This is a genomic window from Micromonospora sp. DT228 (genome assembly GCF_049841595.1).
Lineage (GTDB): Bacteria > Actinomycetota > Actinomycetes > Mycobacteriales > Micromonosporaceae > Micromonospora.
On sequence record NZ_JBNCKO010000004.1, the window covers coordinates 293142 to 350812 of the forward strand.

46 protein-coding genes and 1 pseudogene are annotated in these 57671 nt (G+C 70.7%); 18 read left to right on the top strand and 29 right to left on the bottom strand.

What is annotated here, in order from left to right:
- Positions 1-13: 13 nt before the first annotated feature.
- Positions 14-949, bottom strand: a complete 936-nt coding sequence (locus ACLQ29_RS10820) for a hypothetical protein (RefSeq protein ID WP_425771476.1) — start codon at positions 947-949, stop codon at positions 14-16.
- 143 nt (positions 950-1092) lie between these two features.
- Positions 1093-1422: a hypothetical protein gene (locus ACLQ29_RS10825; protein ID WP_425771477.1), complete on the bottom strand. Its 330-nt coding sequence runs from the start codon at positions 1420-1422 to the stop codon at positions 1093-1095.
- Between the two features lie 117 nt (positions 1423-1539).
- On the opposite strand from ACLQ29_RS10825, the gene ACLQ29_RS10830 reads away from it, so the two are divergent.
- The 7 genes from ACLQ29_RS10830 to ACLQ29_RS10860 all read left to right on the top strand — a co-directional run bounded on the left by ACLQ29_RS10830 (position 1540) and on the right by ACLQ29_RS10860 (position 11312).
- The gene (locus ACLQ29_RS10830; RefSeq protein ID WP_425771478.1) at positions 1540-3981 is read left to right on the top strand and encodes a PEP/pyruvate-binding domain-containing protein; all 2442 of its coding nucleotides are present in this window, start codon (positions 1540-1542) and stop codon (positions 3979-3981) included.
- Positions 3978-4643: a PH domain-containing protein gene (locus tag ACLQ29_RS10835; RefSeq protein WP_425771479.1), complete on the top strand. Its 666-nt coding sequence runs from the start codon at positions 3978-3980 to the stop codon at positions 4641-4643. Before ACLQ29_RS10830 ends, ACLQ29_RS10835 begins: the two co-directional genes overlap by 4 nt.
- Before the next feature lie 37 nt (positions 4644-4680).
- On the top strand, positions 4681-5247 hold the full coding sequence (locus tag ACLQ29_RS10840) for a TetR/AcrR family transcriptional regulator (RefSeq protein ID WP_425771480.1): 567 nt from the start codon (positions 4681-4683) through the stop codon (positions 5245-5247).
- A gap of 58 nt (positions 5248-5305) precedes the next feature.
- Entirely contained in the window at positions 5306-6493 is a 1188-nt protein-coding gene (locus ACLQ29_RS10845; RefSeq protein WP_425771481.1) for a low temperature requirement protein A, read from the top strand.
- Positions 6494-6588: 95 nt separating this feature from the next.
- Positions 6589-7236, top strand: coding sequence for an ABC transporter ATP-binding protein (locus ACLQ29_RS10850; protein ID WP_425771482.1), 648 nt, complete (start codon positions 6589-6591; stop codon positions 7234-7236).
- Positions 7237-7314: 78 nt separating this feature from the next.
- Positions 7315-10350, top strand: a complete 3036-nt coding sequence (locus ACLQ29_RS10855; protein WP_425771483.1) for an FtsX-like permease family protein — start codon at positions 7315-7317, stop codon at positions 10348-10350.
- A complete protein-coding gene (locus tag ACLQ29_RS10860) occupies positions 10347-11312 on the top strand; it encodes an ABC transporter ATP-binding protein (protein WP_425771484.1) in 966 nt (321 codons plus the stop codon). The genes ACLQ29_RS10855 and ACLQ29_RS10860 overlap by 4 nt, the downstream gene beginning before the upstream one ends.
- A 95-nt stretch (positions 11313-11407) precedes the next feature.
- Here ACLQ29_RS10860 and ACLQ29_RS10865 read toward each other — a convergent pair whose 3' ends face one another.
- The 4 genes from ACLQ29_RS10865 to ACLQ29_RS10880 form a co-directional block, all read right to left on the bottom strand.
- Complete coding sequence (locus ACLQ29_RS10865; RefSeq protein ID WP_425771485.1) at positions 11408-12721, bottom strand: hypothetical protein; 1314 nt, start codon at positions 12719-12721, stop codon at positions 11408-11410.
- 13 nt (positions 12722-12734) lie between these two features.
- Positions 12735-14261, bottom strand: coding sequence for an alkaline phosphatase D family protein (locus ACLQ29_RS10870; protein ID WP_425771486.1), 1527 nt, complete (start codon positions 14259-14261; stop codon positions 12735-12737).
- Positions 14262-14378: 117 nt separating this feature from the next.
- A complete protein-coding gene (locus tag ACLQ29_RS10875) occupies positions 14379-15362 on the bottom strand; it encodes a hypothetical protein (RefSeq protein ID WP_425771487.1) in 984 nt (327 codons plus the stop codon).
- Complete coding sequence (locus tag ACLQ29_RS10880) at positions 15359-16645, bottom strand: MFS transporter (protein WP_425771488.1); 1287 nt, start codon at positions 16643-16645, stop codon at positions 15359-15361. Before ACLQ29_RS10880 ends, ACLQ29_RS10875 begins: the two co-directional genes overlap by 4 nt.
- Before the next feature lie 215 nt (positions 16646-16860).
- On the opposite strand from ACLQ29_RS10880, the gene ACLQ29_RS10885 reads away from it, so the two are divergent.
- Positions 16861-18240, top strand: coding sequence for a DUF7594 domain-containing protein (locus tag ACLQ29_RS10885; protein ID WP_425771489.1), 1380 nt, complete (start codon positions 16861-16863; stop codon positions 18238-18240).
- 266 nt (positions 18241-18506) lie between these two features.
- Here the strand turns inward: ACLQ29_RS10885 and mmsB are convergent, their stop codons facing one another.
- From mmsB to ACLQ29_RS10975, 18 genes are all read right to left on the bottom strand, one after another.
- On the bottom strand, positions 18507-19757 hold the full coding sequence (mmsB, locus tag ACLQ29_RS10890) for a multiple monosaccharide ABC transporter permease (protein WP_393367311.1): 1251 nt from the start codon (positions 19755-19757) through the stop codon (positions 18507-18509).
- On the bottom strand, positions 19754-21292 hold the full coding sequence (mmsA, locus tag ACLQ29_RS10895) for a multiple monosaccharide ABC transporter ATP-binding protein (protein WP_425771490.1): 1539 nt from the start codon (positions 21290-21292) through the stop codon (positions 19754-19756). Before mmsA ends, mmsB begins: the two co-directional genes overlap by 4 nt.
- Positions 21293-21372: 80 nt before the next feature.
- Positions 21373-22515: a multiple monosaccharide ABC transporter substrate-binding protein gene (chvE, locus tag ACLQ29_RS10900; RefSeq protein WP_393367309.1), complete on the bottom strand. Its 1143-nt coding sequence runs from the start codon at positions 22513-22515 to the stop codon at positions 21373-21375.
- A 417-nt stretch (positions 22516-22932) separates the two neighbouring features.
- Positions 22933-24609 carry a glycoside hydrolase family 27 protein gene (locus tag ACLQ29_RS10905; RefSeq protein WP_425771491.1) on the bottom strand — a complete coding sequence of 559 codons (1677 nt, stop codon included), beginning with the start codon at positions 24607-24609 and terminating at the stop codon, positions 22933-22935.
- 311 nt (positions 24610-24920) lie between these two features.
- Positions 24921-25907, bottom strand: coding sequence for a LacI family DNA-binding transcriptional regulator (locus ACLQ29_RS10910; RefSeq protein WP_425771492.1), 987 nt, complete (start codon positions 25905-25907; stop codon positions 24921-24923).
- Positions 25908-26321: 414 nt separating this feature from the next.
- Positions 26322-28442 (bottom strand): family 43 glycosylhydrolase, encoded by a 2121-nt coding sequence (locus ACLQ29_RS10915; protein WP_425771493.1) that lies wholly within the window; start codon positions 28440-28442, stop codon positions 26322-26324.
- Between the two features lie 338 nt (positions 28443-28780).
- Positions 28781-30283, bottom strand: coding sequence for an L-arabinose isomerase (gene araA / locus ACLQ29_RS10920; protein WP_425771494.1), 1503 nt, complete (start codon positions 30281-30283; stop codon positions 28781-28783).
- A 26-nt stretch (positions 30284-30309) separates the two neighbouring features.
- Positions 30310-31299, bottom strand: coding sequence for a galactofuranose ABC transporter, permease protein YjfF (gene yjfF, locus ACLQ29_RS10925; protein ID WP_393367304.1), 990 nt, complete (start codon positions 31297-31299; stop codon positions 30310-30312).
- Positions 31296-32366, bottom strand: a complete 1071-nt coding sequence (locus tag ACLQ29_RS10930; RefSeq protein WP_393367303.1) for an ABC transporter permease — start codon at positions 32364-32366, stop codon at positions 31296-31298. Before ACLQ29_RS10930 ends, yjfF begins: the two co-directional genes overlap by 4 nt.
- Entirely contained in the window at positions 32363-33904 is a 1542-nt protein-coding gene (locus tag ACLQ29_RS10935; protein WP_393367302.1) for a sugar ABC transporter ATP-binding protein, read from the bottom strand. The genes ACLQ29_RS10930 and ACLQ29_RS10935 overlap by 4 nt, the downstream gene beginning before the upstream one ends.
- A gap of 190 nt (positions 33905-34094) precedes the next feature.
- Positions 34095-35093, bottom strand: a complete 999-nt coding sequence (locus tag ACLQ29_RS10940) for an ABC transporter substrate-binding protein (RefSeq protein ID WP_425771652.1) — start codon at positions 35091-35093, stop codon at positions 34095-34097.
- A gap of 139 nt (positions 35094-35232) precedes the next feature.
- Entirely contained in the window at positions 35233-35910 is a 678-nt protein-coding gene (locus tag ACLQ29_RS10945; protein WP_393367301.1) for an L-ribulose-5-phosphate 4-epimerase, read from the bottom strand.
- Complete coding sequence (gene araB, locus ACLQ29_RS10950) at positions 35907-37589, bottom strand: ribulokinase (RefSeq protein WP_425771495.1); 1683 nt, start codon at positions 37587-37589, stop codon at positions 35907-35909. The genes ACLQ29_RS10945 and araB overlap by 4 nt, the downstream gene beginning before the upstream one ends.
- Positions 37590-38328: 739 nt before the next feature.
- Positions 38329-39117 (bottom strand): ABC transporter permease, encoded by a 789-nt coding sequence (locus tag ACLQ29_RS10955; protein ID WP_425771496.1) that lies wholly within the window; start codon positions 39115-39117, stop codon positions 38329-38331.
- Positions 39114-40091, bottom strand: a complete 978-nt coding sequence (locus ACLQ29_RS10960; RefSeq protein ID WP_425771497.1) for an ATP-binding cassette domain-containing protein — start codon at positions 40089-40091, stop codon at positions 39114-39116. Before ACLQ29_RS10960 ends, ACLQ29_RS10955 begins: the two co-directional genes overlap by 4 nt.
- A gap of 35 nt (positions 40092-40126) precedes the next feature.
- On the bottom strand, positions 40127-40969 hold the full coding sequence (locus ACLQ29_RS10965; protein ID WP_425771498.1) for a DUF4097 family beta strand repeat-containing protein: 843 nt from the start codon (positions 40967-40969) through the stop codon (positions 40127-40129).
- A gap of 72 nt (positions 40970-41041) precedes the next feature.
- Positions 41042-41566: a hypothetical protein gene (locus ACLQ29_RS10970; RefSeq protein WP_425771499.1), complete on the bottom strand. Its 525-nt coding sequence runs from the start codon at positions 41564-41566 to the stop codon at positions 41042-41044.
- A 64-nt stretch (positions 41567-41630) separates the two neighbouring features.
- Positions 41631-42806: an FUSC family protein gene (locus tag ACLQ29_RS10975; RefSeq protein ID WP_425771500.1), complete on the bottom strand. Its 1176-nt coding sequence runs from the start codon at positions 42804-42806 to the stop codon at positions 41631-41633.
- Between the two features lie 263 nt (positions 42807-43069).
- Between ACLQ29_RS10975 and ACLQ29_RS10980 the strand changes: the two genes are divergently transcribed.
- Positions 43070-45298 (top strand): hypothetical protein, encoded by a 2229-nt coding sequence (locus tag ACLQ29_RS10980; protein WP_425771501.1) that lies wholly within the window; start codon positions 43070-43072, stop codon positions 45296-45298.
- A gap of 9 nt (positions 45299-45307) precedes the next feature.
- On the opposite strand, the gene ACLQ29_RS10985 is transcribed toward ACLQ29_RS10980, so the two are convergent.
- Positions 45308-46063 (bottom strand): SDR family oxidoreductase, encoded by a 756-nt coding sequence (locus ACLQ29_RS10985; protein WP_425771502.1) that lies wholly within the window; start codon positions 46061-46063, stop codon positions 45308-45310.
- Here ACLQ29_RS10985 and ACLQ29_RS10990 point away from each other — a divergent pair.
- From ACLQ29_RS10990 to ACLQ29_RS11005, 4 genes and pseudogenes are all read left to right on the top strand, one after another.
- Entirely contained in the window at positions 46047-46847 is an 801-nt protein-coding gene (locus tag ACLQ29_RS10990; RefSeq protein ID WP_425771503.1) for a class I SAM-dependent methyltransferase, read from the top strand. The two genes, ACLQ29_RS10985 and ACLQ29_RS10990, sit on opposite strands and share 17 nt — an antisense overlap.
- Positions 46848-47138: 291 nt before the next feature.
- Positions 47139-47798, top strand: a pseudogene (locus ACLQ29_RS10995) (ice-binding family protein); the annotation flags it as partial.
- Positions 47799-47979: 181 nt separating this feature from the next.
- Positions 47980-48282 carry a hypothetical protein gene (locus ACLQ29_RS11000; protein WP_425771655.1) on the top strand — a complete coding sequence of 101 codons (303 nt, stop codon included), beginning with the start codon at positions 47980-47982 and terminating at the stop codon, positions 48280-48282.
- The gene (locus tag ACLQ29_RS11005; RefSeq protein WP_425771656.1) at positions 48279-48386 is read left to right on the top strand and encodes an LPXTG cell wall anchor domain-containing protein; all 108 of its coding nucleotides are present in this window, start codon (positions 48279-48281) and stop codon (positions 48384-48386) included. Before ACLQ29_RS11000 ends, ACLQ29_RS11005 begins: the two co-directional genes overlap by 4 nt.
- A 133-nt stretch (positions 48387-48519) precedes the next feature.
- Here the strand turns inward: ACLQ29_RS11005 and ACLQ29_RS11010 are convergent, their stop codons facing one another.
- Positions 48520-48966, bottom strand: coding sequence for a hypothetical protein (locus ACLQ29_RS11010; protein ID WP_425771504.1), 447 nt, complete (start codon positions 48964-48966; stop codon positions 48520-48522).
- A gap of 82 nt (positions 48967-49048) precedes the next feature.
- Positions 49049-49579 carry an AAA family ATPase gene (locus ACLQ29_RS11015; protein WP_425771505.1) on the bottom strand — a complete coding sequence of 177 codons (531 nt, stop codon included), beginning with the start codon at positions 49577-49579 and terminating at the stop codon, positions 49049-49051.
- A gap of 99 nt (positions 49580-49678) precedes the next feature.
- Between ACLQ29_RS11015 and ACLQ29_RS11020 the strand changes: the two genes are divergently transcribed.
- From ACLQ29_RS11020 to ACLQ29_RS11030, 3 genes are read left to right on the top strand one after another with little or no spacing between them, the layout of a single operon-like run.
- A complete protein-coding gene (locus tag ACLQ29_RS11020) occupies positions 49679-50773 on the top strand; it encodes a hypothetical protein (RefSeq protein WP_425771506.1) in 1095 nt (364 codons plus the stop codon).
- Positions 50770-51378: a hypothetical protein gene (locus ACLQ29_RS11025; protein ID WP_425771507.1), complete on the top strand. Its 609-nt coding sequence runs from the start codon at positions 50770-50772 to the stop codon at positions 51376-51378. The genes ACLQ29_RS11020 and ACLQ29_RS11025 overlap by 4 nt, the downstream gene beginning before the upstream one ends.
- Positions 51379-51382: 4 nt before the next feature.
- On the top strand, positions 51383-51988 hold the full coding sequence (locus ACLQ29_RS11030) for a hypothetical protein (protein WP_393367287.1): 606 nt from the start codon (positions 51383-51385) through the stop codon (positions 51986-51988).
- Positions 51989-52041: 53 nt separating this feature from the next.
- On the opposite strand, the gene ACLQ29_RS11035 is transcribed toward ACLQ29_RS11030, so the two are convergent.
- Positions 52042-54642 (bottom strand): LuxR C-terminal-related transcriptional regulator, encoded by a 2601-nt coding sequence (locus ACLQ29_RS11035; RefSeq protein ID WP_425771508.1) that lies wholly within the window; start codon positions 54640-54642, stop codon positions 52042-52044.
- A 253-nt stretch (positions 54643-54895) separates the two neighbouring features.
- On the opposite strand from ACLQ29_RS11035, the gene ACLQ29_RS11040 reads away from it, so the two are divergent.
- Positions 54896-56083, top strand: coding sequence for an RNA ligase RtcB family protein (locus tag ACLQ29_RS11040; protein WP_425771509.1), 1188 nt, complete (start codon positions 54896-54898; stop codon positions 56081-56083).
- Positions 56080-56715 carry a peptide chain release factor H gene (gene prfH, locus ACLQ29_RS11045; protein WP_425771510.1) on the top strand — a complete coding sequence of 212 codons (636 nt, stop codon included), beginning with the start codon at positions 56080-56082 and terminating at the stop codon, positions 56713-56715. The genes ACLQ29_RS11040 and prfH overlap by 4 nt, the downstream gene beginning before the upstream one ends.
- A 9-nt stretch (positions 56716-56724) precedes the next feature.
- Here the strand turns inward: prfH and ACLQ29_RS11050 are convergent, their stop codons facing one another.
- Positions 56725-57621 (bottom strand): alpha/beta fold hydrolase, encoded by an 897-nt coding sequence (locus ACLQ29_RS11050; RefSeq protein WP_425771511.1) that lies wholly within the window; start codon positions 57619-57621, stop codon positions 56725-56727.
- Between the last annotated feature and the right edge of the window lie 50 nt (positions 57622-57671).

Below are 57671 nucleotides of genomic sequence, written 5' to 3' on the forward strand. Positions count from 1 at the left end.
CGGCAGCGCCATCTTACTCCCCCCTGCTATTTGTGTATACGAGACGGGTGGACGGCCCCGGCGTCGCCGGGGCGGTACCGCCCCGGCGACGCCGGAGCATCCAGCCGAGCAGGAGCAGGATGACGAGGCCCCCCACCGTCGGACCGATGAGGTGCAGCGGAAGGATGACGACCGTCGCCTGCGCGCTCCCCGCCCGGCCGTCCGGGTTCGGCACCGCGACTGTCACCCGACAGACGCAGATGAGGGGTGGATCGTCCCACCGGGCGCTGACCTGTCGGCTGCCGTCGCGCAGCAGGGTGAAGTCGGGGAACGTCACGTCCTCCCCTGCCACCCGAGCCCGTAACCGGTCGGCCGCGACGAAATTGCGGCGAAGGGTGCCGACGTTGCGTACCGTCGCGGTGAGCGCCAGCGGACCACGCAGCGCGAAACCGGGCGCATCGACGTCGCTTACCTGCACCGACTCGATCGCGTCGCCCGGCACCGTGACATAGATCGGCGCGCCGACACTGCGGCGGATGCTCGTCCCGGCCGCATTGGCCGGCGGTGGCGCCGAGAAGATCACCGCTACCTGGTGCTCGCCGGGTTCGGCGTTCGCCGGCACCGCGATCCGGAGGTCCACCGGTTCGGTCGCACCGGGGGCGAGCCGAAGGCGCTTCGGGTTCACCGTGACCCAGTCGATCGCCGTGTGTGCCACGTCCGAGCGGAACGTCAACACCCCCGCAGCATCCACCGCGAAGCTCGCCGAACGCATCGAGACGTCGATCGCCGACTGACCACGGTTGGTCACGGTGAACTGTCGCGGCTGCCCGATCTCGTCGGCTGGTACGACCATCCGGCTGGGGCTGACGGTCAACGAGAAGTCCGACTGGTCCGGCGAAACGGTGCTGGCCGGCACGATCGGCGTCAATGCCAGCAGTACCGGCAGCACGGCACCCGAAATGTGAGACAAAATCGACACCTTTCAGGGTGAATTGGGGTAAAAAATGGGGGTCTTATCCTAACCAGACCGTGCCGTCGCCGAGCCGCGAATGGACTGTTCGCAACTGGGCGAACGCGCTACTCCGAGCGAGGCTGGTGGCCGGATGGCGAGGATCAGTCCATTTTGATTTCGGTCGCGTGCCGAGCACGTCCTCCCCCGCCGGCCGGCGCTGTACCGGCAGCAGGAATGTGGCGGCAGTTCGTCGGAGGCCGGCACACCCGCGCGTCGCCAGCTGCGCGGGTCGCGCTCGAAAGCAGTTGCGGATCGGCCGCGTCGGTGAGCCGCGCGGTGGCACTTTTGCCGCCGGCTGGCAGGGCGGCGGCACGTTGTTCTGCGGCGGGACGCGGCCAGCCGCTGAGCCTCTCGTGGCTGAGCGCCAGGCGCCCGCTGGCCAGCGCGGTCAGCAGCTCGATCGCGTGAGGCTTGTAGAGCCCCAGCCGCACGGTTTCCGGATCGGGTGTCTCGCGTACGGCGGCGGCCAGCGCTGTTGCGTTGCAGTCGCATCGTAAAAGAGGTATGGTCGTTTCAATGCAGTCGCATTGCAACGAGGGTAGGTCGCCATGCACGTGATCGCGTTGTCCGAGGTGACCGCCGCCATGACCGCAGTGGTCGGCGGCAAGGCAGCCGGGCTGGGCGAGCTGATCCGGCACGGCGAGCAGGTCCCCGACGGTTTCTGCGTCACCACCGAGGCGCACGGACTCGGGGTCGTCCCGACGGCCGAGGTCGTCGCCGCGTACCAGCGGCTCGGCGCCGGCCCGGTGGCGGTGCGCTCCAGCGCCACCGCCGAGGACCTGCCGGACGCGAGCTTCGCCGGGCAGCAGGACACCGTCCTCAACGTCACCGGCACCGCCGAGCTGATCGCCGCCATCGAGAAGTGCTGGGCTTCGCTGCACGGCGACCGCGCGACCGCCTACCGCGACGCCCACGGCATCGATCATCGAACGGTGCTGATGGCCGTCGTCGTGCAGCGCATGGTCACCCCCACGGTGGCGGGGGTGCTGTTCACCGCGAACCCGCTGACCGGGCGCCGCGACGAGATGGCCGTCGACGCCGCCGCCGGCCTCGGCACGACAGTGGTGGACGGCGCCACCGCCGTCGACCACTACCTCCTCGACGACGTCACGCGCGACGAGGCCGGCTGCCTGACGGCGGCCCAACTGGCCCGCCTCCGCGCCACGGGCGAACGGTTGCAGGCGCACTTCGGCTGCCCGCAGGATGTCGAGTGGGCGATCGACGCCGACGACGTGCTGTGGCTCCTCCAGTCCCGGCCGATCACCAGCCTGTTCCCCGCCCCGCCGCCGAGCGGGAAGCCCCTCCCCCGCGTCTACCTGGAGTTCGGGCACGTCCAGGGCATGCGGCAACCGGTCACCCCGATGGGCATGTCGACCCTGCGGGCGCAGATCGCCGCGATGCTCGCCGCGCTCGGGGTGCGGGTCGAGATCGTCGACATCGGCGGCCGCCTCTACGGCGATTTGACCGACCTCGCGCGGAACCGATCGTCCCGTAAGCGACTGGTGCGGCTCCTGGCTGTCGACTTCGGGCCGCGCGCCCAGGCGGTGATGCAGCACGTGCTCGCGGATCCGCGGTTCGCCCCGACCAAGGGCGGCGCCACGCGCGGCCGGGCACCGGGGGCCGCGTCGCTGCGGACGGCCGGCCGCGCGGTGGTGGGGATCCTGCGGGCGCTGGCCCGTCCCGAGGCCGCGCGGACCCGGATGTTCGAGGCGATCGAGCAGTTGAGAGTTCGCTCGGCCGCTCCCGCCGACCTGCGTACCGCCGCCGACCGGCTGCGCTTCGTCCAGGCGACTGAGGCCGACGCCGACGACAGCGCCGACGCGATCATGTGGCCGATCGTCGCCGGAATGCTCGCCACCGCGTTGCCGACCGCCCTGCTCAAGGGTGTCGCCGGACCGGACGGGATCCACGCCGTGCTGGGCGGCATGCCGCACAACGTCACCATCGAGATGGACCTGGCCCTGTGGCGGCTCGCCCAGGGTGCGGGCGACCACCGCCAGCTCCTCCTCGACACCCCGCCGGCCGAGTTGGCCGCACGCCACCTGAACGGCACGCTGCCCGACATCGGCATGACCGCCTTCCTGGACGTCTACGGTCACCGGGGCGTCGCCGAAGTCGACCTCGGCGTGCCGCGCTGGGCGGAGGACCCCACCCCGGTCTTCGCCGCGGTCGCCAACTACCTGCGGGTCACCGATCCGCGGCAGGGCCCCGATCAGCGCTTCCAGCGGGCCGCCTCGGCCGCGGAGGCGGCGCTGCGGGAGCTGAGCACGCGCGCTCGCCGTCGGCGGCCGGTGCGGGGCCGCATCGCCGGGTTCCTGCTGCGCCGGGCGCGGTCGTTGGCCGGCCTGCGCGAGGCCGGCAAGTTCGCCGGGCTGTACCCACTGCGGGAGGCGCGCTGCCAACTGCTGCTCATCGGTGCCGACCTGCACGACTCCGGGTTGCTGGACCAGCCCGACGACATCATGTTCCTGACCCTCGACGAGGCGCACACCGTCGTACACCAGGGTGTTGATCTGCGCGGCACCGTGACCGCCCGACGGGCGGTGCACCGCCGGGAGCTGCGTCGCCGAAGCGTGCCGGTGGCGCTGCTCTCCGACGGTACGGATGTCGAGACCATCCTGCCGGTCGTGCCGGCCGGCGACGGGACGCTTGTCGGCGTGGGCGCGTCGGCGGGCCGGGTGACCGGGCCCGCCCGGGTCGTCCACGATCCGGGCACGGCGCACGTCGAGCCCGGCGACGTCCTGGTCGCCGCGACCACCGACCCGGGCTGGACCCCGCTGTTCCTCACCGCCGCCGCGGTGGTCACCGAGACCGGCGCGATCATGGCGCACGGTCCGACGGTGGCCCGGGAGTACGGCATTCCGGCCGTCATCTGCGTCCCGGACGCGACCCGGACGATCCGCACCGGACAGCTCGTCACCGTGGACGGTGGCGCCGGCATTATCACGGTCCACCAACCATCGGCCCCCGACCGGGAAGGACGACAGTGACCGACACGAAGGCACCGACCAGGGCGCGGGTGGGTCCACTGCTGCGCCGGGCCGCCGAGGCCGAGGCCGCGACGTGGCGCAGCCTGTACGTCTGGGCCCGGCGCCGCCCCCTGCCGCTGGGACCCGGCGACGAGCCGTTCGGCTACCTCGGCGTGGTCAAGCCGATCCTGGGCATCTTCATCGGCCTGTCGGTCGTGGAGATCCCCATCTTCGATGTCGTGGTCACCCACGTGGTGCCGTGGCGGCCAGCCCGCTGGATCGTGCTCGGCCTCGGCGTCTGGGGTCTGCTCTGGATGATCGGGCTCTGCGCCGGCATGACGATCCACCCGCACGTGGTGGGCGACCGGGGCCTGCGCGTACGGCTCAGCTCGGGCATCGACATCTGGATCCCGTGGACCGACGTCGAGGCCCTGCGCAAGCGTTACCGCTCGTTGCCGTCGAGCAGGTCGGTGCAGGTCGAGCAGGAGGGTGAGCGTCGGGTGGTGTCCATCTCGGTCGGCAGCCAGACCAGCATCGACGTCCTGCTGCGCCGGCCGCTGACCTTCGATCTGGCGAAGACCGGGGCCCTGCCGATGAACGAGCTGCGCCTGTACGCCGACGACCCGGACGGCCTCCTGCGCAGCGCGCGGGGCGCGCCCGCGAGCACCACCGTCAGCCGGTGACCGCGTCCGGGCCACCCACTGTGAAACGATCGAGGCCATGCCCAAGAAGGTCGATCACCAGGAGCGCCGCACCCTCATCGCGGACGCGCTGATGCGGGTCGCCGCGGATCAGGGCCTGGAGGCCGTCAGCCTCCGCCACGTGGCCACCGCGGCCGGCGTGTCCGCCGGGATGGTCCAGCACTACTTCCGGACCAAGGACGAGATGATGGCGTTCGCGTTGAGCGTGGTGCGGGAACGCGGCCAGATCAGGGTCACCGAGGCGCTGGCACGACTGGGTGTGGACCCGCCGCCCCGGCTGCTGCTGCGCACGATGCTCGCCGCGCTGTTGCCCCTGGACGAGGGGACCCGCGACGACGGGCGGGTGGCGCTCGCGTTCCTCGCCTACACGGCGGTGCGTCCGGCCGCCGCGCCCAGCCTGCGCGAGGGCACCCGGCAGCTCACCGGGTTCATCGCCGGCGTCCTGCCCGACCGGCACGGCGACGCCGCCGCGGCCGGCCTGCTGGCGCTCATGGAAGGGCTCGGTGTCTACCTGCTGGGTGGGCAGTACACCGTCGAGCAGGCACTGGGCGCGCTGGACGCCCACCTCGACCTGCTCTTCGACTGATTCGGTCGGAGCCGGGCGTTGGCCTCCGACGAGGTGCGAAACAGACCAGGATGAGCGGATGAACCGCGTCCACCGGTCCCGGCCGGTGCTGGTCGAGGAGGCACACCGGGCCACCACCTTCGAGATCTTCTTCGACCTGGTGCTGGTGTTCGCGCTGACGCGGCTCATCGGTTTCATGGCGGAGTCGCTGGGTCCGCTCACCCTCTACCAGGGGCTACTGCTCCTGCTCTGGTTCTGGTACGCGTGGAGCTGCTACGCCTGGCTCGGCAACCAGGTCCGTGCGGACACCGGCCCGGTGCTGGCCGGGATGCTCGCGGCGATGGGCGCCATCTTCGTGGCCGCGCTGGTGATCCCGCAGGCGTGGCAGCGCCACGACGGCGCGCTGAGCCCGCCGCTCACCCTGGCCATCGCCTACATCGTGGTCCGCGGGCTGCACCTCGGTCTGATGACCTACTCCTCGTCCGGCAACCCGCAGTACCGCAGGCAGACCCTGCGCTTCGCCGTGTCCACCACGATCGCCTGGGTCCCGCTGCTGGTGGGCGCCATCCTCGGCGGGACCGCGCAGACCGTGCTGTGGACGGTGGCGTTCCTCGTCGATTACGGCGGCGGCCGGATCGCCACCGCCGCCAGCTTCGGGGAGGTCCGCAGCGCGGCGCACTTCGCCGAACGCCACGGTCTGGTGCTGATCATCGTGCTCGGTGAGTCTCTCCTGTCGGCCGGGGCCGCAGGTCTGGAGGTGATCGCCTGGCCGGTGCTGGTGGCCTCGGTGTTCGGCTTCGCCGCGACCGTCTGCCTGTGGTGGCTCTACTTCGTGGGCGTCGCACCGGCCGCGGCGAAGGTGCTGACCTCGGCCTCGCCGCGCTCCCGGCGTCGGCAGCAGTTGGCGGCGGACGCGTACACGCTGGCGCATCTGCCGCTGGTCGCCGGGGCCGTCTCCGTCGCCCTGGGCATCCACCTGATCCTCGCCAACCTGACGGAGCAGACCCGACCCCGGCAGCTCGGCGGGGAACCGATGAGCTGGTCGGCCATCCTCGTGCTCTACGGCGGCGCCGCGCTCTATCTCGCCGGCCGCCTGCTGTTCCTCCGGCTGACCGTGGGAAGGTCGGCGGGCCACCTCGTGGCGATCGGCCTCGTCCTCCTCCTGATACCCCTCGCCCGGACCCTGCCCGCGCTGGCCGCTCTCGGGCTGCTCACGGCCTTCCTCGCCGCCCTGGTCAGCTACGAGCGACGACCCCGGGTCGACTGAGTACCCCGGATCGCTGGCGGATCGACGGGATTGTGCGGGTCCGCGCGCCGTGGCAGTCTGCGGATCCTTGGGTGCCGGAAAAGGGGCGGTGGCACATGCTGAGCATGCACGGGGCGGCAGTCGGCTACGGCGACGCGCCGGCCGTTCTTCGGGAGATCTCGTTGATGGTCCGGCCGGGACGGGTCCTGGCGTTGACCGGGTCGTCGGGCGCGGGCAAGACGACGCTGCTCCACACCCTGGCGGGGCTGTTGCGGCCACGGGACGGTTCGGTGTCCGTCGACGGGCAGCCGCTGCGCGACCGTGATCACGCGGTGCAGCACCGAATCGTGCTCGTCCCACAGGACAACGGCCTGGCCCCGATCCTCACGGCCGCCGAGAATCTTCAGGTGGCGCTCGTGGCCGATGGCGTGAACCCACCCGAGGCCCGTCGACAGACCGCCGCGATGCTGGAGCTGCTGGGCCTTGCCGGCCAGGCCGACCAACTCGTCGAGGAGTTGTCGGGTGGCCAGCAGCAGCGGACGGCCGTCGCCCGTGGCCTGGCCCTGCGTGGGAGCGTGCTGCTGGCCGACGAGGTGACGAGCGAGCTGGACGCGGGCAATCGGCAGCGGGTGCTGGACCTGTTGCACGGCGAGGCACGGCGGGGCGCGGCTGTCGTGTTCGCCACCCATGACCCGGAGGTGGCCGCCGCCTGCGAGGCGGAGCTGCACCTCGTCGAGGGGCGGGCGGAGATTCTCCGCGACTGAGGCCACCGGTTACCGGTGGGTCTCGGTCCACAGGTACGGGGCGGCGGGCGGCCGGTCGGGTCGATAACCTCGGCGGCAATGCTGACCGTCATCTGGGGTGCGATCGCGGCCCGCCGGGCACAGGCGTTGGCGGTGCTCCTGCTCGCGGTGCTCGCCAGCGCCGCCGCGGCGGCCGCACCGAGCTACGTCGCCGCGGCCGGGCAGGCGCTGGCCCGCTACGAGATGTCCACAGCGGAGCCCAACGAGCTTCGCATCCGGCTCGCCGAGGGCGCCGAATATCCGGGGATGCCCGGTGACCCGACCCGCACCGTGTTCACCGAAGACGTCATGCGACTCACGCCGGACGGGTTCGACGTCGTCCTGGGCGCTCAGACCGGTGGCGTCGCCGCCGGCCGAGCCGCGGAGGTGACCTCCAGCCTGATCTTCCGAGCGGGGGTGTGTGAGCGGGTCGCCGTGGTTGGCGCCTGCCCCCGGGCCACCTCGAGGGACCAGCCCCCCGAGGTCATGGTCAGCACGCACACCGCCGCGCGACTCGGTGTCGCCGTCGGCGATCGCTTCACCTTCGCCGCGGTGCCGGTGCGGGTGACAGGCATCTACCGACCGCAGGACGTGACCGATCCGTTCTGGCTCGGCGGGGAACTCATTCGCCCAGCCACTGGGGGCTCCCCCGGCACATCGATCCCGGGCAGCGCCGAGGATGCCATCTTCATCGCCGAGGCCGCTCCCCTGCCCGATGACGATGTCATCCTGCACCGGTCCACGGCCGACCTCTACGTCACCGAGAAGCTGCTGGACAGCGGGTCCATGCCGGAGCTGCGGGCTGCGGTCATGAAGCTGCAGCGGGACGGCAACCGCGAGGGCTTCGGAGCCGGCACCACCACGACCAGCCTGTTCGACCGCATCGAGCGACAACGCGGGCAACTGGCCGACGGCGTCACGCTGGGCGCCGGGCTGCTCGTGCTGCTCTGCTGGCTGGTGCTCTTCGTCGCGGTGGGTTCGGCGGCGGAGCAGCGGCGACCGGAGCAGGGCCTGCTCCTGCTCCGCGGAGTGCAACGCCGACGACTGTGGGCGCTGGCGATCGGCGAACACGCCGTACCCGCGCTGGTCGCGATCCCCCTCGGCTGCCTCGGTGGCGTCGCCGCTGCCACACTGCTCGCCGCGCACACCCTGCCGGCCCGCGCCGACGTCACGCTGGACGCCAACGTCGTCGCCTTCGCCGCCATCGGCGCCGCCGGCGCGCTCGCCGCGGTGCTACTGGCCCAGGCTCGGATGCTGTCCGCACCTGTCGTCGACCTGCTGCGTCGGGTGCCGGCCCGGGTCCGGGGATGGCGGGCGACGATCGGCGACATCGTCGCCGTGTCCATCGCGGCAGCCGCCGTGGTGCAGTTGCGCTCCGGCGGGTCGCCCAGCGGGCTGGCACTCGTGGCACCTGTCGCCGGGGCGCTCGCCGCGGCGGTGTTGCTGGCACGGGTCGCGATGCTGGCCGGCGCCGCGGTCGGTGCGGCACTGCTGGCCCGGGGCCGCACCGCCGTCGGCCTCGCCCTGGTGCAGGTGGCCCGGCAACCACGGTTCCGGCCCCTGATCGCGCTGCTCACCGTCGCTGTCGCCATGCTCGCCTTCACGGCGTCGATGAACGAGCTCGCCTCGGCCGCCTACCGCGATCGGGCGATCGTGGAGGTCGGCGCGCCGCGCGTGGTCGAGGTCGACGCACCGTCCCGTTCGCACCTGTTGGCGGCCGTGCGGAAGGCCGATCCCGAGGGTCGCTTCGCGATGGCCGCGGTCGTGACGAAAAGGCTCCCCGACGGCGGCACACCGGTGCTCGCCGTGGACTCCGCCCGGCTGACGGCGGTGGCCGTGCCGCACCCGTCCTACGGAGCGTCCTTCGCGGACATCACGCGTGCCATCCGCCCCGCCCCGCCCGGAGAGCCGGTGCTGCTCCGGGGGCGGCTGCTCACCGTCGTCATGTCGGCCACCAGCTTCGACACGGAGGCCTTCGGGGGGAATGTGCCGCGCCTCGCGGTGACCGTCTCCAGCGCCGACGGCACGCGGGTGATCGTCGCGCAACCGGACGTCCATCCGGGGCGCAACCAGTACGTCGTTCAGGTGCCCGAGTGCGTCACACAGTGCCGCCTGGTCAAGATGGAAATCGTCACCGCGGTGATGTGGCAGGACATCACGGTCAACTTCGAGGAAATGCGCATCGGCGATGACAACGCCGACACGGTGGTGCTGACCGGTACGCAGTTCGCCGATCTGAGGCGGTGGCGACGCTCCGTCGCGGGGGATGACTCGGAGGTCAGCGCCACGGGCGGTTCGTCCCCAGCGCTGGCCCTGAAGATGTGGGAGGGGCGTGCCGGGGTAGACGGCATCAGTGTTGCCGACTCACCGTTTCCGCTGCCCGTCTACGTGACCCGGTCGGAGGGGACGCAGCTCGGCGCCACTTATCCGCACGAAGGCGTCGACGGGGCACCGACCACGGCCCGGATCGACGGGGTGGCCGACGGTCTGCCGCAGCTCGGTGACTCCGGCCTGATCGTCGACCTGGAATACGCCGATCGGATCGCGGTGTCCGGCCAGAGCGGCACCAAGGAGGTGTGGCTGGCCGCGACCGCGCCCGCCGACGTCCTCGACCGGCTTCGCGCCCAGGGTCTGGCGATCGTCGGTGAGCGGACGATCAACGGGGTTCGCCAGGACTTCGACCGGCAGGCGCCGGCGTTGGCGCTGCGCTTCAACCTGTTCGCCGCGCTGGCCGGGGTGCTGATCGGGGCGGCCGGCCTGATCGCGATGGCGGCGGCCGAGCAGCGTACCCGGGTGGCCATGTTGGTGGCGCTGCGCCGGCAGGGGTTGCCACCACGCGCCGTCCGTGGCGGCTACGGGTTACCGGTGGCGGTCGCCGCCGTGTCGGGCGGTCTCGTCACACTGGTGATCTGGCTGCTCACCCGCAGCGGGCAACGACTGTTCGGTGACGGCCGCTCCCCGGTCCCGATACCCGAATGGCCGGACTTCGGCCGGCTGTTGGTGTTCGTGGTGCCCACTGTCGCGCTGTTCGCCCTCACCGCGGTCGTGCTCGGTCGGGTCATCGCGGCCTCGGTACGCCGCCGGAGCAGCCGATGACCGCCGAGCCGCCGGACGAGCCGTTGACCGCCGCGCCGCCGGAGCGGCCGACCACCGCCGAGCCACCGGCCGGGGGTGTGGCCGTCACCTGCCACCGGCTCATCCACATCTACTCCACCGGCACCGGCGACGTCGTCGCGCTCTCCGGCGTGGACCTGCGGATCACTCCCGGCGAGATGCTGGCGCTGGTGGGGCCGTCCGGCTCCGGAAAGTCCACCCTGGTGGCGATCCTCGGCGGGCTCCTGCAACCGTCCGCCGGCCGCGTGCACGTGGGCGACCACGAGCTGTCCCGGCTCTCGTCCAAGGGCCTGGCGGCCCTGCGCGGGGCCACCGTCGGCACGGTGCTCCAGGGCGCCGAACGCAACCTGCTGCCGTACGTGTCGCTGTCGCGCAACATCTGGTTGGCGCAGCGGCCCGCGGCGCGCATCGCCGGGCGTCGGCTCGACCCGCCGGAGGCGATCCTGGACCTCGTCGGCCTCGGCGGTCACGGCGCGCGACGGGTGGGCGACCTGACTCCGGGGCAGCGTCAGCGGGCCGCTCTGGCGCAGGGGCTCGCGGCCGGGCCCGGGCTGCTCCTGGTCGACGAGCCGACCAGCCAGCTCGACGCGTCCGGTCGGGACGAGGTGCTCACGGCGCTGGCCACCGTCAACGCCCAGCGGGGCACCACGGTGGTCGTGGTGACCCACGACGGCGAGGTGGGTGCCCGGCTGGGCCGTGCCGTCACCATCCGGGACGGCCGGGTCGGGGCCGAGGGGCGCGACGGCCGGGACTTCGCCGTGGTGGCCGGTGACGGCACGATCCAGTTGCCACCCGAGACGTTCGCGGCCTTCCCGGCCGGCACGTTGTTCGAGGTCGACCACGCCGACCAGTCGATCACCCTGCGCTCCGTCACGACCTCGTCGTCCTCCCGGGACGAGCCGGCCAGCGCCAGGGGCGAGCCCGATCACGCCGCCGGGGCGTGATCGACTCGGTATTGCCGAAATCGCGGTGTCCCCGATAGCGGGACACCGCGACTTCACCGAACCCGAGTGGTTCACACCGGCCGTGGCTGCCCGCCTCAGCCCGCCGCCGGAGTGCCCTTCGCCTTCAGCCGGCGCAGTTCGTCGGCCGACATCAGCCAGGTCGAGTTCGTCGCGCCCAACCCCAGGAGCACCTGGTCGAAGGCATTGCCGTCGTTGTCGTCGGTGTAGCACAGGCTCACCTCGCCCCACGGCGACGTGGCGACGGCCAGTTGCTCCTGCCGACCCGTGGTGGTCTGGCTGAGCGCCTGGGCCGCCAGCCGGCCGGTGGAGGTGCCGTCCGGGTTGAGGCCGCGCGCCCAGACGTCCGGGTCGACGCCCGACACCGTCCAGCCCACCACCACGTTGTCCTGGTCGTCGATGCCGACGCCGGGCGCGACGGCCCCGGCCCCGGTGGAGACCTGGACCTCGTCGTGCCGGGCGGTGCCGACGGCGGTGAACGATCGGGCCCAGACGCCTCGGGCGCCGGTGTGGTCGGATTCCCACCCGACGGTGAAGTCCCCGGCGACGTTCGCCGCGACCGACGGCCGCTGCTGCTGCCCGCCACTCTGCGCGTTGGCGGTGCGCCGCGACAGCGCCACCGCGCCGGTGGACCGGGCCAGGCGGGTCAGCCCGATGTTGTACGAGCCGTTCGCGTCGGCGTCCTCGTCCCAGACCACGAGCGCCTCGCCGGTGGCGGACACCGCCACGTCGGGGCGGTGGTGTGTGCCAGTGGCCTGCGAGGCGGTCACCTCGTACGCCTTGGTGGTGGCCGCGGTGTAGCCGGCGGCCTTGACGGTGGCCGGAGCGGTCCCCTGGACGTCCTCCCAGACCACGGTGAAGCCGACCGCGCCGGTGGTCGGCGCGCCGTCCGGGTCGAGCGCCACCTTCGGCCAGATCTGCTGACCGGCGTCGCTGGCGTTGGCCTGCCCCGAGGCGAGCACGGCGCCGCTTGGCGACACCACCCGGTACTGGATGTTGTAGACGCCGTTGCCGTCGCCGTCGGCGGCCCAGACCACCACGGCGTTGCCCCGGTCGTCGAGCCCCACGTCGGGGCTGATGTGCCGCCAGGCGGCCCCGCTGGTGCCCCCGCCAGAGAGCTTCACCTCGTACGCGGGCGTGCCGTCGCGAAACAGTCGCAGGTAGATCTCGCTGTGGGTGTCGTCCTCGGGCGCGGTGCTGTCCCGGTCGTCCTCCCACACCACGGCCACCTGACCGTTGCGGTTCATGGCGATGCCGGGCAGGTCCTGGTCACCGGAGGCCACGCTGTTCGCGGTGGTCCAGGTGATCGCCTCGGCGGTGACCGCGATCGGGGCCGGTGCCAGGCTCGGGAGCAGCAGGGAGGCGGCGAGCAGTGTCGTGAGTGCGGTCATTGTGGGTCTCCTTCTACCCGGCCTGGAGGCCGGGCTGGCCGTCGAGGATGACGAACGAGCGGGCCGTGGCCGCCGCGGCGCCGTGCTCGGTCACCGTCTGCACGGTGCGGAAGTCCGCGCGGACCTGGCTGCGGCTGATCGTGGTCCGGACGTAGCCACGCCGGTCGGAGTAGAACTTCAGGTGCGGGTTGGCCGCCGCGTTCGGGACCGTGGTGCTGCCGCTGCCGTTGCCGGTCGAGGTGATCGAGGTGCAGACCAGTTCGGTGCCGATGGTGGCCGAGGCGGGGTTGGCGTAGTCGGCCTTGAGGTCGTTGGCCCACGAGCGGTGCACGTCTCCGGTGAGCACCAGCGGGTTGCGCACTCCGCGCTGCTGCCAGCCGGTCTGGATCCGACTGCGGGAGGCCCGGTAGCCGTCCCAGGCGTCCATGCTCGCCGCCCCGTTCGCGTCGAGCTGCTGGGCGAAGAAGACCTGTTGGCCGAGGATGTCCCAGGTGCCGTAGCGCTGGGCCAGTCCGTCGAGCAGCCACGCCTCCTGAGTCGCGCCGGTCAGGGACCGGGAGGCCAGGTCCGCGTCCGCGCAGACCTTCCAGCCGTCCCCGCACGCCTGGTCGTCGCGGAACTGCCGGGTGTCGAGCATGTGGAAGGTGGCGAGCTGTCCCCAGCGGATGCGCCGGTACAGCGGGATGCTGTTGCCGTTGGCGGCGGAGGCCGGGCGCAGCGGCATGTTCTCGTAGTAGGCCCGGTACGCGGCGGTCCGTCGGGCGGTCCACTGCGCGGCGGTGAGCGTCGGGCTGCTGTCGTTGCGGACCATGTTGGCGTAGTTGTTCTCCACCTCGTGGTCGTCCGGCACCACGAGCCAGGGTGCCGCCGCGTGCGCCGCCTGCAGGTCCGGGTCGGACTTGTAGAGCGCGTACCGGCGGCGGTAGTCGGCGAGCGACACGATCTCGGCGCCGACGTGCTGCCGCACCGTGGAGGTGCCGACGCCACCCTCGTAGATGTAGTCGCCGAGGTGCAGGATCAGCCCCGGGTTGTCCTCGGCCATCCGCCGGTACGCGGTGTAGTAGCCGGCCTCGTAGTGGGCGCAGGAGGCGAAGGCCATCACCAGGTCGCGGCCCACGGTGCTGGGCGCCGGGGCGGTCCGGGTCCGCCCGACTGGCGAGATCTGGCCCTGCGCCCGGAACCGGTAGTAGTAGTCCGAGTCGGCGGCGAGTCCGCCGGCGATGGCGTGCACGGAGTGCGCGTCGGCGTAGCGGGCGGTCACCGAGCCGGAGGCGACGAGGGAGGTGAACCGGTCGGTGGTGGACACCTGCCACTCGACCGTCACGTCGGCGTTGGCCATGCCGCCCTGCCCGTCGGCGTTGAGCGGGGACGGTGCCAGCCGGGTCCAGAGGACCACGCTGTCGGGCGCCGGATCACCTGACGCCACACCGAGTTTGAAGGGATACGGCACCGCGGCGCGGGCACCCTGGCGGGGGGTCACCGCGACTCCGGCAGTCACCAGTCCACCGAGGACGAAGATGCGACGGCTCAACCTTGTCATGGTCAACAGCCTTGAGAACGTCGATGAACGGCGATGGGTGTGGCACGTAATCCCGCATGACGGGAGGCTGTCCGCGTCAAGGCGGTCAGGTGTCCGGACCGCCCGGCAGCCGGACCGTCAGGTGAGCGGCGCCGGGGACTCCGCGCCCGGGATCGTCAGTGTCGGCGTAGCGGACCCGTCGGCCGGGACGCTCCAGACGTCGGGCTGGCCGTCGCTCTGGCGTCTCGTGTAGGCGAGTGTGCCGCCGTCCAGCCAGGCGGCCTGGTCGTCGATGCTGCGCGTCTCGGCGGTCGCGGTGACCCGCATGGTCGCCAGGTCGAGGACCGACAGCCGCCAGCCCTTCGCCGGGTCGGCGTCGATCGCCTCCTTGAAGGCGATCCGGGTGCCGTCGGGTGACAGCGACGGGCACTCCACGTTCTCCCGCACCGTCTCGACGGTACGGGCGGCGACGTCACCCCGGACGAGGTAGCGCTTGCCCCCGGTGGACATGGTCGCGTAGAAGCGGTTGTCGTCGGCGGTGAAGGTGACGCCCCAGTAGTTGACGTCCGGGCTGCGGTAGCGGCGTCCGTCCCGGGTGACGGCGAACTCCTCGAGCGTGTTCACCGTGGCGCCGGTGGTGGTGTCGAGAATCCCGGTGCGGGTGGAGAAGCCGCTGGCGGTGTAGGAGTCGCCACCGACGAACGTCGTCCACGAGACCATCCGGCCGGAGGCCGACACCCGGGCCCGGTTCGGCAGGCCCGGCACGCCGACCGCCCGCGTCTGGCGCAGCGCCGCGTCGAGCACGACGACCTCGTACGACCAGGCGGTCTCCGGTCTCAGGCAGACGCCGGTGCCGGCCGCGGCGTATGCCCGCAGGCATTCCACGCCGGAGACGGTGCGGGGTCCGGCGGGGTCGGCCGTGGCGACGGTGGACAGGTGCCGGTCGGTGATGGCCAGCAGGCGCGGGCCGGGCGTCAGGGTGACCGCCTGGTCGCCGGTGGCGGCCGGCGGCGTCCGGGCGGGTTCCGCCGCCACGGCCACGTAGCCGGCCGCCACGCTGCCCAGCAGCACGGCCGAGGCGACCACCACGCCGAGTTTCGTTCGGGTCGACAACACGGTCATCGGGGCATCCTCCGGGAGACGAGACGGGACGGGGCGGTCAGCAGGAGCAGCGTGCCGACCAGGACGCAGGCGACGGCCACGGCCGCCGCGCGGATCGCCGCCTCCGGCCCCCAGGCCTGCCACCCAAGACCGAACAGGACCGAGGAGACGAGGTACGCGAGTGCCTGCCCGGTCTGCACCAGCGCGATCCCGGTGGTCCGCAGCCGCGCCGGCAGCACCGGTCCGGCGAGCGCGATGAGCACCCCGTCGGTGGCGGCGTAGAACGCGCCGTACAGCCCCAGGGTCAGCGCGATCAGCGGCCAACCGTCGACCGGACCGGCCAGCAGCAGGTACGTGGCGCCGAGCGCGGTGTAGCCGCCGAGCACCACCGGCAGCCGGCCGATCCGGTCGGCGAGGACGCCGAGCGGGGCGGCGAGCAGCAGGTAGGCCAGGCTGGTCCCCACCGCGAGTAGGGGGAACCAGCGCAGGCCGAGGTCCTCGCGGCGTTGCAGCAGCAGGTAGACGAAACCGTCGCCGATGGTGGCCAGCCCGAGCATCGCCGCGGCCAGCACGAGCCGGCGGGCCGGTCCCCCGCCCAGCAGGCCGAGCGCCTCCCGGACGGAGACGCTCGGATCGTCCGGGCCGTCCGTCGCCTGCTCGGCGGGGCGTTCCCGGACGAAGAGCACGAGCACGACGACGGCCAGCGCGGCGACGCAGAAGCTGGTGACGAAGACCGCGTCGTACGACTGCCCGACGACGAGCAGGACCGCGAACGCGGCGAGCGGTCCGAGGAACGCGCCGACGCTGTCCATCGCCCGGTGCACCCCGAACGCCCGACCCAGCGCCTCGGGCGGCGTGGAGAGCGTGATCAGCGCGTCGCGCGGGGCGCTGCGCACTCCCTTGCCGAGGCGGTCGACGGCGATGACCGCGCCGATCGCCGGTATCGACCGGCCGGCGAGCAGCAGACCGAGCTTCGCGACCGCCGAGAGGGTGTAGCCGATGCCGGCGATCAGTTTGCGCCGCCGGAACCGGTCGGCGGCGAACCCACCGACGACCCGCAGGAGCGCGGTGGCACCGGTGTGGACGCCGTCGAGCACGCCGAAGGCCACCGGGCTGAGCTGGAGGCCCAGCACCAGATAGAGCGGTAGGACGGCGGCCACCATCTCGGCGGAGACGTCGGTGATCAGGCTGACCGTGCCGAGTGCGACGACGTTGCCGCTGACCAGGGCGAGCCGTCGACGCCGTGGCCCCGGTGCGGGCGGATCGGCGACCGGTCGGGAAACGGTCGACAGGTACACGAGCATCTCCTCGGGTCGACAACAGCCGGCCAGCCATCGTCCGTACTCGTCGCGAAGGGCACAACGGACCGCGCGTGGCAGCCGGGCGAGGCGCGGATGAACGTGCCGCGAACATCGAGGTGTTTGCCTGCCGGGACGCGGTGTTCATCCGCCCGTCGCCCGCCGGTCCATCGACCTTCCTACATTCCGTGGGCTTCACACCCGCAGCGAAGGAGTCCTGGATGGACATTCGATTCCCCCGTCCGCCGATCACGTCGGGGGCGGTGCTGCTGCTCGTCGCCGCGACCGCCGCCGTCGTCGTGACCGGTGCCGACGCGGCGTCGGCGGCGAGCGTGACGTTCACGCCGGTCGCGGACACCTACGTCCAGAGTGACGCGACGTCCACCAACTACGGCACGTCCACGCAGATCGTGGTCGACAACTCGCCCGTACGCCGCTCGTTCCTGCGTTTCACCGTGAGCGGTGTCAGCGGCACGGTGACAAGCGCCAAGGTGCGACTGCGCACCATCAGCGGCAACAGCGGCAGCGACGCCGGTGGCACGTTCCGCCGGATGTCCAACACGACGTGGTCGGAGACCGGCACCACCTGGGCCAACCAGCCGACGATCGACGGGGCCACGCTCGGCACCATCGGCGCGGTCAGCGGCAACACCTGGTACGAGGTCGACGTCACGGCCGCCGTCACCGGCAACGGGACGTACAGCTTCGGTGCGACCTCCGCCAGCGGCGACGGCGCCTACTACGACACGCGCGAGAGTGGCGCGGACGCCCCGCAACTGGTGGTCACCACCGGGACCACCACGCCACCGGAGTCCGGGGACCCGGTGTTCGTCGGTGCCGGCGACATCGCCGACTCCGGCTCCGGCGACAGCGCCACCGCGACGCTGCTCGACAGCATCCCGGGAACGGTCTTCACCACCGGCGACAACGTCTACGACAGTGGCACCCCGTCGCAGTTCAGCAGCTACTACGAGCCCACCTGGGGCCGGCACAGGAGCCGCACCCGCCCGTCGCCGGGCAACCACGACTACAACACGTCGGGCGCGACCGGCTACTACAACTACTTCGGGACGTCGGCCGGCCCGAGCGGGCGCGGCTACTACTCGTACGACCTCGGCAACTGGCACGTCGTGTCGTTGAACTCGAACATCAGCATGTCGGCCGGATCCACCCAGGAGCAGTGGCTGCGGGCGGACCTGGCCGCCAGCGGCAAGCCGTGCACGCTCGCCTACTGGCACCACCCACTGTTCACGTCCAGCTCCAACCACGCGCCGTCGACGTCCACGCGTCCGCTGTACCAGGCGCTCTACGACTACAACGCCGACGTCGTGGTGTGGGGACACAACCACGTGTACGAGCGCTTCGCGCCGATGAACCCGTCCGGTGGTGCCGACACCAGCCGCGGCATGCGCAGCTTCGTCGCCGGGATGGGCGGCGCGGGTCACTACGGCTTCGGCACCATCCAGCCCAACAGCGAGGCGCGCAACAGCTCGGCCTGGGGAGTCCTGAAGTTCACCCTGCACTCCACCAGCTACGACTGGCGGTTCGTACCGGTAGCCGGCCAGACCTACACCGACAGCGGCACCAGCGCCTGCCACTGACCGCGTGGGATCCCGCCGGGCCGTTCGCGGTGCGGCGGGATCGCCTTCCACTCCGACGCCGTTCGGACGGGGGACCCGTCGGCAGCCCCTGGGACCGGATCGCGGTCCATATCTGGGGCAGCTCTACAGGGACGTGGACAGGTGGGTCCACCTCCGGGGCGCGGCTTCCGGCTGGGCGCGGGGGGAACCTCTGTCAGCCCGCCGGGCGACGGCGGGTGCCCCCTGCCCGCGAGTCGGGCAGGGGGCACCTTCGTACCGTCAGGGCGTCAGCGGGCCGTGCCGGCCCGGCGCTTGTTGTAGACGTCGAAGGCGACCGCGACGAGCAGGACGAGGCCCTTCACCACCGACTGGGTCGACTGGTCGATACCCATCAGCTGCATGCCGTTGCTCATCACCGCCATGATCAGACCGCCGACCATGGCGCCCACCACGGTGCCCACGCCGCCGGTGACCGCCGCGCCGCCGATGAAGGCCGCGGCGATCGCGTCCAGCTCGAACATGTTGCCGGCGGCGGGCTGAGCGCCGTTCGACCGCGAGGAGTAGATGACACCTGCCACCGCCGCCAGGAAGCCCATGTTGACGAACATCCAGAAGTTGACGGTGCGGACCTTCACCCCGGACAGCGCCGCCGCCGACAGGTTGCCGCCGATCGCGTAGACCTGGCGACCGAAGACGGTACGCCTGGTGAGCAGGCCGTAGACCAGCACCAGAACCGCCAGGATGATCAGCACGATCGGCAGGCCGCGGGCGTGCGCCAACTGCCACGCGAAGTACATGATGACCGCGCCGACGAGCACGACCCGGGCGACGAACAGCGGGAACGACTCGACCGGCTGCTGGTAGCGGATACGCGCCACGCGGGTGCGGAAGCCACTCACCGCGTACCCGGCCACGGCCACGGCGCCGATCAGCAGCGTGAAGGCGTCGAAGCCCTGCCCGCCGAGCAGCCCGTTGAGGAAGCCCGCCGCGACCTTCTGGTACTCCGCCGGGAACGGCGACAGCGAGATGTTGTCGAGCACCCGCAGGGTGAGACCCCGGAACAGCAGCATGCCGGCCAGGGTCACGATGAAGGCCGGAATGCCGGCGTACGCCACCCAGAAGCCGTGCCACGCGCCGACCGCGACGCCGACCGCGAGCGCGGCCACGACGCCGACCCACCAGGGATAGCCCTGCTGGATCACCAGGACGGCGGACACCGCTCCGGTCAGCGCGACGACCGATCCGACCGACAGGTCGATGTGCCCGCCGATGATCAGGATGACCATCCCGATCGCGAGCACCAGGATGTACGAGTACTGCAGGACGATGTTCGTGATGTTGCCGGGGCTCAGCAACACCCCGTCGGTGAGGACTGCGAAGAGCGCGACGATGACGACCAGGGCGACGTAGATCCCGCTCTGCCGCAGGTTGTTCAGCACAAGCGCCCGCAGGTCGTTCGTGCCGCTGTGCAGAGCGGCCGCGGGTGTGCTGTCCGAAGGCGCCGGGCTCTCCGTCGGGGGGGTCTTGATGCTGGTCACGCCACGAGCTCCTTGTCCTTTGTCATCAGCTCCATGAGGCTCTCCTGAGTCGCCTCGGCCACCGGCTTCTCACCGGTGATCCGGCCGGCGGCGAGGGTGTAGATGCGGTCGCACATCCCGAGCAACTCCGGCAGCTCCGAGGAGATGACGATCACCGCCTTGCCGGCGGCCACCAGCCGGTTGATGATCGTGTAGATCTCGTACTTGGCGCCGACGTCGATGCCCCGGGTGGGTTCGTCGAGGATCAGCACGTCCGGGTCGGTGAACAGCCACTTCGACAGGACGACCTTCTGCTGGTTGCCGCCGGAGAGCTTGCCGACGACCGCCATGACGCTTGTCGTCCGGATGTTCATCTCCCGCCGGCTGTCCTCGGCGACCTTGATCTCCTCGTTGCCGTTGACCCAGCCCAGGCGGGACAACCGGTCCAGCGCGGCGGCGGACACGTTGCGGCGGACGTCGTCGATGAGGTTGAGCCCGTACCTCTTGCGGTCCTCGGTGACGTAGGCGATGCCGTTGTCGATCGCCTCGGCGACGGTGCGGGCCTGCACCTCGCGACCGCGCACGAAGAGTCGGCCCCGGATGTCCCGCCCGTACGACCGGCCGAAGACGCTCATCGCCAGCTCGGTCCGTCCCGCACCCATCAGGCCCGCGATGCCGACGACCTCGCCGGCGCGGACGGACAGGGAGACGTCCTCGACGACCATCCGGTCCTGCACGGGGTGCCGCACCGTCCAGTCCTCGATCCGGAGGACCTCCTCGCCGGGAGACGACTCGCGGTCGGGGTAGAAGCTGTCCAGGTCGCGCCCGACCATGCCGCGGATGATCCGCTGCTGGGTCACGTCGTCGGACCTCATGTCGAGGGTCTCCACCGCGCGCCCGTCCCGGATGACAGTGGTCGTGTCGGCGATGGCGGTGATCTCGTTGAGCTTGTGCGAGATCATGATGCAGGTGATGCCCTGGTCGCGGAGTGCCCGCAACAGGTCGAGCAGGTGAGCCGAGTCGATGTCGTTGAGCGCGGCCGTCGGCTCGTCCAGGATGAGCAGGCGCACCTTCTTCGACAGCGCCTTGGCGATCTCCACCAACTGCTGCTTGCCGACACCGAGCTGGATGACCGGGGTGACGGGATTCTCGTGCAGCCCGACGGACGCCAGCAGCTTTGCCGCTTCGGCGTTGGCCAGGTTCCAGTCGATCAGCCCGAGGCGGCTGCGCCGCTCGCTGCCGAGGAAGATGTTCTCCGCGATCGACAGGTACGGCACCAGGGCGAGCTCCTGGTGGATGATGACGATGCCGTTGGCCTCGCTGTCGCGGATGCCACGGAACTGCATCGGCTTGCCGTCGAAGAGGATCTCGCCGTCGTACGAGCCGGACGGGTAGACGCCGGACAGCACCTTCATCAGGGTGGACTTGCCGGCGCCGTTCTCACCACAGATGGCGTGGATCTCCCCGCGGCGCACTGCGAGGGTGACGTCCTCCAGCGCGATCACGCCGGGGAAGGTCTTGGTGATGCGACGCATCTCGAGGATGGTGTCGTCCATTGTCACTGTCCTCCGTCAGGTCTGGACACGGTACGCCCAGACGTCGGGCCCGGCGATGACCGCCGGGCCCGACGATTGGCTTACTTCTTGGCCTGACCGGCGGCGACCTCTTCCGCCGTCCAGTAGCCGGAGTCGATCAGCGCGGTCTTGATGTCGTCCTTGTAGACCGTGACGATCGGGAGCAGGTACGCCGGGACGACCTTGACGCCGTTGTCGTACGTCTTGGTGTCGTTGGCCTGCGGCTCCTTCTTCTGCAGGAACGCCTCGGCGGCGTTCACGGCCTGGTCGGCCAGCAGGCGGGTGTCCTTGAAGACCGTGGAGCTCTGGACCCCGTCGTTGATCAGCTTGATCGAGGCGATCTCGGCGTCCTGGCCGGTAACCGGCGGGAGCTTCTTGGCGGCGGTGCCGTAGCCGGCGTTCTGCAGGGCGGTGATGATGCCCCGGGAGATGCCGTCGTACGGCGACAGCACACCGTCGACCTTCGAGCCGTCGTTGTAGCTGGAGGTCAGCAGGTTCTCCATGCGCTTCTGCGCGGTCTCCTGCTGCCACCGCAGGGTGGCTACCTGCTCGGGGGTGGTCTGCTTGGACTTGACGACAAGCGTACGGCTGTCGATGAACGGCTTCAGCGTGTCCATCGCGCCACCGAAGAAGTACTGGGTGTTGTTGTCGTCGAGCGAGCCCGCGAAGAGTTCGATGTTGAACGGACCCTTGGCCGTGCCCTTCGAGCCGTCCTTGTTCAGCAGGCCGAGACCGACGAGCAGCCCGGTGCCCTGCGCGACACCGACCTTGTAGTTGTCGAAGCTGACGTAGAAGTCGACGTTCTTGCTGCCGCGGATCAGCCGGTCGTAGGAGATGACCGGGATCTTCGCGTCGGCTGCGGCCTGCAGCTGGCTGCTGAGCGCGGTGCCGTCGATCGCCGCGATGATCAGGACGTCGGCGCCCTGAGTGATCATCTGGTCGACCTGCTGCGACTGGGTGGGGATGTCGTCGCCGGCGTACTGGAGGTCGACCTTGTAGCCCTTGGCCTCAAGCTTCGACTTCACCGCGTTGCCGTCGGCGATCCACCGCTCGGAGGTCTGGGTCGGCATCGACACACCGATGGTCAGGTCACCGGGCTTGTCGGCGCTCTTGTCGTCACCGCTGCCCGCACCCCCGCCACTGCACGCTGCCATACTCAGCGTCAGCATCACGCCGCCGAGAGCAACCAGGAATCTCCTGCCCACGGGCCTCTCCTCTCTGGACTCCCCCGTCGAGTGCCGGGGCCAAAACTGTCACCTTTCGGGGTAGTGTTAGCGCTCACATACGGCACGTCAACACTTGATCCGAAATACCGGTGTCACGGTCTCGTAACGGAGGCGTCCCGGCCGACGAGGCCACCGGCCGAATAGGCCCGGACCTGCGATCACGGCGACGAACTGTGACGACGCGGACGGCCGGGCGCGGAGGCCGCCAACGGCCCAGAACCGACGCGGACCGCCACCGGACCGGCCGGGCCTTCGCCCGACCAGGAATCGCCGCCGGGGCGGAATCGCCGGCAGACGCGACGGTGCCCGCGGACGACGGGTGTCGTCCGCGGGCACCTGGCGGGCGGTCGGATCAGGTGGGCTGCCGCGACCTGGTCGGTCGGCGGACCTGGTCGGCTAGCGCCGCGTCCACCGCTGGTTCGCCGCCCCGGTGCAGGTCCAGAGGAGCACCGTGGTGCCGTTGGCCGTGGCGTTGTTGTTGACGTCCAGGCAGAGGCCGGACTGCGCGTTGCTGATCGTGCCGTTGGTGTTGACGGTCCACTGCTGGTTGGCCCCGCCGTTGCAGTCCCAGATCTGCGCCTTGGTGCCGGGGGTGGCGTTCGGGGGCGCGTCCAGGCACTTGCCGAGCGACTGCAGGGTCTGACCGTTCGCGGTCCAGCGCTGGTTGGCGGCGCCGTTGCAGTCCCAGATCACCGGCTGGGTGCCGTTTGCGGTGTTGCTCGCCGGCACGTCGAGGCAGCGGCCGGAGGCGGCACTGGCGAACGCGCCCGACGTGCTCGGCGGCGGGGTGGTCGTGGGCGGCGGGGTCGTCGTCGGCGGGGTCGTCCCGCCGCCGCTGACCCGGTAGACCACGGTGCCGTGCGCCGGAACGCTGGCACTGATGGTCCCGGTGCTGGAGGTGCTGGCACCGGACCACGCCTCCACGAGCGTGAACGAGCTGCCGGACTTGCCGATGGCGGCGGCGGTCGTCGAGATCGTCGTCGTCGAGCCACCCTGGTTGAACAGGGCCACGGCGACATCACCGTTGGCCAGCCGCTTGGCGAGCACCCGACGGGTGCCGTCGAAGGAGACCTGCGCCCCCTGCAGCCCGAGCGAGTCCTGGTTGATCGCGATCAGGTTGGCGTTCTTCAGGATGGTCTGCGTCGCGGCGTTCATGTTCCGGACGTCGTTGCCGGCGATCAGCGGAGACGCCATGATCGCCCACATCGCGAAGTGGCTGCGCATCTCCGTGTCGTTCATCCCGCCACGGCCGATTTCCATCATGTCGGGGTCGTTGAAGCCGCCCGGCCGCGCGTACGAGGCCATCGGAACCGTCACGTTGATGATGTTCTGGATGCCCATCGGGTAGCCGTTGGTCTGCCCGGTGTCCCACGCGTTGGTGATGTCCTCGGTGGTACGCCACATGTTCGCCACGTCGCCCCAGTTGCGCTGCGGGCCGGTCTTGGCGTGGATGCTGTTGGAGTTGATGCTGTAGACGATCGGTCGACCGGTGGCGGCCAGCGCGTCACGCATCTTGGCGAAGGTGGTCACCTGGTCGTTGATGCTGCCCTCCGGCGAGCACCAGTCGTACTTGAGGAAGTCGACACCCCAGGCGGCGAACTGGCGGGCATCCTGAACCTCGTGGCCCCGGCTGCCGGTTGCCCCGGGGTAGGCGCCGAAGTACTGCGCGCAGGTCTTGTCGACGGGCACCTGGTAAAGGCCGAACTTCAGGTCCCGGGCGTGCAGGTAGTCGCCGAGCGCCTTCATCCCGCTGGGGAACCGACTGGGGTCGCCCTGGATGTTGCCGGAGCTGTCCCGATTGGGGTTGAACCAACAGTCGTCGACCACGACGTAGTTGTAGCCCAGGTCCCGCATGCCGCTGCTGACGATCGCATCCGCCGACTGCCGGATCAGGGCTTCGTTGATGTTGCAACCGAACGAGTTCCACGAATTCCAACCCATGGGAGGAGTGCGTGCCACCCCGTTGTCCAGTGCCTGCGCCACGGGGGCGTGGAGGCCGACCAGAGCGCCGGCGACCAGCACTCCAGCCGCTAGGGCACTCCCCCAGCGTCGACCTCGGGTGATGCGGTTCATCGAGCCTCCTTGTCGGTGGCGCCCGCCCGTGACTACGATCTGACTGGTGGGACGGAAGTTGGACGCCAATTCTTGTTAGCGTTAACAGAGACGTCCATCATGTTACGGCCAGATTTCACGAGGTTCAATACCTGCCCGGCAGTTGCATCGTCGCGCGTCGATGAAAAACGCACCGGTTCGATCGAGCTACGTCTTACCGACTGTGACGGCCGGATGGCGAAGAGGTGAGGTCGGCGCCGAGCAACCGCCCACCGTGAGCGATGGTGGGCGGCACCGACCTGATGCCCGGCAGCCTCGCGGCGGCCCGGGTCTCAGCGTTGCGGTGGCGCGACGCTCCCGCGGGCGACAAGGGTTGGTGCGATGGTCTGTCGCAACGCCCCGCCGGTGCCCGACTCGATCTGGGTCAGCAGCATCTGCAGGCTCGCCCGCGCCACGGCGTCGAAGTCCGGACGGACGGTGGTCAGCGGCGGAATGAAGTACGCCGCCTCCGGCACGTCGTCGAAGCCGACCACGCTGATGTCGTGCGGCACCCGCCGGCCGAACTCGTGCAACGCCCGCAGCACGCCCAGCGCGAGATGGTCGTTCGAGGTGAAGACCGCCGTGACCTCCGGCATCCTCGCCAACATCTGCCCGCACCGGTAACCGGATGCGGCGGACCAGTCCCCCGGCATCAGCGGCGGCGGGTCCACCCCGGCCGCCAGCAACGCCTCCCGCCAACCGTCGATGCGGCCGACGCTGTCGAACCAGTCGAACGGCCCGGAGACGTGCCAGACGGTGCGGTGGCCCGCGTCGAGCAGGTGCTGGGTCGCCGCCCGTGCGCCCGCCACCTGGTCGACAGTCACCAGCGGCACCGGCCGGCTCGGGTCACCGTCGACAGTGACAAGCGGGACATCCTGCGGCAGGTGTTCCAACGCCTCACCCGCCGACTCCACCGGCGCGATGACCACGATGCCGGCGACCCGGTGCGACAGGTGTCGCTCGACGGCGGCCGAGATGGAGCGGTGGTCCAGGTTTCGCACGCTGCCGACACTCACCGCGAAACCCTCTTCGGCGGCAGTCTGCTCCAACGCGGCCAGCATCGAGGCCGGACCGTAGAGCGTCGTGTTCTGGGCGACCACCCCGATGACCTGGGATCGGCCGGTCACCAGGGCACGAGCGGCGCCGTTGGGGCGGTAGCCGAGTTCGGCGATCGCCGCCCGCACCCGAAGCCGGGTCTGCTCACGAACGTTCGGGTGCCCGTTGAGCACCCGCGACACCGTCTGATGGGAGACACCGGCCAGACGAGCGACATCTGTCATCGCGGGACCGTGGACGGCCATTTCACTCTCCCCGCTACGTCTCCGGCCCGCGGCCCGTCGACGTCGACTGGAGCGGCCCGGCCCGATCCCCCTCGCTCAGCCACCACGCCGGTGCTGAATCCCAGGTGACCAGCGCTGAATCGCCGTCAGTCTACGCCAGCATCCGCTTCGAATACGGGACGGCTGTGCCCGGATGTGCTACGCATCGAAAGCCGCACAAGGCTTTTCCCGCGCTGAGTACGCAGCCAACAAGCGCGCGGCTGCGGGCGCGGTGGTGCGCCAACCTGCTCCACGCTCCTGGACAGAGCGTGGAGCAGGCCGACTGGAACATGACCAGGTGGCGCCGACTTCGTGTGCCGGCCAGGCCGGCGCTCGTCGACGCCACCTGTCACACCGAGCGCCGTGTGACTGGTGTCACGGTGTCGTCAGGTCGAAGCTGCGGACCGTGACCGCGCCGCCGAGTGCCGACGTCGCGTGGTTGAAGATGGCGAACCGGTAACCCATGAAGAACTGCCAGTTGTTCGCCAGGGTCAGGGCATTGCCGAACGAGGTGAAGTTGACCCCGTCCGTGCTGTACGAGAAGCGGGCCTGCCGTCCGGAGCCCGGTCTGATGTCGGCGTTGGCACGCAACCAGATCCGGCCACCGGAGACGGCGGTGCTCGCCACCTCACTGCCGGTGCTCGTGGTGTTCCAACTGCCGTCCATCGTGAGCCCGTTCTGCATGACCAGTCGGGTCGCCCCGTTGTCCCGTCGGACTCCGATCCAGGCCGACGAGTTGCGCAGCACCGCCAGGCCGGTCCGATCACCGTCGCGCATCGTGGAGTAGTCCAACTCGATGGTGGCGGTCGAGGTGGGGCCCTGGATCCGGTGGGTGAGCGTGTTACGCGCCTTGTACAGGTCGCCGGTGACGGTGGCGGTCTGCAGGTTCAGCCCGTTGTTGACCGACCACTTGCTGTTGTCGGGGTTGTGGTTCCACTCCCACTGCGGGCCGAGCGTGGTGCCGGCGAACGTGTCGGTGCCGGTGAGCGGCTTGACCGCTCGCGGCGGCGCGGGCAGGTTCGGCTTCGGGTACGAGGAGCCCCACGTGCCGTTGACCGTCTGCAGCACCGGCCAGCCGTCGCCGGTCCAGGTGATCGGAGCCATCGCGGGCATCCGACCACCGGGGTACGCGTCGACGAACGACATGTAGTACCAGTCGCCGTTTTGGGTCTGCACCAGCCCACCCTGGTGCGGCACGCCGCCACCGGAGATCGGGCCGGGCAGGTTGAGCAGCACCTGGCGCTGCTCGTACGGGCCGAACGGGCCGTTTGTCGACTTCAGCACGTACTGGCCGTTGGCCGGGCGGGTGAGCCAGATGTAGTAGGCGCCGTTGCGCTTGTAGAACCGGGCGCCCTCCAGCGTGCCGATGCTCGACGGCGTCTGGTAGACCTGCTGGGCGCGGACCTGCGACTTCCCGTCGGCGGACAGCTGCGCCACGCTGATCGTGCCGTTGCCGTACGCCACGTACATGGTGTCGTTGTCGTCGATCAGCATCCCGGCGTCGTAGTAGCAGTTGGGGATGGTGGTGTGCTTGGTCCACGTGCTGTCGACGGCGGACGCGGTGTAGATGTGCGTCTGCGCGAAGTCGATGCACCCGGCCCAGTAGTACGTCTTGTTGCTCGGCCGGTAGTTCAACGTCGACGCCCAGATCCCGTCGACGTACGCGTTGCCGCCGCTCATGTCGTACTTCGAGCCGAAGTCGAGCTTGGGCACGGAGTGACCGGCGAACTCCCAGTTGACCAGGTCGTACGAGCGCAGCACCGGCGCGCCCGGCGAGTAGTGCATGGTGGACGCCGACATGTAGTAGGCGTTGTCCACCCGGATGATGTCGACGTCGGCGAAGTCCTGCCAGACCACCGGGTTCGAGTACGTGCCGTTCGACGGGGGCGGCGTGGTGGTGGGCGGTGGCGTGGTGGGGTTGCCCCCGCCGTCGACGCGGACGAGCTGCCACTGCTGGTTGGTGCCGTTCCAGTCGGCGTACTGCACGATGTTGCCGCCGTCGGCGGTCGAGGCGCCCTGCACCTCCATCACCTTGTTGCTGTTGCGGTTGATCAACCGGACGTAGCCGCCGTCCGAGTCGGCCAACCGGAACTGCTGGTTGGTGCCATTGTTGTCGGACCACTGCACGATCGGCCCGCCGTCGGCGGTCGAGCGGCCGGAGACGTCCAGCACCTTGCCCGACAACCTCGACTTGAGCCGGTAGTAGCCACCGCCGGAGTCGACGAACTGCCACTGCTGCTGGTTGCCGTTGTTACGGGTCCACTGGGTGATCCGCGCGCCGTCGTTCGTGGCCATGTTGTACACGTCCACTGCCTTGCCGCTGTTGCGGTTCAGCAGGACGTACCAGGCGCTGGTGTCGACCGTAGCCGCTGACGCCGGCGACGAGGCGACGGCCGCAGCCGCGCCACCGACCACAAGCACCATCGCGGCGACGGCGAGTCTCGTAAGCCACCCGCGCCGTGGTGCACCCCGGGGAACCCGACCGATGGAAAGCATGATCCTCCTCTGCTGACGCGAACCGTGCGGTCTGGGTCGGCGTCCGCGGCACCGGGCGGGGCACCGAGCTGACCACGCCCGGCCATGTGATCGCTAACACCGGTTGCCCGACCGTCGCGGTGACGAGGTGCCGAAACCGCGGGGGTAGGACGCGCGCGCGGCCGGACCAGCCAACGACATCGACCATCTTGGCTATAGACTGTGAGCGATAACATGCTGTTAGTCAAGGCGTAACACAATCGCCTCGTGGCCCTGCTGGCAGACACGCGAACGGGTGGCCCACCCGGCCCGCAGGCCGGGATGGACCACCCGTCATGGACGCGGCCGGGCCGCGCGGGTCAGAAGCCGCGGGCCAGCCGGTAGTAGGCCTGGTTCCAGCGGATCTCGTCGGCGAAGCGGCGCGGCTTGGTGTCGGCGTCGATGACGACCAGTTCGGTACGGCTCATCTCGGCCAGGTCGTGCAACTCCTCCACGCCCACCGCCTGCGACAGCACCGTGTGGTGCGGCGCCCCGGCGGTGATCCACGACTCCGCCGAGACGGGCAGGTCGGGCCGCGGACGCCAGACGGCACGGGCCACCGGCAGTCGGCGCAACGGCTGCGGCGGCGTCACCACGTCGATCTCGTTGGCCACCAACCGGAACCGCTCGCCCATGTCGGCGAGCCCGAGCACCACCGCCGGGCCGGGCGCGGCGTCGAACACCAGCCGGACCGGGTCCTCCCGCCCGCCGATGCTCAGCGGGTGGATCTCCACGTTGGGCACGTCGGAGGCGATTGTCGGACAGACCTCCAACATGTGGGCGCCGAGCACCAACTCCTCGCCCGGGGTGAGGTCGTAGGTGTAGTCCTCCATGAACGACGTGCCGCCGTCCACGCCCACCGACATCGCCTTGAGCGTGTGCACCAGGACCGAGGTCTTCCAGTCGCCCTCGCCACCGAAACCGTAGCCGTCGGCCATCAGCCGTTGCACGGCGATGCCCGGCAGCTGACGCAGCCCCCCGAGATCCTCGAAGTTCGTGGTGAAGGCCCGGAACCCGCCCGTGTCCAGGAACGCGCGCATGCCCAGTTCCAGGCGGGCCGCGTACCGCAACGAGTCGTGCCGGTCGCCGCCGGGCAGCAGTTCGCCGCCGATGCGGTAGGTGTCCTGGTACTCCTTGACCAGGTCGTCCACCTGCGCGTCGGTGACCTCACCGACCACCTCGACCAGGTCGTTGACGCCGTAGGTGTTGACCGAGACCCCGAACCGCAGCTCCGCCTCGACCTTGTCGCCCTCGGTCACCGCCACGTCGCGCATGTTGTCGCCGAAGCGGGCCAGCCGCAGCGACCGCATCGCCGACCAGCCGAGCGCGGCGCGCGCCCACGCCCCGACCCGGGCCGACACCCGCGGGTCGCTGACGTGCCCGGCCACCGTCTTGCGGGCCACACCGAGACGCGTCTGGATGTACCCGAACTCCCGGTCGCCGTGGGCGGCCTGGTTCAGGTTCATGAAGTCCATGTCGATGTCGTTCCACGGCAGCAGCACGTTGGCCTGGGTGTGCAGGTGCAGCAGCGGCGTCTGCAACGCGTCCAGACCGGCGATCCACATCTTCGCCGGAGAGAAGGTGTGCATCCAGGCGATGACCCCGACGGCACCCTGGGCGGCGGCGTCCCGGCAGACCTGCAGGATCTCACCGCTGTTGGTCAGGACGGGCTTCCAGACCACCCGAGCGGGAATCTGCGGCGAGTCGTCGAGCGCGGCCGCGATCTGACGGGACTGCTCGGCGACCTGCCGGAGCGTCTCCTCGCCGTACATGCCTTGGCTGCCGGTGAGGAACCAGATCTCGGGTGCGTTTTGTGGTGCCATGGAGTTGCCTTCCGCGAGAGGGGCGGTCACTTGTAACGGATTCCGATGAGGCGCTGGAGAAGGATGAACGCGAACAGCAGGCCGCCGATCACGATCTTGGTCCACCAGGAGTTGAGGCTCCCATCGAAGGTGATGAGGGTCTGGATCACACCCAGGACCAGCACGCCCAGCACCGTTCCGAAGACGTAACCCGCGCCCCCGGTGAGCACGGTGCCCCCGATGACGACGGCGGCGATGACGTCCAGCTCCATGCCGACGGCGATCAGTGGCGCACCGGAGAGGGTGTAGAAGGACAGCAGGATCCCACCGATCGCGGAGCACAGGCCGCTGATCGTGTAGACGGCGATCCGGGTCCGCCCCACCGGCAGGCCCATCAGCAGGGCCGACTGGGGGTTGCCGCCGATGGCGTACACGTTGCGGCCCAGCCGGGTGTAGGCCAGCACGTACGCGGCGATGGCGAGCACGACGAACGCGATGAGCACGCTGATCGAGATGAAGTTGCCCTTGGGATCGCCGATCCGCTCCTGCGACATCCTGGTCCAGAACCCGTCGGTGATCGGGATGGACGCACCGGAGATCAACGTGCACATGCCCCGGGCGAAGAACATCCCGGCGAGCGTGACGATGAACGGCTGGATCTCGAAGAAGTGGATGGCGCAGCCCATCAGCAGGCCGAGCGTCGGACCGATGAGCAGGGCGATCACGAGCACCAGCGCCGCGGGCAGGCCCTCCTGGAGCAGCCAGGCCGACACCATCGCCGTCATCGCCACGACGGACCCGACCGACAGGTCGATGCCACCGGTGAGGATCACGAAGGTCATCCCGATCGCGACCACGAGCAGGAAGCCGTTGTCGATGAAGACGTTGAAGATGACCTGCACGTTGGAGAACGCCGTGTACTGCGACACCCCGATGCCGTACATCACCAGCAGCAGGGCGAGCGTCGCCAGGACCGGTATCTGCTTCCTCGGCAGCCGGAACCGGTTACGACCGGCGGTAAGCGTTCCAGTGGTCATGCCGGCACCTGCTCCTTCGGCTTGTCGGCGATGGCGGTGGGCGGTGCCGCACTGCGCCTGCGGCGGGCGAACTTGGCCCGGAAGGCCGGCGCCTGGATGAGGCAGACGGCGATGACGACGACCGCCTTGAACAGCAGTGAGGTCTGCGGCGAGATGTTCATGGCGTACACCGAGGTGGTCAGGGTCTGGATGATCAGCGCGCCGAGGATGGTGCCGCTCAGGAAGAACCGACCGCCGGCGAGGGACGTGCCACCGATGACGACCGCGAGGATCGCGTCCAGTTCCACCCAGAGGCCGACCGCGTTGCCGTCGGCGCTGGAGACGTTGGCCGTCATCATGAAGCCGGCGACCGCCGCGCAGACGGCGCTGACGACGTACGCGAGGAAGATGACCCGGCCGGAGCGGATGCCGGCGAGTCGGCTCGCCTCCGCGTTGCCGCCCACCGACTCGATGATCATGCCGAGTGCGGTGCGGCGGGTGAACGCCGCGACGAGCACTGCCGCGGCGAGCGCGATGAAGATGGCCAGCGGCAGGGTCAGCAGGTGACCCAGCCCGATCGCCCGGAACGGCCCGGAATTGATGGTGATGATCTGCCCCTGGGTGATCAGCTGGGCGAGACCCCGGCCGGCCACCATCAGGATCAGGGTGGCGATGATCGGTTGGATCCCGATCACGGCCACCAGCACCCCGTTCCAGACGCCCAGCACGAGCGCGACCCCCAACGCCATCGCGAGGGCGGTCAGCACCACGGTGAGACTGTTCTGGTCGGGCTGCTTGCTGATGTACATGCAGGCCATCGCGCCGCTGATCGCGCAGATCGAGCCGACCGACAGGTCGATTCCGCCGGTCGAGATGACGAGGGTCATGCCCAGCGCGACGAGGATCAACGGCGCGCTCAGCCGCAGGATGTCGATCGGCGAGCCGTACAGGTGCCCGTCCTTGAGTTCGATGGACAGGAACCCGGGCCGGTAGATCGTGTTCGCGGCGAGCATGACGACCAGCACGGCCGCGGGCCAGAACAGCCGGTGACCGGTGATCGTCCGGTAGCGGCTCATGGTGTCGCTCATCGGTCTGCCTCCTCGCGGTGGGATCCACTCGCGATGGTCTGCATGATGCGGTCGGCGTTGAGGCTGGCGTCGTTGGGGAGCTGTGCGACCATCTGGCGGTCCCGCATGACGGCCACCTTGTGGCTGAGGCGCAGCACCTCCTCCAACTCGGCGGAGATGAACAGCACCGCCATGCCACCGTCGGACAGTTGCGTGACGAGCTTCTGGATCTCGGTCTTCGCGCCGATGTCGATGCCCCGGGTCGGCTCGTCGAGGATCAACAGCCGTGGCTCGGTGATCAGCCACCGGGCCAGGAGCACCTTCTGCTGGTTGCCACCGGAGAGGTTGCGGACCGGCACCTCCGGGTCCGCGGGCCGGATGTTGAGCGCCTTGACGTACTTGTCGACAAGCTCGTCCTGACGACGACGCGGAATGGGCCGCAGCCAGCCGCGGGCCGCCTGCATCGCGAGGATGATGTTCTCGCGGACCGACAGGTCGGCGACGATGCCCTCGGCGCGGCGGTTCTCCGAACAGAAGCCGACGCCGTGGTCGATGGCCTGCGCGGGGGTCCGCAGGCTGCTGGCCGCACCGTCGACAGCTACCTGGCCGCCGTCGGTCCGGTCGGCGCCGAACAACAACCGTGCGACCTCGGTACGCCCCGAGCCCAGCAGGCCCGCCAGGCCCACCACCTCGCCGGCGTGGATGGTGAGGCTGAACGGTTCGACCGCACCCGCCCGCCCGAAGTCCGACACCGCCACCAGGGGGGTGCCCTCCTCCACCGCGGCCAGGTCGCGTCGGGAGTGCTCCTCGATGCCCTCGAGCACGTCGAGTTCCTTGCCGATCATCTTCTCCACGAGGGAGAGCTGGGGCAACTCGGCGGTCAGGTACTCGCCGACGAGTCCGCCGTTGCGCAGCACGGTGATGCGGTCCGCGATCTCGTAGACCTGGTCGAGGAAGTGGGTCACGAACAGGATCGCGATGCCCTCGTCGCGCAGTTGCCGCATGATGCGGAACAGCTGCGCCACCTCGCCGGCGTCGAGGCTGGACGTCGGCTCGTCCAGGATCAGCACCCGGGCCTTGATGTCGATGGCGCGGGCGATGGCGACCATCTGCTGGATCGCCAGCGAGTACGAACCGAGCGGCGCGCTGACGTCGAGGTCGAGGTCGAGGCGGTCGAGCAGGGCTCGGGCACGACGGCGGACCTCACCCCAGCGGACGGCGCCCAGCAGCCGGGGCTCACGGCCGATGAAGATGTTCTCCGCCACCGAGAGGTTGGTGCAGAGGTTGACCTCCTGGAACACGGTGCTCACGCCGGCCGCGGTCGCCTGCATCGGCCCGGTGAAGGACACCGGCTCGCCGTCCAGCGTGATGGCGCCCTCGTCGGTGTCGTAGACACCGGTCAGCACCTTGATGAGGGTCGACTTGCCGGCGCCGTTCTCGCCCATCAGGGCGTGCACCTCGCCGGGAAAAAGCCGGAAATTGACGTCGTGGAGTGCGCGCACCCCGGGAAAGGACTTGCTGATCCCGGTCATCGTCAGGACCGGACGGCTATCCGTCATCCCATCAGACCTCTTCTGGGGGTTGTCGACGCGGAAGGGCCGCTGCGCTCCCACCGCGCCCGCCCGGCCGCCCCTGCGGGAGGCTCGGGCGGGCGTGGCGCGGGTCATCGCGGGTCATGCCCGGTCCGTTCGGGTTTATGGGGCGACGAGGCGGGGCCGCCACGCGAGCGCGGCGACCCCCCGACGTCGATCAGTACTTGCGGGTGGGCAGAGCCTCCTTGGCCTGCGCCTGGGTGAAGGTGGTCTCCTCGGTCTCGATCCGAGCCGGCACCGTCTCACCCGCGTGGACCTTCTTGGCCAGGTCCATCAGCTGCGGGCCGAGCAGCGGGCTGCACTCCGCGATGAAGTTGAACTTCCCGTCGGCGAGGGCCTGCATACCATCCTTGACGGCGTCGACCGTGATGATGGTGATGTCCTTGCCCGGCACCTTGCCGGCGGCGGTGATCGCCTCGAGCGCACCCAGGCCCATGTCGTCGTTGTGCGCGAACAGCACGTCGATCTGCTTGTTGGCCTTGAGGAACTGCTCCATGACCTGCTTGCCACCGGCGCGGGTGAAGTCACCCGGCTGGGAGGCGATGATCTTCAGGTTCGGGTTGGCGGCGATCGCCTCACCGAAGCCCTTCTTCCGGTCGTTCGCCGGCGCCGCACCGGTGTTGCCCTGCAGCTCGACGATGTTCACCGGACCCGTGGCGGTCTTCTTCTGCTCGACCAGCCAATCACCGGCGAGCTTGCCCTCCTTGACGAAGTCCGAACCGAGGAACGTCTTGTACAGCGACTTGTCGGCCGAGTCGACCGAGCGGTCGGTCAGGATCACCGGGATGCCGGCGTCCTTGGCCTCCTTGAGCACGGTGTCCCAACCGGACTCCACCACCGGCGAGAAGGCGATCACGTCGACCTTCTGCTGGATGTAGTTGCGGATCGCCTTGATCTGGTTTTCCTGCTTCTGCTGCGCGTCGTCGAACTTCAGCTCGATGCCCGCCGCGGTCGCGGATTCCTTGATCGAGGTGGTGTTCGCGGTACGCCAGCCGCTCTCCGCGCCGACCTGCGAGAAGCCCATCGTGATCTTGCCGTCGTCCTTGGTGTCGCCGCCGCCGCCGGTGTCGCTGTTGCCGCAGGCCGCCATGCTGCCGACGAGCAGCACACTGGCGAGGACCGTGGCAGCGCGCCACGGAGCGGAGTGCATTCGCATCTTGCGCATCGAATCTCCTTGGCTCGGTGTGGTGGGGAACCGCGCCAACCGCCGATGTGCAAGGAGCGGCGTACGCGGGTGTTGCGTGCTGCTACTTCGGGGTGGTGCAGACCGGCGGGTCGGGTGTGGCCGCAGAGGGTCAGGAACTCGCCGGTGGGACTGGTTGTCGACCGTAGACGTTCTGGTAACGGTCATGAAGGGCGTCGATGTCGGCAGGCGCGATCGGCACCGGCTGCCCGAGCGCGCGGGCCAGGTGCGCCGTACGGGCCACGTCCTCACACATGACCGCGGCCTTGACCGCCGCGCGGGCGTCCCGGCCGATGGTGAAGACACCGTGGTTGCGCATCAGCACCGCGGGTGAGCGGTGCCCGGCGAGCGTGCTGACGATGCCCTTGCCGATGTCGTCGCCGCCGATCAGGGCGAACGGACCCACCGGGATCTCCCCGCCGAACTCGTCGGCCTGCGCCGTAAGATGGCAGGGGATCGGCTCGCCCCGCGCGGCCCAGGCGGTGGCGTACGAGCTGTGCGTGTGCACGACCCCGCCGACCTCGGGCATGGACCGGTAGACGTACGCGTGGGAGGCAGTGTCGCTGGACGGGGCGAACTCCCCCTCGACGAGGACGCCGTCGAGGTCGCACACCACAATCGTGTCCGCCGTCAGGTCGTCGTAGCTCACGCCACTCGGCTTGATCACCATGAGGTTCCGGCCGGGCACCCGCGCGGAGACGTTGCCGGCCGTCCAGGCGACCAGGCGGTACCTGGTGAGTTCGGTGTGCAGGCGGGCGACCGTCTCGCGCAGCTCGCTGATCGCTGTCACGCGACCACCTCCAGCGCGGCCTCCTGCGGGGACGCGGCGGTCTCGACCGCCGCGTTGCGGATCGCCCGCAGGCGGAGCATGACGTCGTTGCCGCCGCGACCGAAGTGGTCGTGCAGCGTGCGGTACTCGGCGTACAGGGCGTCGTAGGCGCTCGCCCGGTCCGGGTCCGGTCGGTAGACGGCCTCGTGCACCCGACCCATCGCCTGCGACGCCTCGTGGATCGACGGGAACTCACCGGCGGCGACGGCGGCGTGGATCGCCGACCCGAGCGCCGGACCCTGCGCGGACGCGATGATGTTCAGCGGCCGCCGGGTCACGTCGGCGTAGATCTGCATCAGCAGCGCGTTGTTGGTGAGACCACCGGCGATCACCAGGTCGTTCACGGGCACACCGGCCTCGACGAACGCCTCGATGATCATCCGCGTGCCGAAGGCGGTGGACTCCAGCAGCGCCCGGTAGATGTCCTGCGGCCGGGTGGCCAGGGTCATTCCGACGATCATCCCGCTGAGGTCGTGGTTGACAAGCAGCGAGCGGTTGCCGTTCCACCAGTCCAGTGCGATCAACCCGTGCGCGCCGACCGGTTGGCTCGCGGCCAGCTCGGTGAGCTGTTCGTGCGAGTCGATGCCGGCCGGGGCGGCGTGCTTGACGAACCAGCCGAAGATGTCGCCGACACCGCTCTGCCCGGCCTCGTAACCCCACGCGCCGGGGCTGATGCCGCCGTCCACGACACCGCACATCCCGGCCACCTCGGCGACCTGCGTGCCGTTGACGACGTGGCAGGTCGAGGTGCCCATGATCGCGACGAGTCGGCCGGGCTCCACGGCCTGCGCGGATGCCGCGGTGACGTGCGCGTCGACGTTGCCGACGGCCACCGCGATCCCCTCCGGCAGGCCGGTCCACGCGGCGGCCTGGGCGGTGAGCGCGCCGGCCCGGGCGCCGAGCGGCAGCAACGGGCCGTCGAGCTTGGTCACGAAGTCGCCGAAGTCGGGGTTGAGCGCGGTCAGGAAACCCTCGGACGGGTAGTGGCCGTCCTGGAGGATGCCCTTGTAGCCGGCGGTGCAGACGTTGCGGGTCTCGGTGCCGCAGAGCTGCCAGACGATCCAGTCGGCCGCCTCGACGAAGCGCTCGGCCCGGTCGTAGACCTCCGGGTCCTCCTCCAGGATCTGCAGGCCCTTGGCGTACTGCCACTCGGCGGAGATCTTGCCGCCGTAGCGGCCGATCCACGGCTCGGCCCGCTCGTGGGCAAGCGCGTTGATCCGGTCGGCGTGCGGCTGTGCGGCGTGGTGCTTCCACAGCTTGACCCAGGCGTGTGGCCGGTCGCGCAACTCGGGCGTCTCACACAGTGGGGTGCCGTCGGCAAGCGTCGGCAGCACCGTGCAGGCGGTGAAGTCGATGCCGATGCCGATCACCGCGGCGGGGTCCACCCCCGCGGCGGACACCGCCGCCGGAACGGCGTGGCGCAGCACGTCGCGGTAGTCGTCCGGGTTCTGCAGAGCCCAGTCCGGGGGCAGCGTGCGGCCTCCCGGAAGCGCCGTGCTGATAACGCCGTCGCCGTACTCGTGCACCGCGGTCCCCAACTCGGCACCATCACCGACACGGACCACCAGAGCTCGCCCGGACAGGGTGCCGAAGTCGACACCGACGACGTAGCGGTCGTCAGCTCCGTCCACACGGTTCATGTTCACCTCCACCGTTAACGGGGATAGTGTTAACGCTCACATCCAGCCTCGTCAAGACATCTAGGCGCAACAGCTCCGTAACGGAACGCGGAAGCCGGACCGACTCGGGCGCGTCGCTGGCGGACCGGCACAAAGCACGCGAATCCGGTGTCGGCCACCGATCGGGCAGTCGGGACGGGGGGCGTCGCACCGACCGGCCACCGACCGGGCGCCCCGCGACCGACCGGGCGACAGGTGCCGCACCACCCCCACCACGAGACGCCCGCCCGAGCACCGGCGCCTGATGATGTTGGCGATAACATCCCCGAGCCGGCGCGCTCCCATGGGTCCGACCTCTGGCGTAGCCGCCGGCATCGCGATGACTCGTGGGCGAGCGCCCCACGGGGGCTGCGGGCTCCCCCGCGCGGCCTCGGAACGGGCCCGTGTTATCGATAACATTCGACGTTTGGGCACCGCCGGGAGCGGCCCGCGAGCCCGCCGGCCGGACGGACGGCGGAGCCGGGCCGGGCGGGCTGGGCGGGCCGGGCCGGGCGGGCTGGGCCGGCCGGGCCGGGCTGATCCACTCGCGTTCCGTGAACTCGGGGGGTCCCAGGGGTGGAGACCTGCCGACTTCACGAAATCGAGTCGACAAGGCCCTCGTCGAGCCGCGCCGCGCGGCATGGACAGCCGGCGACTCGGCCCCGTGGCCGAGTCGCCGGCTGTCCGTCGCGATGGCGGGACGTCGAGCGGGTGGTGCGGGTCAGGTGGCCCGACTGCGGTTGTACAGGGCCTTGGCCCAGAAGAAGCTGGCCAGGCTGATGACCGTGCACCAGGCGACCGCGAGGATCCAGTTGGCGCCGATCCCGGTGCCGAGCAGCAGGCCACGGAGGGTCTCCATGACGGGCGTGAAGGGCTGGTAGTCGGCAAACAACCGCACCGGGGTCGGCATGGAGTCGGTGGGGACGAAGCCACTGCCGAGGAACGGCAGGAGGATCAGCGGCATGGGCAGGTTGCTGGCCGTCTCGACACTCTCGCTGACCAGACCGAGGGCCACCGACAGCCAGGTGAGCGCAAAGGTGATCATGGCGAGGACGCCGATCGCCGCGAGCCATTCGACCGGGTTGGCCGTGGGCCGGAATCCGACGAGCAGCGCCACGACGATGACGGCCGCGAGGCTGAGCAGGGTCTGGACCAGGCTGCCCAGTACGTGGCCGGTGAGCACCGACGGTCGGAAGATCGCCATCGTCCGGAACCGCGCGATGATGCCCTCGGTCATGTCCATCGCGACCGAGATGGCGGTGCCCTGCGCCGCGCTGACCACGGTGATGAGCAGGATGCCGGGGGTGACGTAGTTGGCGTACTGGGAGCGGCCGCCGGACGGGCCGAGGCCGGCGCCGAGCGTGCCGCCGAAGACGTAGACGAAGAGCAACAGGATGATGATCGGAATGCCGATGAGCAGCAGGGTCATCGACGGGTACCGCCGCATGTGCAGGAGGTTGCGCCGCAGCATGGTGCCCGAGTCGCGGACGGCGAGGGAGACGGTGCTCATCGCACTGGGGCCCTTTCGTGGTCGGGTCGGCCGGCGCGGGAGTCGGGCTGGCCGGTGAGGGTGAGGAAGACGTCGTCGAGGTCGGGGGTGTGCACGGAGAGCCCGGCCACGCTTATCGATTCGCGGTCGAGTTGGTCGAGAAGCGAGCGCAGCGACAGGACCCCACCGTCGCTGGGCACCTGGAGGGTGAGTGCCGCGTCATCCCGCCTGCCGGCCGTGAACGTACGGGCCGCCGAGTCGAGCCCGTCCGGGTCGGCGAACTGCAACACCACGTGGCCGCCCGGGATGAGCCGCTTGAGCTCGCGTGGGGTGCCCTCGGCGATCAGCCGGCCATGGTCGAGGAACGCGACGCGGTCGGCGAGCTGGTCGGCCTCCTCCAGGTACTGGGTGGTGAGCAGGATGGTGACGCCCTCCGCGGCGAGCGCGCGGATGATGTGCCACATGGCGCGGCGGCTGCGCGGGTCGAGACCTGTGGTCGGCTCGTCGAGGAAGATCACGCGGGGCGCGCCGACCAGGGTCATCGCGAGATCGAGACGCCGCCGCATGCCCCCCGAGTACGTGGACACCGGTTTGCCGGCCGCCTCGGTCAGGTCGAACTGGTCGAGCAGCTCGGTGATCCGACGCCGACCGACGCCCTTGTCCAGGTGGCACAGGTCGGCCATCAGATGGAGGTTTTCCCGGCCGGTGAGCAGGTTGTCGACGGCGGAGAACTGGCCGGTGACGCCGATCAGTTCGCGTACCGCGTCCGGCTCCCGGGTCAGGTCGTGGCCGAAGATCCGGGCGTTGCCGCCGTCGGCGTCGATCAGGGTGGAGAGAATCCGCACCGTGGTGGTCTTGCCGGCGCCGTTGGGGCCGAGCAGCGCGAAGATCGTTCCCTCGGTGATCATCAGGTCGATGCCGTCCAGCACGACCTTGTCACCGTAGGACTTCCGCAGGCCGGTGGCGACGATCGCGGGCTTCGTGGAGCTGGTCATGGTCTCCTCTTTTGCGTGGTCGCGGTGCGGACGGGTCAGGCGCGGCGGATCATGATGTCGCCGTAGGCGGTGTTCGCCCGGACCTCGACCGTCTCGTCGGTCTGCGCCGGGCCGTCGGTCGTCTCCAGGGCGTTGTGCACGCGGCCGTGCTTGGAACTGACGTCGAGCCAGGCGGCGGTCCCGCGCCGGATGCCGACCTCGATCGCCCCGTACGAGGTGTTCAGCTCGATCGCCCCCCGGACAACCTCACCCAGCCGGACGTTGCCGTAGGCGGTGCGGGCCGTCACCGAGGCCAGCGGCGCATCGAGGGTGATGTCGCCGTACGCGGTGTTGACCCGGACGTCGCCGCCGCTGCGGCCGATCCAGCAGTCGCCGGAGGAGTTCTTGATCTCGGCGGAGCCGTCGACCGCGCCGATGCGTACCTTGCCGGACGAGACCTTCACCCGGGCCGAGCCCGCGACCCGCTCCACCGCCACCTCGCCGTGGCTGCTGTCGATGTCCAACGGCCCGGTCTCGTCGAGCCGGATCCCGCTGCCCGTCTTGATCCGACACTCGCCCAGCCGACCCTCGCAACGGAACGCCGCCCAGGACGACTCGGCGTGCACCCGCGAGCCGGCCGGCAGCTCGATCAGGACGTCGACCGACGGCCCGGAACCGAAGCCGTAGCGGCGCCAACTCTTCGACACCCTGATCAGCAGTTGTCCCGCCGCGTACTCGACGGTGGTCTGTTCGGCGGTGCTCACGTCGGCCTTGCTCGACGGGTCGCGGGGCCGCACCGTCACCACGGTGTCGGTGCGGTCGGTCGCCGTGATCCAGACATCTCCCACGGGCAGCTCGATCCGGACGGAGATGGGTTCTGGCGTTTCGAAAATTGGCATGGTGGTCTCCCGGAAGGTGGTCGGCGAATGTCGCCGCCGGTCAGCGGCGTGAAAACAGAGGGGTACGGAGAGTCAGCGGGCCCAGCCGGTGATGTGCTGGCCGGAGCGTGGCTCCACCCGGCGAGACGAACGACGCTGCGTCTCGCCGGCGCCGACGGCACCGGCGACGGCGCGCACCAGCCAGGCGTTGACCGAGAGCCCGGCACGCCCGGCGGCCTCCTCGACGCTGGCCTTGAGGTGGTCGGGGAGTCGGAGGTTGATCCGCGAGGTGCCGCCGTCCTCCCCCTCGGGCGCGGGGGCCGGCGCGGACAGCGTCGGCGGCGGCTCGCTCGCCTCCGCCACCTCGTCGACAGGGCTGGCCGGTGTCACCACGAAGTCCGGCTCGCGCCCCCGCAACCGGACGTGCACCGAACCCGGCGCGAGATCGCGGGTGATCTCGTCGGCGGCGTCGGACAGCGCCTCGAGCAACGTGAGACGGGTCGCCGCCTCCAACTGGGTGAAGAGCCGCTCGGCCAGCACCCGGGCCTCGGGGTCGACCCCCTCCGCGGCCACGGCGAACTCGTCGCGCAGGTTCTCTACGTATGACCTCAACTCCATGGCACCATCATGGCACCACTTTGGCTCAAAGTGCAACAGCAATGGCTCAGGATGATGCCGTGGGTCAGTCCCGCTGCGCCACGCCCTGCCCCTCCAGGCCGCCGAACGTGCCCCGGACCAGGTGATTCGCCTCCGCCTGGGTCAGCCCGGTGGCCACCAGCAGATCGCTGACCGTCGTCCGCACCTGCGCCACCACCACCGCTCCGGAGAAACCGACCCCCTCCCGGTAGGCCTGACCGGCCGTCCGGACCGCCCGCAGCGCCTGCTCGCGTGCCCGGTTCGGCTCCACCGCGGCGGCGAACTGCCGCGTGAGCAACCGGACGGCCTCGGCGAGATCGGATACCGCCCCCGGCAGGGCGTCCGGGACCGGTTCACCGTCCTCGATAAGCGTCACCGACCGACGGATCAGGGTGCCGCTGTTGCGCATCGCCCGGTCGATCGGCTCCGCCGCCTGTGCGTAGCGGCCCACCGGCCCGTGCCGATCCCGCCAGTGCACAGGCGACAGGGCGCTGGCCTCTCGGGCGCCCTGGGTCGCCTCGACGAACGCCTGCAACTGGCCCTTGTTCCGCCGCAGCTCGCTCCGCGCGGCGCGGGCCCGATCGGCGTCCCGCTCGGCCAGCGCGCGGGCGGTCGCGTCGAGTTGGGTGACGAGCAGATCCAACGCCGGCCGCGCGGCCCGGTTGAGCACCCGCAGCGGGTTCAACGGCAACAGCACCGTGGTGACGAGCAGCGCCAAGCCGCCCCCGACCAGCGCGTCCACGAACCGTGGGATCTCCAGATCACGGACGGACGGACTGAGCGTGGCGATCAGCACCGCAGTCGCTCCGGCCTGGACCACCACCGCCGCACTGCCCGCGAGGAACAGCGCGACCACGATCGCGAGCGTGACGATCAGGACGAGCTGCCACCACCCGGTGCCGATCAGCAGGAGCAGCAGATCGCCGATCAGCACCCCCACGGTGACACCGATGATCAGCTCGACGGTACGGCGGAGCCGTTGGCCGACGGACGCGGCGAGGGTCGAGACCGCGGAGATCGGTGCGAAGATCGGCTGCGACACGTGCAGCAGCTCGTGCGCCACGAACCACGCCAGCGCCGCGGCCAGGCCCGCCTGCACAGCCAGCCCGCCGATGGCCCGTACCCGACGCAACCGGTCGCGCAGCGTGAGCATCCCACGGTCCCAGAGCCGGACCACGATCGGAGCGCGGCCATCCGCTCCGTGCCGACCGGCAGCGACCATGGCGGCATCTACCCCGCCAGCACCCGCTCAATCCCCCGCGCCGCTGGATCGACACCCCCGCCCGTGCCTGCGGTACGCGGCGGCAACCGTCCGGCCGTGGCGGGAACGGGCCGCGATTGAGGCCGTCCGGTTCGGGTAGACCGCGGTCTGCCGCCGTCGCCGGTGGCGACCCCGGCACGGTGCGGACAGGGCTGGCCCCGGGTGGATCGTGTGCCATGGGCCGCCGAGACGCCTCGGGGGGACCATCGGATGGATCAGCGCGGTTGAGCGGGCCAGACATCGCCGGCGGCATCGTGGAGCTGCGGGTGCACGGGGTCTCCGGCGCGAACGCCGAAGAGGTGCTGGACCTACGGCAGACCGCGCAGGTGGCGGGTGACCGCAGCGGGGGCTTCTACCGGCCGCGCCCCCAATATTCGGACGCCACAGGCGCACACGGGTTGACGCTGGAGGCGTACCGCTGGGGTGATCTGCCCTCCGGGACCGTGGCCCGCGCCCTGGGGCTGGTCTTCCTGCTTCCGTTCATGCTCGTCAACGTGGCGATCTGGATGCGTCCCGCGAACTCCGGTTCCGAGGCGGTGGTCAGGTCGCTGTACCGGGTGCTGGCGCTCACGCTCACCGTGCTCTACGTGCTCGCCATCGCCGGCGTCGCCCTGGATCTCGTCGGCTGGAAGTGTCTGAACTCGTCTAACTGCCTCACCGGACGTAGCTGGCTGTCCTGGTTGAGCGGGCGGCCGGTCGGGCTGCGACTGGCGGTGCTCGCGCTGGTCCCGGCCACCGCGATCGGCCTGATCTGGCGGGTCAGCAACCGGCCGGGGCGGACGTTCGAGGCGTTTCGCGCACCCGAGCAGGTCTCCGGGCACCGGCTCGGCGCGGTCGGTCAGTGGGACGCCGAGCCGCTTGTCGGGCGGCTGCGCTCGATCCACGTCGCCGCCGCGTTCGCGACGCTGGACCTCACCCTGCTGCTGGCCCGGATCGCCAGCGGCGCCACCGCCCTCGGCGTCGCCCTGACGGTGGCCACCGTGGTGGTCCTGGCCGCCTGCGTGGGATCGCTGTGCGCTCCCCCGTTGATCGACCGGGCCGCGAGCGATCGGCGAATCGACCGGATCACCCACGCGCTGCGGTCCACCGCCATCGTCCTGACCGTCGTCGTGGTGGCCCACGTGCTGGCCAGCCCGCAGCCGTGGGACGACCGTCGCGAGCTGCCCGGCTACGACACGACCCTGGCCGGGCTGTTCGTGGCACAGACGACCCTGCTGGCCGCGCTGGGCGTGGTGCTGCTCCGACGCCGGGACCGGAGGCGGGGTGCGACACCGCTGTTCGGGCTGGGTGGGCTCGCGATCGCGGCCGCCGGGGTCAGCGTGGCGGTGGCGTACTCCGCCGAGCTGGTCTACCGGGCGGCTGACTTCCTCGACCGGGACGTGCCGACCGGCGCGGGCATCGCCGCCGGCCCGCCCCGCGCGTACACGTGGGTGATCTTCGGCTTCCTGCGCGCGATCGTGATCACAGTGATCGTCGCCGGTCTGGTCGTCGTGATCTCCCGCCGCGGCCGGCGTCGCGACGCCGCGGCGATCGTCGCCCACGACTTCCCGGACCCGCCGGCGGAGGCCAGGACCCGACTGCGACAGGTCCGCGACGCGATAGCCCGGGCCCGGTTCACCGAGAAACTGGTGCCGCTGGCGGTGCTCTTCGGCTGCCTCGCCGGCCTCGCCACGGCCAACACCACAATCGGCCTGCTGGGACAGTTCCCCAGCGACCTCGTCGAGAGAACCATCGGGTTGCCGGCGGACGCGGTCACCTTCAGCATCGCGTTCGGCAGTTGGCTGATCGCCGCGATCATCCTCGGCCTGATCGTCGGCAGCGTCTTCGCCTACCGGACCATCCCGTTCCGGCGGCACGTCGGAGTTCTCTGGGACCTCGGCACGTTCTGGCCCCGAGCCGCCCACCCCTTCGCACCGCCCTGCTACGCCGAACGCGCGGTGCCGGAGCTGACCCGCCGGATCACGTACCTCGTCGAGAGCGGCAATGCCGTGCTGCTCACCGGGCACAGCCACGGTTCGGTCCTGCTCGCCGCGACGGTGCTTCAGCTCCCCCCGGAGGTCGGCAGCCGGGTCGCCCTGCTCACCCACGGGTCACCGCTGCGTCGCCTCTACGCGCGGCTCTTCCCCGCCTACATCGACGATGCGGCACTGCACGACATCGGCCACCGGGTCGGTTGGCGCTGGGTGAACCTGTGGCGCGACACCGACCCGATCGGCGGCTGGGTCTTCTCCTCCCACCGGTCACCCCGGGCGGCACCGAGCAGCGACCCGGCAGACGCCGTGGATCGTCGACAACGCGATCCCCGCGACGTGGTGACGCCGGCCAGCGACAGCGTTCCCCCTCCCATCCACGGACACTGGCCGGACGAGGCGGACGCGTCGTTCACCGCGGCGGTGCGGGAGTTGGTGCGGCGTCTCGGCGGGCGGACGGACCCACCCGTCGCGCCCGGGTAGCGAACCGCCTCACCCGGGGCGGGTCGCCCGGGCACGCCAGTCGTCGAGGCCGGTGGCGGCGATGCGCGCGCCGTCGGCGGGGACCAACGAGCGTTCGCCAAGCGTGGCACCGAAATACCGGGCACCCGGGTCGGCCACCACCGACCGGGGATCCTGCCGGGACGCGAGGATGGATCGGCCCAGTTCGTCGAGGCGGAACTGCTCCGGGCCAGCGATCTCGACCACCGCGTTCGTGGGCGCGCCGACGACGACCTCGGCCACCTCGGCAGCGACGTCGTCCGCCGCCATCGGTTGGATGAGGACCGGCGCGAGGTGCACGGTGTCGCCGTCCGTGGCGGCGTCGATGATCCCCTGGAGAAATTCGAAGAACTGCGTGGCGTGCACCACGGAGTACGGGATCCCGGTCGCGACGATGAGCTTCTCCTGGGCAACCTTGGCCCGCATGTACCCGCTGTCCGGGATCCGGTCGCACCCAACGATCGAGAGCGCCGCGTAGTGGCCCACCCCGGCCGCCGCCGCGGCGGCGAGGAGATTGCGGGTGGACGTCTCGAAGAACTCCAGCACGGCGGCGGCCTCGAACGACGGCGAGTTCGACACGTCGACCACGACATCGGCGCCGGCGAGCGCCTCGGCCACTCCCTCGCCGGTAAGTGTGTTGACGCCGGTCTTCGGTGACGCCGATACCGCTTCGTGCCCCCGGGCACCGAGATTGTCCACGAGCTTGGACCCGATGAGGCCGCTGCCACCGATGACGACGATCTTCATGGTCGAACACGTCCTGTCTGCGCTGGGTTGTCAACCGCTGCCAACCAGTAAGACGGAAACCGTGCAGCGATGTAGGACAATCGCTCAAGAACAGTTCAACGAGGATCACCTGATCCCCTCGGAGGTTGACGTGGCCGCGGTGTCCCATCCGGTGTTCGCCCGGGTGTACGAGAGACTCAGCGTCGCCATGGACCGCGCCGGCACGGCGGAGTTCCGACGGGACCTGGTCGCCGGCCTGTCCGGTCGGGTGATCGAGATCGGCGCGGGCAACGGCAGGATGTTCGCCCACTATCCACCCGCGGTGACCGAGGTCGTCGCGGTCGAGCCGGAACGTCGACTGCGCGCCGCCGCCGAGCGGGCGGCGCCAAGCGCGCCGGTGCCGGTCACCGTCGTCGACGGTCTGGCGGAGGCCCTGCCCGCGGGTGACGGCGAGTTCGACGCGGCGGTCGTCGCGCTTGTGTTGTGCACCGTGCCGGATCAGGCGAGCGCGCTCGCGGAGGCCAGCCGGGTGCTGCGCCCGGGTGGTCAGTTGCGCTTCTTCGAACACGTCGCCGCCGAGCGGCACAGCGGCCTGCACCGAGCCCAACGCCTGCTCGACGCGACACTGTGGCCGAAGTTGTTCGCCGGCTGTCACACCAACCGCGACACCGTCGCGGCCATCAGCGCCGAAGGATTCGTGATCGAGGAGCTACGTCGGTTCCGTTTCCCGGCCACCAGCAACAGCCCGTCCGCACCCTGCGTGCACGGCCGGGCGATCCGGCCCGCAGCGGCACCCCAGCCCTGAGGACAGCCGCTGAGCTGGCAACAAGGAAGACCGTCGATTCGACAAGGCTCGCCCTTTCGCGATGTCGAGCGCAGGGGCCGACCAGCCGATCACGCGGTTCGGGCCAATGTGAATGCGAATGGGAATGGGAATTGCTAATCCTGCGTACCTAATATTCTGTTTTGTACGCATACGTGACCATGTCGTGATGTGGTGGTGACCGCACTTTGTCAGTGCGATCCAGGCCGTTTCACGCAGGGTCGTGGCTCACCGGGCTCTCCTTGCGAGGTAGTAACCCACGGAGGGTGTTCTGTGACAGCAAAGCCCAACCACCATCGTCTTCGCCGAAGGCTGCTACCCGCGCTCGCGGCGTCCGCCGCAGCCGCCGTCGCCGCGAGTTTCCTGCTGCTCGGTTCGACGCCGGCCAGTGCCGCCGACGCACCGGTAGGCCTGGGAACAGCGGGCAACTTCTCCGTCCTCGCCGGAGCCGAGCCCACAAACACCGGCCCGAGCTTCCTGGGTCAGAGCCTCGGACGATTCCCGGGAAACACTGCGGCGGGTTTCGGCACGGCAACCATCGGCGGTGAGATCCACCTCGGTGACGCGGTAGCCCTCCAGGCCCAGAGTGACCTGACCATCGCCTACAACGACGCCGCCGGACGGACACCGTTCACCAACCTGCCCGCGGAACTCGGCGGCAACAACCTCAACCCAGGTGTCTACCGCCTCGGGGCCGCACAGCTGACCGGGGCGTTGACGCTCAACGGCCAGGGCGACCCCGCCGCCGTGTTCATCTTCCAGATCGACTCGTCGCTGACGACGGCGTCGAACAGCAGCGTCGTCCTGACCAACGGCGCTTCGGCCTGCAACGTCTTCTGGAAGATCGGCAGCTCGGCGACGATCGGCACGGGCACCACATTCGTCGGCACCATCATGGCCCAGGCGGCGATCACGATGGCCACGGGCGCGACCCTCCAGGGTCGCGCGCTGGCACGTACCGCCGCCGTCACCCTCGACACCAACGTCATCACGGCACCACTGTGCGCCGGGCCCAGCGGACCACCCGGGCCCAGCGGACCAGCCGGGCCCAGCGGACCAGCCGGGCCCACCGGACCGTCCGGCCCGTCCGGTCCGCCCGGGAGCCCCGGAGCCCGTGGTACCCCTGGCGCACCCGGCAGCCCCGGAGCGCCTGGCACCCCCGGTAGCCCCGGAGCACCCGGCAGCCCCGGAGCACCCGGAGCGCCTGGCGCACCCGGCAGCCCCGGAGCACCCGGCAGCCCCGGAGCACCTGGACCGCAGGGAGCACCTGGACCGCAAGGAGCACCTGGAGCGCAAGGCGCACCCGGAGCGCAAGGACCGCAAGGCGCACCCGGAGCGCAAGGACCACAAGGTGCACCCGGATCGCCTGGCGCACCCGGTGGCCCCGGCGGCAGGGCTCGCCCCATCCTGCCGGTGACCGGCGGTGGAGAGGTCCCCGCCATGACGGGCATCGGAAGTGCGCTCGTCGTGCTGGGCGCGTTCGCGTTCTTCCTCGCCCGGCGTCGCACCCGAAAGTCCTGATCGGAGGCCCGGCCGGTGACCCACCGGTCGGGCGCCTCCGGGACTGACCACGCGCACCACCGTCGGCCCACTCCCCAGGGGTGGGCCGACGGTGGTGTGCCGGTCAACGGGTCCGGGAGCCGCCGGGGCCGGGTCAGTCGGTCAGACCCAACTCCCGCATGGCGTCGTCCTCTCGAACGTGCGAGAGGTAGAGCAGGATCTGTGGCCTGTCGTCCCCCAGCCGCACGACATAGGTCTGCGCGAACCGCGCGCTGCCGGCCTCACCGGTGGGCGGCGCGAAGTCCAACGTCCAGTGGGTGGGGACGAGGACGTACCCCGGTGCGAGGTCGAGCACGTCCAGGACCGTCACCTGGGCCCCGCGGAGACCGAACTGCTCGGTCATCGCGGTGTGCCGCCCGTCGAGTGCGGCCCGGTACGCGGCGTCGTTGGTGATGGCGGTCGCCGTGCTCGGGTCACCCTCGATGTAGGTCGCTGCGTAACTCGCGGCGACCACGGCGTTGTCACCGGTCTCGACGGCCCGCGCGTAGTCGTGCAGGAAGGCGGTGATCGACTCGCGTACGGGTGCTTCGGCAGACTTCATGCGCAGTCCCTTCGGGTGCCCGGTGTCGGGAGTATGCCAGGCGATCCGTGGTGCGCCGGCGTGGATCCGCGGCCGACCGGCGTCACCTGGTGGGCAGGCCCGCCACCCAGTCGTCCAGTCCCGCCGGGCTCGCGAACAGCAGCACCGGCGGCCCGGCCGGATCGGCCTGCCAGGCCCGCATCCGCCGCCGTTCCCGGCCGAACGCGCTGACCTGCCAGACCAGGATCGAGTCCGCGGACAGCACGCTGCCAAGTGATTCGCGGTTCCCGTTGCAGATCACCTCGCCCGAGCCGAGGCGGCGCAGGGTACGACGCAGCAACCGCCAGAACGAGCGCCACCACGGGTAGTCCAGGGCCACCACCAGGTCGGCGCGCGCCAGCGGCACGTCCCGCCACCCGTGGTACGCGCCGTCGAGGATCCACGTGTCCCGACGGCAGATCTCCTCGATCCGGCCGCGCTGCTCGGCGACCGGCACCTCGACCCAACCGGGCCGCCACACCAGGTCGTCCACCGGATGCCACGGCAACCCGAGGCGCTCGGCCAGGCGTTCGGCGAGAGTGGACTTGCCCGAGCCGTGCACCCCGTAGACCAGGATGCGACGCGGTGCGGTCATCGCGGCAGCGTACGCCGGGTAGTGGCTACGTAGTCGGGCGGACCGACCTACGTAGCGACTACCGACGATCGCCGGCCGGCTGGCCGGTGCAATGGACGTATGACAAGCAACGAGGCCGCGAAGGCCAGCAACCCGGACAGCGCCGAGGCGATCATCCGCCCCAGCACCCCACCAAGCACACCTGCGCAGCGGACCACCCCTGCCGACGCGCCGGCCAAGGCGGACATCGCCGCACCGGCACCGCCGCCGGTGCGCGCACCCGCGCAGACCCGGCAGACCGAGCAGGCGCAGCGCGCCGAGGGACCGCCCGCCACGTCCGCTCCGGTTGTCAAGGGTGACGCCCAGGCGGCACCGACGACGCCGACCCCGTCGCCACCGACCACCATCACCGCCGACACGGTGGCCGCGCGGGCCGTCGTGCTCGACGGCGCGGACAACGGTCTGGTGCTGACCAACTTCACGACCCGGGCGTACACGATCGGGATGAACGGTGGCACCAGCACCATCAGCCTGGCGAACGACAAGCGCGCCTACACCACCATCCTGGACGGGCAGAACGGCAACCTGTGGGCGGCCAACAACGTCAACAGCCGCAGCCTCAGCGCCAACCAGGTCGACCTGGACGGCTCGAACAACCACATCAAGTTCTGCCACAGCAAGACCCGCACCTACACGGTCGCGATCAACGGCGACCAGAGCTCGATGGCCTTCGCCAACCCGGACAGCCGGGCGTACACGGTGGTCATCGACGGTGTGCACGGCGACATCTCGCTCAGCAACGCGGATCTGGCCGAGGAGTTCGACGTCGCGGACGGTCACCTGACCGCGGCGATTCCCGGCGCGGTGCTGGTGATCGGCGAGACCGGCGCGCTGGAACTGGCCGACAAGCCGTACGACAGCGCGGTGGCCGGCGTGGTCTCCGGAGCGGGCAGCTTCGCCCCGGCGATGGTGCTGGACCGGCAGCCGGACAGCGACACGCGTCGGCCGCTGGCCCTGGCCGGCAAGGTCTACTGCCTGGTCGACGCGACACACGGCCCGGTGCGCCCCGGCGACCTGTTGACGACCTCCCCCACCCGGGGGCACGCCATGCGGGTGGCCGACCCGCTCAAGGCGGTCGGGGCGATCCTGGGCAAGGCCCTGGGTCCGCTGCCGACCGGTCGGGCGCTGGTGCCGATCCTGGTGACCACGTCATGACCAGCCTGCGTCAGGCGGCCGGCAGGTATCTCCGGTTCGAGGCGCCGATGACGGTGCGGGCGGTCGGCGCCGACCTCGGCCGCCCCACCGGGTCCACCCGACAGCTGCTGGTGCAGCTCGACCAGACGTCGAGCGAGTGGTTCTCCGGCAGTCTGCTCCCCTCGAGTGTGAAGGGCAGCGCGTGGCTGCGGCTGTTCAGCGACGGTTTCTACATGTTCGAGGGGCACGTGCACGAGAACGGCGCAGTCGCGCACAGTTGGTCGATGGTGGCCACGCCTGCCTTCGTGGACGCGGACGGCAACGCCTTCGTCTTTTCCGCCAGCGGCAAGGTGTCGGACAACGAGAGCAGTGACGACTTCGCCGAGCACGGGCACGATCCACGGATCGCGCAGTACTGGGATCAGCTCACCAACGCCACGGTGAACTTCCGGCTGAGCGTGACGATGAACGTGGGCCAGCTGATCGGCAACATCCTGAAGTGGATTCCGCTCGTCATCGTGGGTGCGGTGGTCGCCGGGTGGGTCGCGTTCTTCGGTCAGCCGGGCAAGGTCCACGCCTACAAGGACGAGAACGGCACCGTGCACATGTGGAAGTCGAGAGAGTGACGCCATGGCAAGCGTCCGTACGGCCGCCGCGCAGTTTCTCGACATCCGGGCGCCGCTGACCCTGCGCCAGGTCGGCGCACAGGTCGGGCATCCATCCGGGTCGACCCGGACGGCGATGGACCGGCTGGAGCAGGAGTGGAGCAACACGTTTTCCGGCAGCCTGTTGCCGTCGAGCGTCAAGGGCACCGCGTGGCTGCGGATGGCCAGCGACGGCCACTACTGGTTCCAGGGGCACGTCCACGAGAACGGTCTCCTCAGCCACAGTTGGAGTTTCGCCGCCGGACCGAACGTGGTGCACCAGAACAGGAACGTGTTCGTGGCCGTCGCGACCGGTCGGGTGACCGACGAGCACAGCAGCGACGACTTCAGCATCACCGGCCACGACCCGCGCATCGCCGAGCTGTGGGAGCAGATCCGGTACGCGTCGGTCACGTTCCGCCTGGACGTCACCGCCAACTTCGAGGAGTTGGCCAAGACGGTGGGCAAGGGGATCCTGACCGGGCTGGGCATCACGTTGCTGGTCGGCGCGGTCAACCTCCTCGGCGCCAAGGGGGCGGAGTGCCACGAGGACTCCAACGGCAAGATCACCTGCTACACGAAGAACAGCTAGTGGTTTCCCCGGGAGGCGACGGCCGTGGCGCACCCACGGCCGTCGCCCAGCCCTCAGCCGGCCAGGCGTAACGCGTCCGACAGCTCACGCCGGGAGGTCACCGCGAGTTTGCGGTACGCCCGACCGAGATGGGTCTGCACCGTACGCACCGACAGCACCAACTGGTCGGCGATCTCCCGGTCGGACAGGCCACGGGCGGCGAACCCGGCGATCTGGGTCTCGCGTGCGGTGAGCCCCGCCGCCACCGCCGGGTCGCCAGGCGCCGCGGCCCGCAGGCGGGTGCGCAGGTCGACGACGAGCCGGGTGCTGGCCGGCGTACCGGATCGCCGGGCGACCTCGTCGACCATCCGCAGCGCCTCACCCTTCATGTTCAGTTCCACCAGGCGGTGGGCGTGTTCCAGCATCACCGTCGGGTTCCGGCCGGCCAGCGCGATCACCGCCCGGCCGGCGGTGACCAGCCGTTCGGCGTCCACGTGCCCGAGGGCTTCGGCGATGCGGGCCGCGTACCGGGACGGGCCGGCGACCGGATCGAGGTGCGCCGCGTAGATGAGATACCCCAGTTCCACAAGCCAGCACCCGGAGGTGCGGGCGACGGCGATCGCCTCGTCCATCAACAGTGCCGCACGCGTTCGCTGACCGGACGCCGCGCCGACCGCGGCCGTCGCCCACGGCCGCAGACCCGGCACCAACGCGACCGCGTCGACGGGGTGCTCCCGCAGCACCGCCTCGGCCTCGTCCGGGTGGCCGTCCTCGGCCAGGGTGATGGCGAGCCAGCCGGTGGCCTCGGAGCGGAACAGCCCTTCCCCGTCGGCCTGCTGCGCGACGGCGTCCCGGAGCCGGCTGATCGCCCCGGCCCGGTCCCCGCTGACCCGTTGGGCGTACCCGTCGAAGACCGGCCACGCGGTGTGGGACAGACCGGAGACCAGCGGATCACTGGGCATCGGCCACCGTCCCGTGGCCGGGTCGGAGACCGGGCCGGTCGGGACGGGCTCCCGCCACAGCTCGGCGAACGCCAGTGCCGCCCCGGCCATCCCCCGGGCGAACGGCAGTGCCGACGAGCCGGACCGCTCCACCGCCGCGACCGCCGCACGGCCCACCCGCGCCGCCTCCTCGGTGCGCCCGGTCAGCGCCAGCGCGACCACCGACGCCAACGTGACACGGAGCCGGCCGGCCGGCGGAAGTGACTCGGCAAGTAACTCGCGGGCACCGTGCAGCGCCCGCGCCGCCTGCCCGCTGAAGAGACGCACCACCACGGCGACCGTCGCCGCCTCCGCCCGGATGTCCGCGTCGCCGGTGGCCTCGGCGTCCGCGCGGATCCACAGCAGATCGTCGTACGCCTGCGCAGGTGCACGCCCCACCCAGGCCCGGTGCCGGGCCAGCGCCACCCGGACGGTCAACTGGGCGCCCCGATCACCGGTTGCCTCGGCATCCCGGTGTGCCGCCGCCAGCGTCTCGTACGCCTCGACGGTGCGGCTCTGCTCGACGAGGGCGGCGGCGAGCGCCACCGCCGCCGGCGCCCCGCCACCGTGCTCCCGGGCCCGTCGGGCGAGCTGTTCGGAGGCGGCCGGATCCGCGTACCGGCAGAGGTTGGCGGACTTGATCAGCTCTGCCGACCCGGCCGGTTGACCGGCGTGCACCGCCCAGAGCGCGCTGGCCATCGCGTGTGCTCCTCGGGTCGCGCCCGGCGGCGTGCTGGCCAACAGGGCGGCGGACACCCGGCGACGTCGCGCGGGCGACATCCGGCGACGCACCACGGCACCGAGCATCGGGTGGCGCAGTCGTACCAGGATCTGATCGTCGCTCTGCTCGCTGCGGACCATGCCGAGCTGTTCGAGATCGGCGATCACCTCCGCCGACGCGGCCGCCTCCACGACCGACAGCGGCAGGGGTCCGCCGAGGGCCAACGCGGCCAGGGCATCCTCGCCGGGACGACCGACGCGGTCCAGTTCGCGATCGAGCAGGTCGGCCACCTGCGCCGGCACCGCCAGGGCGGCCCGCCACCGCCACTGGTCGGGGTCGCGTACCAGCGAACCGATCTCGCGTCCGTGGTCGATCAACGCGACCGCCAGTTGTGGCAGCCCGCCCGTCCACTGCCACAGCAGCCCGGTGGTGGCGCGACTGACCGGGCCGGACAACAGTTGCTCGGCCAGGGCGCCGACCGCGTCCTCGGCGAGGGCCGGCACGATCAGCCGGGGCAGCCCGACGTCCTTCCAGAGCGCGACCACCGCGTCCGGGGCCGCGACCCCGGACCGGACGGTGACGAGCGCACGGACCGCGCGGGCCTGGACGAGACCGAGCAGCACCGCTGCCGACGGCCCGTCGAGCAGGTGGGCGTCGTCGACGACCAGGACCGGGGTACGACCGGGACCGCACCTGTCGCGGAGGGCGGCCAGCACGCTCGTGTGCACCAGGGCCGGGTGCAGGGGAAGGTGACCGCCGCTGAGGAGTTGGCCGAGCGCGCCGAACGGCACCTCCTTGCTCGCTTCGGTCGCGGTGATCCAGACCTCGCGGAACAGTCGGGGCGGCAGGTCGGCGACGGCGGTGCGGGCGAGGGCGGTGCGCCCGACACCGGCCGGGCCGACCACCACCGCACCGGCGGCCCGGACCAGCGCGGTACGGGCCTCCACCAGCAGGCCGTCACGCCCAGTCAGCATGAACGCATAGTGGACCAACTGCTGGCCAGGGGCGATCACTCATCCGACAGCTGTCGCGCTACCGTCAGTGCCCGCGCGGCGGGCCGCTGCGGCGGCGTCCGTCGTGGCGGAAAATCGTTTGCCGTACTCCACGGACTGCACGAGAGTGACGTCCATGACGTACTGACGGAACTCCCCCATTCATCCGCCCCGGTGACATCTCCCGGAGGGCGTGCCGTCGTCCGTTCCCGCGTCTTGTACGAAGTGAGTCTCCTTGTCTCAGCACCACTCCCCTCGGGAGTCCCTGTCCCCGTCCGCCCCGGCCACCGTCACGGTGTTCGCCTCACCCGCGAGCTGGATCGAGTCCGCCGCGCTCGACCAGTGCCAGCAGGTTGCCGCCCTCGACGGCATGATCCACGTTGCGGCGATGCCGGATCTGCACCCCGGCAAGGGCGCGCCCATCGGCGCGGCCATGACGTCGCGGGTGCTGTACCCGTTCCTGGTGGGCTCCGACATCGGCTGCGGCATCGCCGTGTTCCCCATCGCGCTCAAGCGCGCCGTGCCGGAGCGCCTCGCCACCCGGTTCCCCGACCTCGACCGCGCGTTGGACCCGGAACGGGACGCCGACGACCCGGCCTGGGCTGTCGTCGAGGGTGACGTTCCGGCCGGTCACCTGGACGGGCTCGGGACGGTCGGTCGCGGCAACCACTTCGTCGAGCTGGCGCGCGTCGACACCGTCCTCGACGCGCACCACGCGAGTCGTCTCGGCCTCGACGCCGGCGATCTCGTGCTCATCGTCCACAGCGGTTCCCGTGGTCTGGGCGAGCGGATCCTGCGGGCGCACACCGAGGTGCACGGCGCCGGCGCCGCTCCCGATCCCGCCGCCTACCTGGCGATGCACGACGACGCCGTGCGCTGGGGTTCGCTCAACCGCCGGGTGCTGGCGGCGCGGGTCGCGTACGCGTTGGGGGCGGAGCCGACCGCGCCGATCGTCGATCAGTGCCACAACCTGGTCGAGGTCTCCGACGGGGTCTACCTGCACCGCAAGGGCGCGGCGCCGGGCGACGGCCGCGACGTCCTCGTCGCCGGCACCCGGGGCACGGCCTCCTACCTGGTGGCCGCCCACGCCGGGCCGGAGGCCAACCATTCGGTGGCGCACGGCGCCGGCCGCAAGATGTCGCGCGCCGACGCCCTGCGGCGGGGCCGGGCCAAGCACACGGTGGAGGAGCTCCGCCGCACGCCCGTCGGCTCGCTCGTGGTGTGCGGCGACCGCCAACTGCTCTTCGAGGAGGCGCCCACGGCGTACAAGCGCATCGAGCAGGTGATCGCCGATCTCGTCGCGCACCGGTTGGCCACTCCGGTGGTCCGGACGACTCCCCTGGTCACCTACAAGACGCCCGACCTCGGGTCCACCTCCCGCGGCCAGCGGCGGGGCCACCGCGACGGACGGGGCCGGTCGTGAGCGTGCTCCTGCTGCTGTCCGCGGGTCGTGGTCCGCAGGAGTGCGCGTGGGCGCTGGCCCACCTCCTGCATCGGCTGAGCGACGCCGGCGCCCGCCGAGGTCTGACGATCGAACAGGTCCAGGTGACGCCTGGCGATCGGCCCGGCACCTACCGCTCGGCGCTCATCCGGATCACCGGCGCGGACGCGGACGCGTTCGCGGCCTCGTGGACCGGGACGCTGTGCTGGCAGGCGCCGAGTCCGTACCGGACGAGCACGGGCCGGAAGAACTGGTACGTCACCGCGCAGCAGCCGCTGCCCGACGCCGCGCCGACGCCGTTCGCCGAGGCGGACGTCGACATCGTCGGCTGCCGTACCGGCGGTCCGGGTGGTCAGCACCGCAACAAGGCCAGCACGGCGGTCCGCGCGACGCACCGCCCGTCGGGCCTCGTCGTCGTGGTGGACGAGGAACGGCAGTTCAGCCTCAACCGCCGGGTCGCCCTGCGACTGCTGCGCCAACGCGTCGAGCAGGGCGACGAGGCGGCCCGCGCCGCCGTCACCACGGCCCGGTGGCGGGTGCACGACGACCTGGTTCGCGGCGACCCGGTGCGGGTGGAACGTCCGGAGCCCCAGCGACCGGGCCGCCGGGGATAGCGACAGCCCTCAGACGTCCAGCACGGCGTCCGCGAACGCCCGGGGGGCCTCCTGGGGCAGGTTGTGCCCGACGCCGCCGCCGATGGTCCGGTGCTCGTACTGCCCGGCGAACTGCTTGCCGTAGACGGCGGGTTCCAGGTGCGGCGCGCCGTTGGCGTCCCCTTCCAGCGAGATGCTGGGCACCGTGATCTTCGGTTTCGCGGCCAGCCGCTTCTCCACCTCGTCGTACTGCGACTCGCCGGGGGCGAGGGCCAGCCGCCACCGGTAGTTGTGGATCACGATGTCCACGTGGTCGGGGTTGTCGAACGCGGCCGCGCTGCGGTCGAAGGTGGCATCGTCGAACGACCACTTCGGGGACGCGGTGTGCCAGATCAACCTGGCGAAGTCGCGCCGGTTCTTGTCGTAGCCCTCCCGGCCGCGTTCGGTGGCGAAGTAGTACTGGTACCACCAGGCCAGTTCCGCCTTCGGGGGCAGCGGCACCTTGCCCGATGCCTGGCCGTCGATCAGGTAGCCACTCACCGAGACCAGCCCCCGGCAGCGCTCGGGCCACAGGGCGGCCACGACGTCGGCCGTCCGCGCGCCCCAGTCGAACCCGGCCAGCTTCGCGGTGTCGATCTTCAGGGCGTCCATGAGGGCGATGAGGTCGAGCCCCATGGCCGCCGGTTCGCCGTTGCGCATGGTGTCGTCGGAGAGGAACCGGGTCGTGCCGTAGCCCCGCAGGTACGGCACGACGACCCGATAGCCGGCGTCGGTGAGCAGCGGCACGACGTCGACGAAGCTGTGGATGTCGTACGGCCAGCCGTGCAGGAGGATCACCGCGGGACCGTCGGACGGCCCGGCGTCCACGTACCCGACGGTCAGGACCCCGGCGTCGACCTGCCGCACGTCACCAAACGATGCCCCCATGCCGGACCTCTCCTCGCGTACCAACCCCTCGGACGTGCTGGCCACGCTTC

Bases quoted from the DNA above. Each gene is read 5' to 3' on its own strand.
- ACLQ29_RS10830 (WP_425771478.1), top strand. From the start codon at position 1,540: ATGCACGTGATCGCGTTGTCCGAGGTGACCGCCGCCATGACCGCAGTG.
- ACLQ29_RS10840 (WP_425771480.1), top strand. From the start codon at position 4,681: ATGCCCAAGAAGGTCGATCACCAGGAGCGCCGCACCCTCATCGCGGAC.
- ACLQ29_RS10845 (WP_425771481.1), top strand. From the start codon at position 5,306: ATGAACCGCGTCCACCGGTCCCGGCCGGTGCTGGTCGAGGAGGCACAC.
- ACLQ29_RS10850 (WP_425771482.1), top strand. From the start codon at position 6,589: ATGCTGAGCATGCACGGGGCGGCAGTCGGCTACGGCGACGCGCCGGCC.
- ACLQ29_RS10855 (WP_425771483.1), top strand. From the start codon at position 7,315: ATGCTGACCGTCATCTGGGGTGCGATCGCGGCCCGCCGGGCACAGGCG.
- ACLQ29_RS10860 (WP_425771484.1), top strand. From the start codon at position 10,347: ATGACCGCCGAGCCGCCGGACGAGCCGTTGACCGCCGCGCCGCCGGAG.
- ACLQ29_RS10865 (WP_425771485.1), bottom strand. From the start codon at position 12,721: ATGACCGCACTCACGACACTGCTCGCCGCCTCCCTGCTGCTCCCGAGC.
- ACLQ29_RS10870 (WP_425771486.1), bottom strand. From the start codon at position 14,261: ATGACAAGGTTGAGCCGTCGCATCTTCGTCCTCGGTGGACTGGTGACT.
- ACLQ29_RS10875 (WP_425771487.1), bottom strand. From the start codon at position 15,362: ATGACCGTGTTGTCGACCCGAACGAAACTCGGCGTGGTGGTCGCCTCG.
- ACLQ29_RS10880 (WP_425771488.1), bottom strand. From the start codon at position 16,645: ATGCTCGTGTACCTGTCGACCGTTTCCCGACCGGTCGCCGATCCGCCC.
- ACLQ29_RS10885 (WP_425771489.1), top strand. From the start codon at position 16,861: ATGGACATTCGATTCCCCCGTCCGCCGATCACGTCGGGGGCGGTGCTG.
- mmsA (WP_425771490.1), bottom strand. From the start codon at position 21,292: ATGGACGACACCATCCTCGAGATGCGTCGCATCACCAAGACCTTCCCC.
- ACLQ29_RS10905 (WP_425771491.1), bottom strand. From the start codon at position 24,609: ATGAACCGCATCACCCGAGGTCGACGCTGGGGGAGTGCCCTAGCGGCT.
- ACLQ29_RS10910 (WP_425771492.1), bottom strand. From the start codon at position 25,907: ATGACAGATGTCGCTCGTCTGGCCGGTGTCTCCCATCAGACGGTGTCG.
- ACLQ29_RS10915 (WP_425771493.1), bottom strand. From the start codon at position 28,442: ATGCTTTCCATCGGTCGGGTTCCCCGGGGTGCACCACGGCGCGGGTGG.
- araA (WP_425771494.1), bottom strand. From the start codon at position 30,283: ATGGCACCACAAAACGCACCCGAGATCTGGTTCCTCACCGGCAGCCAA.
- yjfF (WP_393367304.1), bottom strand. From the start codon at position 31,299: ATGACCACTGGAACGCTTACCGCCGGTCGTAACCGGTTCCGGCTGCCG.
- ACLQ29_RS10930 (WP_393367303.1), bottom strand. From the start codon at position 32,366: ATGAGCGACACCATGAGCCGCTACCGGACGATCACCGGTCACCGGCTG.
- ACLQ29_RS10935 (WP_393367302.1), bottom strand. From the start codon at position 33,904: ATGACGGATAGCCGTCCGGTCCTGACGATGACCGGGATCAGCAAGTCC.
- ACLQ29_RS10940 (WP_425771652.1), bottom strand. From the start codon at position 35,093: ATGCGAATGCACTCCGCTCCGTGGCGCGCTGCCACGGTCCTCGCCAGT.
- araB (WP_425771495.1), bottom strand. From the start codon at position 37,589: ATGAACCGTGTGGACGGAGCTGACGACCGCTACGTCGTCGGTGTCGAC.
- ACLQ29_RS10955 (WP_425771496.1), bottom strand. From the start codon at position 39,117: ATGAGCACCGTCTCCCTCGCCGTCCGCGACTCGGGCACCATGCTGCGG.
- ACLQ29_RS10960 (WP_425771497.1), bottom strand. From the start codon at position 40,091: ATGACCAGCTCCACGAAGCCCGCGATCGTCGCCACCGGCCTGCGGAAG.
- ACLQ29_RS10965 (WP_425771498.1), bottom strand. From the start codon at position 40,969: ATGCCAATTTTCGAAACGCCAGAACCCATCTCCGTCCGGATCGAGCTG.
- ACLQ29_RS10970 (WP_425771499.1), bottom strand. From the start codon at position 41,566: ATGGAGTTGAGGTCATACGTAGAGAACCTGCGCGACGAGTTCGCCGTG.
- ACLQ29_RS10975 (WP_425771500.1), bottom strand. From the start codon at position 42,806: ATGGTCGCTGCCGGTCGGCACGGAGCGGATGGCCGCGCTCCGATCGTG.
- ACLQ29_RS10990 (WP_425771503.1), top strand. From the start codon at position 46,047: ATGACGACGATCTTCATGGTCGAACACGTCCTGTCTGCGCTGGGTTGT.
- ACLQ29_RS10985 (WP_425771502.1), bottom strand. From the start codon at position 46,063: ATGAAGATCGTCGTCATCGGTGGCAGCGGCCTCATCGGGTCCAAGCTC.
- ACLQ29_RS11010 (WP_425771504.1), bottom strand. From the start codon at position 48,966: ATGAAGTCTGCCGAAGCACCCGTACGCGAGTCGATCACCGCCTTCCTG.
- ACLQ29_RS11015 (WP_425771505.1), bottom strand. From the start codon at position 49,579: ATGACCGCACCGCGTCGCATCCTGGTCTACGGGGTGCACGGCTCGGGC.
- ACLQ29_RS11020 (WP_425771506.1), top strand. From the start codon at position 49,679: ATGACAAGCAACGAGGCCGCGAAGGCCAGCAACCCGGACAGCGCCGAG.
- ACLQ29_RS11025 (WP_425771507.1), top strand. From the start codon at position 50,770: ATGACCAGCCTGCGTCAGGCGGCCGGCAGGTATCTCCGGTTCGAGGCG.
- ACLQ29_RS11030 (WP_393367287.1), top strand. From the start codon at position 51,383: ATGGCAAGCGTCCGTACGGCCGCCGCGCAGTTTCTCGACATCCGGGCG.
- ACLQ29_RS11035 (WP_425771508.1), bottom strand. From the start codon at position 54,642: ATGCTGACTGGGCGTGACGGCCTGCTGGTGGAGGCCCGTACCGCGCTG.
- ACLQ29_RS11050 (WP_425771511.1), bottom strand. From the start codon at position 57,621: ATGGGGGCATCGTTTGGTGACGTGCGGCAGGTCGACGCCGGGGTCCTG.